59 protein-coding genes (2 of these 59 only partly in view) are annotated in these 55065 nt (G+C 65.9%); 48 read left to right on the top strand and 11 right to left on the bottom strand.

All coding sequences use genetic code 11. The features are described 5' to 3' along the window. Both AC1Q6E_RS10540 and AC1Q6E_RS10535 read left to right on the top strand, forming a co-directional pair. Positions 1-606, top strand: the 3' end of a protein-coding gene (locus AC1Q6E_RS10540) for a Rieske 2Fe-2S domain-containing protein (RefSeq protein ID WP_492572696.1). Its footprint begins 693 nt before the window's first position; only the last 606 of its 1299 coding nucleotides appear in the window; the start codon falls outside the window, past its left edge; the stop codon is at positions 604-606. An 18-nt stretch (positions 607-624) separates the two neighbouring features. Beyond that, positions 625-1878 carry a M24 family metallopeptidase gene (locus AC1Q6E_RS10535; protein WP_296559751.1) on the top strand — a complete coding sequence of 418 codons (1254 nt, stop codon included), beginning with the start codon at positions 625-627 and terminating at the stop codon, positions 1876-1878. Between the two features lie 29 nt (positions 1879-1907). Here AC1Q6E_RS10535 and AC1Q6E_RS10530 read toward each other — a convergent pair whose 3' ends face one another. Genes AC1Q6E_RS10530 through AC1Q6E_RS10520 form a run of 3 tightly spaced genes read right to left on the bottom strand, consistent with a single transcriptional unit; the run spans position 1908 to position 4160 of the window. Next, a complete protein-coding gene (locus tag AC1Q6E_RS10530; RefSeq protein WP_152799969.1) occupies positions 1908-2417 on the bottom strand; it encodes a MarR family winged helix-turn-helix transcriptional regulator in 510 nt (169 codons plus the stop codon). Positions 2418-2457: 40 nt separating this feature from the next. Further along, complete coding sequence (locus tag AC1Q6E_RS10525; RefSeq protein WP_152799967.1) at positions 2458-2943, bottom strand: Lrp/AsnC family transcriptional regulator; 486 nt, start codon at positions 2941-2943, stop codon at positions 2458-2460. Then, positions 2940-4160, bottom strand: coding sequence for a GGDEF domain-containing protein (locus tag AC1Q6E_RS10520; RefSeq protein WP_152799965.1), 1221 nt, complete (start codon positions 4158-4160; stop codon positions 2940-2942). Before AC1Q6E_RS10520 ends, AC1Q6E_RS10525 begins: the two co-directional genes overlap by 4 nt. Positions 4161-4379: 219 nt before the next feature. Between AC1Q6E_RS10520 and AC1Q6E_RS10515 the strand changes: the two genes are divergently transcribed. After that, positions 4380-5330, top strand: a complete 951-nt coding sequence (locus AC1Q6E_RS10515; protein WP_492572695.1) for an acetaldehyde dehydrogenase (acetylating) — start codon at positions 4380-4382, stop codon at positions 5328-5330. A 10-nt stretch (positions 5331-5340) separates the two neighbouring features. Beyond that, a complete protein-coding gene (gene dmpG, locus AC1Q6E_RS10510) occupies positions 5341-6348 on the top strand; it encodes a 4-hydroxy-2-oxovalerate aldolase (protein WP_152799961.1) in 1008 nt (335 codons plus the stop codon). Positions 6349-6642: 294 nt separating this feature from the next. Here the strand turns inward: dmpG and AC1Q6E_RS10505 are convergent, their stop codons facing one another. Further along, positions 6643-7971: an amidohydrolase family protein gene (locus tag AC1Q6E_RS10505; RefSeq protein ID WP_492572694.1), complete on the bottom strand. Its 1329-nt coding sequence runs from the start codon at positions 7969-7971 to the stop codon at positions 6643-6645. A 199-nt stretch (positions 7972-8170) separates the two neighbouring features. Between AC1Q6E_RS10505 and AC1Q6E_RS10500 the strand changes: the two genes are divergently transcribed. The 3 genes from AC1Q6E_RS10500 (at position 8171) to AC1Q6E_RS10490 (ending at position 11025) form a co-directional block, all read left to right on the top strand. Next, a complete protein-coding gene (locus AC1Q6E_RS10500; RefSeq protein ID WP_152799949.1) occupies positions 8171-8437 on the top strand; it encodes a hypothetical protein in 267 nt (88 codons plus the stop codon). 129 nt (positions 8438-8566) lie between these two features. Further along, positions 8567-10012, top strand: coding sequence for an amidohydrolase family protein (locus AC1Q6E_RS10495; RefSeq protein WP_492572693.1), 1446 nt, complete (start codon positions 8567-8569; stop codon positions 10010-10012). A 41-nt stretch (positions 10013-10053) separates the two neighbouring features. Beyond that, a complete protein-coding gene (locus tag AC1Q6E_RS10490) occupies positions 10054-11025 on the top strand; it encodes a tripartite tricarboxylate transporter substrate-binding protein (protein WP_296559764.1) in 972 nt (323 codons plus the stop codon). 66 nt (positions 11026-11091) lie between these two features. On the opposite strand, the gene AC1Q6E_RS10485 is transcribed toward AC1Q6E_RS10490, so the two are convergent. Then, complete coding sequence (locus tag AC1Q6E_RS10485; protein ID WP_296559766.1) at positions 11092-11997, bottom strand: LysR family transcriptional regulator; 906 nt, start codon at positions 11995-11997, stop codon at positions 11092-11094. Between the two features lie 34 nt (positions 11998-12031). Between AC1Q6E_RS10485 and AC1Q6E_RS10480 the strand changes: the two genes are divergently transcribed. The 5 genes from AC1Q6E_RS10480 to AC1Q6E_RS10460 all read left to right on the top strand — a co-directional run bounded on the left by AC1Q6E_RS10480 (position 12032) and on the right by AC1Q6E_RS10460 (position 17042). After that, positions 12032-13012 (top strand): alpha/beta hydrolase, encoded by a 981-nt coding sequence (locus AC1Q6E_RS10480; RefSeq protein WP_492572692.1) that lies wholly within the window; start codon positions 12032-12034, stop codon positions 13010-13012. Then, entirely contained in the window at positions 13009-13617 is a 609-nt protein-coding gene (locus AC1Q6E_RS10475) for a cupin domain-containing protein (protein WP_152799940.1), read from the top strand. The genes AC1Q6E_RS10480 and AC1Q6E_RS10475 overlap by 4 nt, the downstream gene beginning before the upstream one ends. Next, positions 13598-14254, top strand: a complete 657-nt coding sequence (locus tag AC1Q6E_RS10470) for a flavin reductase family protein (RefSeq protein ID WP_152799939.1) — start codon at positions 13598-13600, stop codon at positions 14252-14254. The genes AC1Q6E_RS10475 and AC1Q6E_RS10470 overlap by 20 nt, the downstream gene beginning before the upstream one ends. A 33-nt stretch (positions 14255-14287) precedes the next feature. Further along, the gene (locus AC1Q6E_RS10465; protein WP_492572691.1) at positions 14288-15265 is read left to right on the top strand and encodes a Bug family tripartite tricarboxylate transporter substrate binding protein; all 978 of its coding nucleotides are present in this window, start codon (positions 14288-14290) and stop codon (positions 15263-15265) included. 124 nt (positions 15266-15389) lie between these two features. Further along, entirely contained in the window at positions 15390-17042 is a 1653-nt protein-coding gene (locus tag AC1Q6E_RS10460) for a sigma 54-interacting transcriptional regulator (protein ID WP_492572690.1), read from the top strand. A gap of 199 nt (positions 17043-17241) precedes the next feature. Here the strand turns inward: AC1Q6E_RS10460 and AC1Q6E_RS10455 are convergent, their stop codons facing one another. Continuing rightward, complete coding sequence (locus tag AC1Q6E_RS10455; RefSeq protein ID WP_152793319.1) at positions 17242-17940, bottom strand: GntR family transcriptional regulator; 699 nt, start codon at positions 17938-17940, stop codon at positions 17242-17244. 112 nt (positions 17941-18052) lie between these two features. Between AC1Q6E_RS10455 and AC1Q6E_RS10450 the strand changes: the two genes are divergently transcribed. Then, the gene (locus tag AC1Q6E_RS10450; protein WP_492572689.1) at positions 18053-19804 is read left to right on the top strand and encodes a CocE/NonD family hydrolase; all 1752 of its coding nucleotides are present in this window, start codon (positions 18053-18055) and stop codon (positions 19802-19804) included. 39 nt (positions 19805-19843) lie between these two features. Then, positions 19844-20839: a Bug family tripartite tricarboxylate transporter substrate binding protein gene (locus AC1Q6E_RS10445; protein WP_492572688.1), complete on the top strand. Its 996-nt coding sequence runs from the start codon at positions 19844-19846 to the stop codon at positions 20837-20839. A 243-nt stretch (positions 20840-21082) separates the two neighbouring features. Here the strand turns inward: AC1Q6E_RS10445 and AC1Q6E_RS10440 are convergent, their stop codons facing one another. Then, positions 21083-21982 (bottom strand): LysR substrate-binding domain-containing protein, encoded by a 900-nt coding sequence (locus tag AC1Q6E_RS10440; RefSeq protein WP_492572687.1) that lies wholly within the window; start codon positions 21980-21982, stop codon positions 21083-21085. 130 nt (positions 21983-22112) lie between these two features. Between AC1Q6E_RS10440 and argH the strand changes: the two genes are divergently transcribed. Genes argH through AC1Q6E_RS10425 form a run of 3 tightly spaced genes read left to right on the top strand, consistent with a single transcriptional unit; the run spans position 22113 to position 25416 of the window. Then, the gene (gene argH, locus AC1Q6E_RS10435; RefSeq protein WP_492572686.1) at positions 22113-23624 is read left to right on the top strand and encodes an argininosuccinate lyase; all 1512 of its coding nucleotides are present in this window, start codon (positions 22113-22115) and stop codon (positions 23622-23624) included. A 47-nt stretch (positions 23625-23671) separates the two neighbouring features. Continuing rightward, the gene (locus AC1Q6E_RS10430; protein ID WP_152793314.1) at positions 23672-24634 is read left to right on the top strand and encodes a tripartite tricarboxylate transporter substrate binding protein; all 963 of its coding nucleotides are present in this window, start codon (positions 23672-23674) and stop codon (positions 24632-24634) included. 26 nt (positions 24635-24660) lie between these two features. After that, positions 24661-25416 carry an aspartate/glutamate racemase family protein gene (locus tag AC1Q6E_RS10425; RefSeq protein WP_492572685.1) on the top strand — a complete coding sequence of 252 codons (756 nt, stop codon included), beginning with the start codon at positions 24661-24663 and terminating at the stop codon, positions 25414-25416. Here AC1Q6E_RS10425 and AC1Q6E_RS10420 read toward each other — a convergent pair. Continuing rightward, complete coding sequence (locus AC1Q6E_RS10420; RefSeq protein WP_492572684.1) at positions 25390-26253, bottom strand: amidohydrolase family protein; 864 nt, start codon at positions 26251-26253, stop codon at positions 25390-25392. The two genes, AC1Q6E_RS10425 and AC1Q6E_RS10420, sit on opposite strands and share 27 nt — an antisense overlap. 168 nt (positions 26254-26421) lie before the next feature. Between AC1Q6E_RS10420 and AC1Q6E_RS10415 the strand changes: the two genes are divergently transcribed. The 9 genes from AC1Q6E_RS10415 to AC1Q6E_RS10375 all read left to right on the top strand — a co-directional run bounded on the left by AC1Q6E_RS10415 (position 26422) and on the right by AC1Q6E_RS10375 (position 34010). Further along, positions 26422-27378 carry a LysR substrate-binding domain-containing protein gene (locus AC1Q6E_RS10415; protein ID WP_296559779.1) on the top strand — a complete coding sequence of 319 codons (957 nt, stop codon included), beginning with the start codon at positions 26422-26424 and terminating at the stop codon, positions 27376-27378. A gap of 120 nt (positions 27379-27498) precedes the next feature. Continuing rightward, a complete protein-coding gene (locus AC1Q6E_RS10410) occupies positions 27499-28476 on the top strand; it encodes a tripartite tricarboxylate transporter substrate-binding protein (RefSeq protein WP_492572683.1) in 978 nt (325 codons plus the stop codon). Positions 28477-28508: 32 nt separating this feature from the next. Beyond that, positions 28509-28979, top strand: a complete 471-nt coding sequence (locus AC1Q6E_RS10405) for a VOC family protein (protein WP_492572682.1) — start codon at positions 28509-28511, stop codon at positions 28977-28979. A 33-nt stretch (positions 28980-29012) separates the two neighbouring features. After that, on the top strand, positions 29013-29792 hold the full coding sequence (locus tag AC1Q6E_RS10400) for an alpha/beta fold hydrolase (RefSeq protein ID WP_492572681.1): 780 nt from the start codon (positions 29013-29015) through the stop codon (positions 29790-29792). 46 nt (positions 29793-29838) lie between these two features. Continuing rightward, positions 29839-30804: a Bug family tripartite tricarboxylate transporter substrate binding protein gene (locus AC1Q6E_RS10395; protein ID WP_296559781.1), complete on the top strand. Its 966-nt coding sequence runs from the start codon at positions 29839-29841 to the stop codon at positions 30802-30804. A gap of 26 nt (positions 30805-30830) precedes the next feature. Beyond that, positions 30831-31715 (top strand): NAD(P)-dependent oxidoreductase, encoded by an 885-nt coding sequence (locus tag AC1Q6E_RS10390; protein WP_492572680.1) that lies wholly within the window; start codon positions 30831-30833, stop codon positions 31713-31715. Between the two features lie 413 nt (positions 31716-32128). Further along, the gene (locus AC1Q6E_RS10385) at positions 32129-33007 is read left to right on the top strand and encodes a DUF817 domain-containing protein (protein WP_152793306.1); all 879 of its coding nucleotides are present in this window, start codon (positions 32129-32131) and stop codon (positions 33005-33007) included. Between the two features lie 57 nt (positions 33008-33064). Continuing rightward, entirely contained in the window at positions 33065-33538 is a 474-nt protein-coding gene (locus tag AC1Q6E_RS10380) for a GNAT family N-acetyltransferase (protein WP_296559783.1), read from the top strand. A gap of 76 nt (positions 33539-33614) precedes the next feature. Then, a complete protein-coding gene (locus tag AC1Q6E_RS10375) occupies positions 33615-34010 on the top strand; it encodes a DUF1090 domain-containing protein (RefSeq protein WP_296559785.1) in 396 nt (131 codons plus the stop codon). Between the two features lie 40 nt (positions 34011-34050). On the opposite strand, the gene AC1Q6E_RS10370 is transcribed toward AC1Q6E_RS10375, so the two are convergent. Then, positions 34051-35793, bottom strand: coding sequence for an ABC transporter ATP-binding protein (locus tag AC1Q6E_RS10370; protein WP_492572679.1), 1743 nt, complete (start codon positions 35791-35793; stop codon positions 34051-34053). Between the two features lie 299 nt (positions 35794-36092). On the opposite strand from AC1Q6E_RS10370, the gene AC1Q6E_RS10365 reads away from it, so the two are divergent. The 13 genes from AC1Q6E_RS10365 (at position 36093) to AC1Q6E_RS10305 (ending at position 45826) form a co-directional block, all read left to right on the top strand. Then, complete coding sequence (locus tag AC1Q6E_RS10365; protein WP_152793303.1) at positions 36093-36350, top strand: phenol hydroxylase subunit; 258 nt, start codon at positions 36093-36095, stop codon at positions 36348-36350. Between the two features lie 35 nt (positions 36351-36385). Continuing rightward, on the top strand, positions 36386-37384 hold the full coding sequence (locus AC1Q6E_RS10360; protein WP_492572678.1) for an aromatic/alkene monooxygenase hydroxylase subunit beta: 999 nt from the start codon (positions 36386-36388) through the stop codon (positions 37382-37384). A gap of 29 nt (positions 37385-37413) precedes the next feature. Beyond that, positions 37414-37686, top strand: coding sequence for an MmoB/DmpM family protein (locus AC1Q6E_RS10355; protein ID WP_130355991.1), 273 nt, complete (start codon positions 37414-37416; stop codon positions 37684-37686). Positions 37687-37730: 44 nt separating this feature from the next. Then, positions 37731-39263, top strand: a complete 1533-nt coding sequence (locus tag AC1Q6E_RS10350) for an aromatic/alkene/methane monooxygenase hydroxylase/oxygenase subunit alpha (RefSeq protein WP_492572677.1) — start codon at positions 37731-37733, stop codon at positions 39261-39263. 20 nt (positions 39264-39283) lie between these two features. Continuing rightward, positions 39284-39646, top strand: a complete 363-nt coding sequence (locus AC1Q6E_RS10345; protein ID WP_152793299.1) for a phenol hydroxylase subunit P4 — start codon at positions 39284-39286, stop codon at positions 39644-39646. 18 nt (positions 39647-39664) lie between these two features. After that, positions 39665-40732 (top strand): NADH:ubiquinone reductase (Na(+)-transporting) subunit F, encoded by a 1068-nt coding sequence (locus AC1Q6E_RS10340; protein ID WP_492572676.1) that lies wholly within the window; start codon positions 39665-39667, stop codon positions 40730-40732. A gap of 4 nt (positions 40733-40736) precedes the next feature. Beyond that, the gene (locus tag AC1Q6E_RS10335) at positions 40737-41102 is read left to right on the top strand and encodes a 2Fe-2S iron-sulfur cluster-binding protein (RefSeq protein WP_152793297.1); all 366 of its coding nucleotides are present in this window, start codon (positions 40737-40739) and stop codon (positions 41100-41102) included. A gap of 8 nt (positions 41103-41110) precedes the next feature. Further along, positions 41111-42193 (top strand): porin, encoded by a 1083-nt coding sequence (locus AC1Q6E_RS10330; RefSeq protein ID WP_152793296.1) that lies wholly within the window; start codon positions 41111-41113, stop codon positions 42191-42193. Between the two features lie 34 nt (positions 42194-42227). Then, positions 42228-43172 (top strand): catechol 2,3-dioxygenase, encoded by a 945-nt coding sequence (locus tag AC1Q6E_RS10325; RefSeq protein WP_152793295.1) that lies wholly within the window; start codon positions 42228-42230, stop codon positions 43170-43172. Positions 43173-43185: 13 nt separating this feature from the next. Next, positions 43186-43623, top strand: coding sequence for a GlcG/HbpS family heme-binding protein (locus AC1Q6E_RS10320; RefSeq protein WP_152793294.1), 438 nt, complete (start codon positions 43186-43188; stop codon positions 43621-43623). 183 nt (positions 43624-43806) lie between these two features. Beyond that, complete coding sequence (locus AC1Q6E_RS10315; RefSeq protein ID WP_492572675.1) at positions 43807-44127, top strand: YciI family protein; 321 nt, start codon at positions 43807-43809, stop codon at positions 44125-44127. Beyond that, a complete protein-coding gene (locus tag AC1Q6E_RS10310) occupies positions 44124-45089 on the top strand; it encodes a tripartite tricarboxylate transporter substrate binding protein (protein WP_152793293.1) in 966 nt (321 codons plus the stop codon). The genes AC1Q6E_RS10315 and AC1Q6E_RS10310 overlap by 4 nt, the downstream gene beginning before the upstream one ends. 71 nt (positions 45090-45160) lie before the next feature. Beyond that, positions 45161-45826 carry a hypothetical protein gene (locus tag AC1Q6E_RS10305; RefSeq protein WP_492572674.1) on the top strand — a complete coding sequence of 222 codons (666 nt, stop codon included), beginning with the start codon at positions 45161-45163 and terminating at the stop codon, positions 45824-45826. 85 nt (positions 45827-45911) lie between these two features. Here AC1Q6E_RS10305 and AC1Q6E_RS10300 read toward each other — a convergent pair whose 3' ends face one another. Beyond that, positions 45912-46178, bottom strand: a complete 267-nt coding sequence (locus AC1Q6E_RS10300) for an accessory factor UbiK family protein (protein ID WP_492572673.1) — start codon at positions 46176-46178, stop codon at positions 45912-45914. A 286-nt stretch (positions 46179-46464) separates the two neighbouring features. Here AC1Q6E_RS10300 and AC1Q6E_RS10295 point away from each other — a divergent pair, with 286 nt between their 5' ends. From AC1Q6E_RS10295 to AC1Q6E_RS10255, 9 genes are all read left to right on the top strand, one after another. Further along, on the top strand, positions 46465-47187 hold the full coding sequence (locus AC1Q6E_RS10295) for a TorF family putative porin (protein ID WP_152793291.1): 723 nt from the start codon (positions 46465-46467) through the stop codon (positions 47185-47187). Positions 47188-47250: 63 nt separating this feature from the next. Next, positions 47251-47589, top strand: a complete 339-nt coding sequence (glnK, locus tag AC1Q6E_RS10290) for a P-II family nitrogen regulator (protein WP_152793290.1) — start codon at positions 47251-47253, stop codon at positions 47587-47589. A 22-nt stretch (positions 47590-47611) separates the two neighbouring features. Further along, positions 47612-48940, top strand: a complete 1329-nt coding sequence (locus AC1Q6E_RS10285; RefSeq protein WP_296559917.1) for an ammonium transporter — start codon at positions 47612-47614, stop codon at positions 48938-48940. Positions 48941-49293: 353 nt separating this feature from the next. Continuing rightward, positions 49294-50076: a GntR family transcriptional regulator gene (locus AC1Q6E_RS10280; protein WP_152793289.1), complete on the top strand. Its 783-nt coding sequence runs from the start codon at positions 49294-49296 to the stop codon at positions 50074-50076. A 134-nt stretch (positions 50077-50210) separates the two neighbouring features. Further along, entirely contained in the window at positions 50211-51386 is a 1176-nt protein-coding gene (locus AC1Q6E_RS10275; RefSeq protein ID WP_152793288.1) for an ABC transporter substrate-binding protein, read from the top strand. Between the two features lie 121 nt (positions 51387-51507). Continuing rightward, positions 51508-52371, top strand: coding sequence for a branched-chain amino acid ABC transporter permease (locus AC1Q6E_RS10270; RefSeq protein ID WP_152793287.1), 864 nt, complete (start codon positions 51508-51510; stop codon positions 52369-52371). Further along, positions 52368-53390 carry a branched-chain amino acid ABC transporter permease gene (locus tag AC1Q6E_RS10265; protein ID WP_152793286.1) on the top strand — a complete coding sequence of 341 codons (1023 nt, stop codon included), beginning with the start codon at positions 52368-52370 and terminating at the stop codon, positions 53388-53390. Before AC1Q6E_RS10270 ends, AC1Q6E_RS10265 begins: the two co-directional genes overlap by 4 nt. Continuing rightward, positions 53387-54151 (top strand): ABC transporter ATP-binding protein, encoded by a 765-nt coding sequence (locus AC1Q6E_RS10260; protein ID WP_152793285.1) that lies wholly within the window; start codon positions 53387-53389, stop codon positions 54149-54151. The genes AC1Q6E_RS10265 and AC1Q6E_RS10260 overlap by 4 nt, the downstream gene beginning before the upstream one ends. Then, positions 54144-54851, top strand: coding sequence for an ABC transporter ATP-binding protein (locus AC1Q6E_RS10255; protein WP_492572672.1), 708 nt, complete (start codon positions 54144-54146; stop codon positions 54849-54851). Before AC1Q6E_RS10260 ends, AC1Q6E_RS10255 begins: the two co-directional genes overlap by 8 nt. Here the strand turns inward: AC1Q6E_RS10255 and AC1Q6E_RS10250 are convergent. Next, positions 54848-55065, bottom strand: partial view of a helix-turn-helix domain-containing protein gene (locus tag AC1Q6E_RS10250; RefSeq protein ID WP_296559807.1) — the 3' end only. The gene runs 643 nt beyond the window's last position; 218 of the gene's 861 nt are visible here — the last part of the coding sequence; its start codon lies beyond the right edge, outside the window — the gene reads right to left on this strand; its stop codon occupies positions 54848-54850. The genes AC1Q6E_RS10255 and AC1Q6E_RS10250 overlap by 4 nt on opposite strands.

Genomic DNA, 55065 nt, shown 5'->3' with positions numbered 1-55065 from the left:
TTCGGCATGCCCAACATCTTCTACATGACCGCGCTGCCCAACGAACCCGACGTGGACTGGCAGGAATCGCTGTTCTGGTGGGTGCCCATCGACGATGCGCGCCACATGCAGTTCAGCCTGCACCGCGTGCCCATCCGCGACGAGGCCATGCTCCGTTTCAAGCAGCGGCGCGAACAGCGCCGGTCCGAGATCGATATCGCGCACCAGGATTTGTGCGAAGACATCCTGGACGGGGTCGCCCGCCTGCAGGACGCCGATCCCCGGCGCGTGGACCTGGTCCGTCTGCAGGACGACATCGCCCAGATCGGCCAGGGGCGGCTGGCCGACCGCGACGATGAACGGCTGGGCCGCTCCGACATCGGCGTGGCGGTGACGCGGCGGATCTGGACGCGCGAGATGACGGCCTTCCTGGAAGGACAGCCGCTCAAGGCCTGGACGCAGACCGCCGACATCGTGCCGCGGGTGTGGGGCCTGTCCGGGGATGCCGGAGAAAAGGCCATGGGTCGCGCCGAGCCGGGCCATGAAGCCGAGATCATCGACATCCGGCCCTTCGTCGAAATCCAGGTCCAACTGAAGGCGCTGCACGGCGCCGCCACCCGCCGCTGACGCGGCCTGGAGCACGCCATGACGCAACCGGACGCGGCCACGCCGCCGACCCTGACGCTGGACGAACGCGACCGCCGCTGGAACGGTCTGCGCGCGCGGATGCGGGAGCGCGGCATCGACGCCATCGTGGTGGGAAGCTTCCAGGGGCGCGAGCGCCTGGAAAGCTACCTGATCGACGATTTTCTCGACTCGGTCGTCGTGCTGACCCATGACGACGATGCCATCGTGATGACCTTCGGCCCGGGCCGGGTGTCGCGCGCCTTCGAAAGCCAGCGGCGCGGCATCCCCTTGTGGACCACCGACTTCCGCATCGGCATGGGCGGCGCCAGGACGGCCGAGGCCCTGCTCGACAAGGGGCTGGGCAAGGGCCGGATAGGCCTGGTGGGTCTTGGGCCCACCGCGCCCGGCGAAGCCGAGGGCCTGATGCCGCTGGGCTTTCACACCAACCTGCTGCGCGCGCTGCCCGGGGCGGAGTTTTGCGACTTCACGCGCGACTTCACCGACTTCATGCTGGTCAAGAGCGACGAGGAACTGCGGCTGTTGCGGTACGCCGCCCAGGTCAGCGAAAAGGCTTGCATCGCGATGGCCCAGGCCTGCCGGCCTGGCGTCAGCGAGGCCGAGGTCTATGCCGAGATCCTGCGCGAGATCCACCGCAATGGCTGCGACGTGCGCTACCCCTTCCTGAGCCTGCAATCGGGCGTCGACAACATAGGCTGGGGCGCGCCGCGCTGGACGTTGCGGGCCGAGCCGCCCCGCGTGCTGCGCACGGGCGACGTCGTGCAGGCCGAGATCCATACGACCTACGGCGGCCAGGAGGCCCAGGTCCAGATGTGCGTCGCGCTCGATCCCATCGACGCCGAACTGCAACGCTGCGAATCGGTGGCGCGGCGGGCCTACGAGGCCGGCCTGCGCGCGGTCCGGCCCGGCGTCACCTTCGGCGAAGTCGTCGCCGCGATGGAAAAGCCGATCGCCGCCAGCGGCTGCTGGAGCAAGACGCCGCTGCTGCACACGCTGACCTTCGGCTCGACCGGCTTCACGCCCGTCAACCGCGCCCAACTGGCTGGCACCTTCGAGGAACGGATAGAAGGGTGGATGACCCCGGGCGTGCGCCGGGCGGACCTGGTGATGGAAGAAGGCATGAGCCTGGAGCTGGAGCCCAACGCCTGCATCGGCCTGCGCCGCGTCAACATCGGCGCCGGTGTCGTGGTGGGCCGCTCCGGTCCGGAGGAACTCAACGACGTGCCGACCCGCGTCTGGCACGTCGCCGCCTGAGGCGCGCGCGGCCAGCCGGCCGCGCCGTTTCAGCCGGCCGCGTCGAAGCGCCGGCGCAACTGGGTTTCCATGTGCGAGAAGGTATCGAACATGTCGCGCACCTTCTGCTCCGGCAGGCCATCGAGCACCGAAGCCTGAAGCCGCTGGATGCTTTCCGCCATGCGCCGGTAGCTGTCGCGCCCCTTGGGCGTGGGCAGGATCTCGGAGAAGCGCGCGTCGCTGTCGCTCAGCCGCCGCTCGATCAGCCCCGCCGTATGCAGCTTGCGCACCGCGCGCGAAATGGCCGATTTGTCCAGGGTCACCCACTGCATGATGCCCGAGGCGGGCATGGGCGCGTAGCTGCAGATCACGCTCAGCACCTTCCACTGGTGCGTTGTCAGGTCCTCGGCGCCATAGACCTCGGCCGTGGCCTTGCCGAGCAGGAAGCTCAGGATGGACAGGTGGTACGACAGATTGCCCTCGAAGGCGGAGGCCGGTTCGGCCTGGGGCTGCGGGGATGTCGGCTTCGCCGGGGCCGCCTTGGACTTGGAATGTGCCATTCGATGTGAAAAAAACAACCGGTTGTCGAATGATACCGTTTCACTCCGGCAGCGGCAGCTTGCTCGAGAACTTTACTTCCCTGAGCGACAGGCTGGTCCGCACCGTGGCCACGTTCGGCAGCGTGCGCAGCACCTTGTCGATGAAGTCCCGCACCGAGTCCAGGTCTTCGGCCACCACCATCATCACGAAGTCGGCTTCGCCCGTGACGCGGTGGCAGGTCAGCACCTGGTCGTTCGCCTCCACCAGTTTCTCCAGCGCTTCGAACGCCTCGGCCGTGTGCGGCGAGAAGTTCAGGCTGATGAAGGCCAGTTCGCCCAGCCCGAGCTTGCGGCGGTCCAGCATGGCCTGGTAGCCCTGGATATAGCCTTCGGATTCCAGCTTGCGCAGCCGGTGCCAGCAGGGGGTTTCGCTCAGCGCCACGCGCTGGGCCAGCTTGGCGTTGGACAGGCGGCCGTCTTCCTGCAAGTGGCGCATCAGTTGCAGGTCGGTCTGGTCGAGGGACTCGGTTGGGGCATTCTTTCTCATCGATTCATCGTAGAAAAAGAATCTTTTCCTGTAAAGGCGGTCAAAGGGGGTAATTCCCCGGAATCTTCCGCGTCGACCGGCGCGGGGGCGTCTATGCCGATGCGGTTGCGCCCCTGGCGCTTGGCCAGGGCCAGGAGCCGGTCGACGTGGGCATAGGCCGCTTCGAAGGGGACGTCGCGGCCGAAACTGCCGACGCCGAAGCTGGCCGTGCAGCGCAATCCCGGCGCGATGGAAGAGAAATCCTGTTCCGCCACGGCTGCCTGCAGCCGCGCGGCCGCCTGTTCGGCTTCCTCCCGCGTCGCCCCGGGCAGGACCAGCATGAACTCTTCCCCGCCGATCCGGCCGACGGCGTCCATTTTCCGGACGTGCCGCGCCAGGATGTCCGCCATGGCCCGCAGCACCGCGTCGCCCACGGGGTGGCCATAGCGGTCGTTGATCTGCTTGAAATGGTCCGCGTCCAGGATGATGAGGCCGTAGCGCTCGGTTTTCGCCTGGCTCTTTTCCAGGAAGCCGAGCAGGCTGTTGCGGTTGCGCAGCCCGGTCAGCGGATCGCGTTCGGACACCAGGCTGAAATGGGCGATGGTGCGGAACGCCGTCAGCAGCACCAGCAGCACGGCCGCGCCCACGCTGAAAAGATAGAAACTGAGCTGGGTCAGCACCCAGTACATGTCGCCGTCGTAGCCATAGTGCAGGCTCTTGGCGTGCAGGGTCAGCAGGACGCGGGGCAGCAGGCTCACGGTGCCCAGCAGCAGGAACCCGAACAGCAGCCGCTCCAGCGTCTTCCCCCGCGCGAGGTGCCGGATCCGCCACAAAGCCAGCAGGAACAGCAGGGTCACCGCCGTGTACAGCGCGCCTATCCGCAGGCCGGACCAGGCCGGATCGTGGGTGCTCCACAGGCGCACGGCCAGCATGGCCGCCAGGATCAACGCCGACGGCCAGGGCGGCAAGTGCCTGTGTTCCAACTGCGCAATGCCGCTGGCGAACAGGAAGGCCGCGGCGCCGTACAGCACGCCCGTCACGGCGATGTTGACCGTCAGGTCGGCGGGCCAGAGCGTGATCTGCAGGATCAGCCCGGTGGCGTAGCCGGCGAAGGCGCCGATGAAATACAGCAGGTGCGCGGGCCGCCCCATGAATCGCCACGCGCCGCCCAGCAGCGCGGCGATCAGCAGCGCCACGAAGGGGTGGGAAAGTGCGAGTAGCGTGTCGGTATGGGACATGGGAATTTGTTCCCGTGAGTGTAGCCGCGATGGGGTGTCCGGGGTCTTTTCGGGCGCTCGGCAGGCTTTGTAGGGCTTTCTTCCTGAAAAACTCACTGAAAAGGAAGAATATTCTTTAACACTGGGCGGAATGCCCAAAAAAAGCAAGGTTATTTCCGTCCGCCTGGAAGATACTATCGGTCGTATCCGTATCAGCATCACCACACTCAGGAGCGGCTCATGGGGCGGCAAGACGACAACAAATCCAAAGTGGCGATCATCGGCTCGGGCAATATCGGCACCGACCTGATGATCAAGATCATGCGCTATGGCAAGCACCTGCAAATGGGCGCCATGGTCGGCATCGATCCCAAATCCGACGGCCTGGCGCGTGCCGAGCGCCTGGGCGTGCCCACCACGGCGGGCGGCATCGACGGCCTCCTGGCCATGCCCAATTTCAACGAGATCCGCATCGCCTTCGACGCGACCTCGGCCGGCGCCCACAAGCGCCACAATGAACTGCTGCAGGCCAAGGGCGTGCAGGTCATCGACCTGACCCCCGCCGCCATCGGCCCCTACGTGATCCCCGCGATCAACATCGACGAGCATCTCGACTCGCCCAACATCAACATGGTCACCTGCGGCGGCCAGGCCACGATCCCGATGGTCAACGCCGTGTCGCGCGTGGCCAAGGTGCACTACGGCGAAATCATCGCCTCGATCTCCAGCAAGTCGGCCGGCCCCGGCACGCGCGCCAACATCGACGAGTTCACCGAGACCACCTCCAAGGCTATCGAAGTGATCGGCGGCGCCGCCCGCGGCAAGGCCATCATCATCCTGAACCCGGCCGAGCCGCCGCTGATCATGCGCGACACCGTATTCACGCTGTCCGAAATGGCCGACACCAAGGCCATCGAGCAAAGCATCGCCGACATGGTCGCCAAGGTGCAGGGCTACGTGCCGGGCTACCGCCTGAAGCAGCACGTGCAGTTCGACGAAATCCCCGCCAGCGCCCCGCTGAACGTCCCCGGCCTGGGCAAGCTGTCCGGCCTGAAGACCTCGGTGTTCCTGGAAGTGGAAGGCGCCGCGCACTACCTGCCCGCCTACGCCGGCAACCTGGACATCATGACCTCGGCCGCCCTGGCGTGCGCCGAGCGCTTCGCGCAGACCCACCTGGTCGAAGCCGCCTGAGGATCGAACTATGAGCAACAAGAAACTCTACATTTCCGACGTCACGCTGCGCGACGGCAGCCATGCCATCCGCCACCAGTACAGCATCAAGAACGTCCGTGACATCGCCAAGGCGCTGGACGAAGCCAAGGTCGACAGCCTGGAAGTGGCCCACGGCGACGGCCTGTCGGGCTCCAGCTTCAACTACGGCTTCGGCGCGCACACCGACCTGGAATGGATCGAGGCCGTGGCCGATACGGTCAAGCACGCCAAGGTCGCCACGCTGCTGATCCCGGGCGTGGGCACCGTGCACGACCTGCGCAACGCCTACGACGCCGGCGCGCGCGTGGTGCGCGTGGCCACCCACTGCACCGAGGCCGACGTCTCCAAGCAGCACATCGAATACGCCCGCAACCTGGGCATGGATTCGGTGGGCTTCCTGATGATGAGCCACATGACCACGCCCCAGGCGCTGGCGCAGCAGGCCAAGCTGATGGAAAGCTACGGCGCCTCGTGCGTGTACGTCGTCGATTCGGGCGGCGCCCTCAACATGAACGACGTGCGCGACCGCTTCCGCGCCTTCAAGGACGTGCTCAAGCCTGAAACCCAGACCGGCATGCACGCCCACCATAACCTGAGCCTGGGCGTGGCCAACTCCATCGTCGCGGTGGAAGAAGGCTGCGACCGTATCGACGCCAGCCTGGCCGGCATGGGCGCGGGCGCGGGCAACGCGCCGCTGGAAGTGTTCATCGCCGCCGCCGAGCGCATGGGCTGGAACCACGGCTGCAACCTGTACACCCTGATGGACGCCGCCGACGACATCGTCCGTCCGCTGCAAGACCGCCCGGTGCGCGTCGACCGCGAAACCCTGGCGCTGGGCTACGCCGGCGTGTATTCGAGCTTCCTGCGCCACGCGGAAACCGCCGCCGCCAAGTACGACCTGAAGACCGTGGACATCCTGGTCGAGCTGGGCCGCCGCAAGATGGTGGGCGGCCAGGAAGACATGATCGTCGACGTGGCGCTGGACCTGAAGAAGTAATCCATCCGATTTCGCAGTAACGAGCACGTGGCGCCGCAAGGCGCATTTGACAGGCCTGGAGCGGGTGACGCTCCAGGCTTTTTTTGCCTATGTAGCCAGGCGATCGGCGTTTGCCTGCAAACCGTTCAGGATGCTGCTCGCCAGTTCCTCGGGAAAGTCTCCCGGCAGCCGGGCGCGAACCGCCATGGCCATCCTGGCTCGGAACGGCGAAGCCGATGCGGACCTTCTCCCGGGACGGGACAGGCTGAAAGGACGTCATTCAAAGTATGCGTGGTCTTAATCGACCGCGCACCTTTACCGCCGGGCGATCGCCGCCGCCGCATCGGCCTTCATCTTGGCCAGCGCCGAGCCGGAAAGATAGCGGCCCTTCAGCACCATGGCCGAGATCCTGTCCAGGTTCGCCACGTCGGCCACCGGGTTGGCGTCCAGCACCACCAGGTCGGCGTCCTTGCCTTCCTCCACCGAGCCCAGGCTGGACTGGCGCCCCAGGAACTCCGCCGGATCCCGGGTCGCCATCTGCAGGACTTCCAGCGGCGAAAAACCCGCCGACGCCAGCTCGCGGAACTCCTGGTGCAGGCTGATGCCCGGCACCAGCCAGATACTCATGTCGCCGCTGAAGTCCGAACCCGTCATCATCTTGACGCCGTTCTGCTTCATGAGTCTGGAAACCCGCTTCTGCAACTCGTAGAACTGCCGCAGCGTGGTGACCGCGCTCGCGGGCAGCTTGTCGAACTGATCGCCCACCTGTTGCCAGATCGCGCGCGTGGACTTGTCGATATAGGCCAGGTCGGGGTCGTCGCGGTATTGGGGATCGTTGCCGTAGACCTGCGTGCGCAGCCGGATCAGCGTCAGCGTCTGCCAGGTGCCGTTCTTCGCGAACACCTTGCTCAGCTCGATGCACTTGGCTTCATCGTAGGTGTCCAGGATGCGCTGGTAGTACGGCGCGTTCTGGGCGCCATCATAGGCACGGGGATTGGTGACGAAGGTCGGCGGGAAGGGCGGTTTCAGCGACCCCGCCAGCGCCGCCGCGCGCAACGTCTGCTCCTCGCTGGAGCAGTCCATCAGCAGTCCCCAGCCGGCGCCCAGGTGATCGAAGGACGGCGCTCCCGCGTTGCTTGCGTCGCGCGCGCTGATGGCCGGGTTCAGGTGCGCCTCGCCGCCATGGAAAATGGCCTCCGGGGCCAGCACCCGCCCCGCGGCGCTGTCCTGGTTCAGGACCTTGCCGCGTTCCACGTTGGCCGGGGAATCGGACTCCTCGCGGAATCCCGTGATGCCGCTGGCGATCATCAGCGGCCAGTAGGGCGGATCGCGGTCGGCGCTGTCCACGGCATGGGCGTGCATGTCCAGATAGCCGGGCACGATGTACTTGCCCGAGGCGTCGATGGCCTGGGCCCCGCCGGTGGCGTGCAAAGGCTGCGTGGTGACGCGCCGGATCTTCCCGCCCTCGACGTGGACATTCATGCCGGCCGCGAGCGAGCCGTCGCGCGTATTCACCACGGTCGCGTTCCGCAGGACCGTCCCGCCGGCGACGTCGATGCCGCCGTCGCCCCCGCCGCCACAGGCGGCAAGAATGGGCAGCAGTGCCGAGAGGGCGCCAAGAATGGCGTGCTTGCGTCGTGTCATGGCCTGTCTCCTTTTGGTGTCGTTATCCGGGTCGGATCTTAGGAGGCCCAGGCGCGGCCGAGGAGATGGCGGCTTTGCCGCGACGATACCCGCGAGGTATCGGTAGGGGGGGCACGCCACCTGTTGCACCCCGTTGCGGCTTGTTCCAGGATAGTGGGGAATACTGGGGAAACCTCTTTACCAACGACAGGAGCACAGCATGGCCTCGGATCGCAGCCTGGAAAAAGCCAAGGACGCCCTGGAAGACGGCCTGGAAGCCGTCGACAAGGCCGCCCACGCCACCGCCGACAAGGTGACCCGCGCCACCCGGCGCGCCAAGGACGCCGCCTCGGATGCCCTGGACGACGGCAGCGACGCGCTGGAAAGCGCGTTGCGGTGCACCCAGGATGCCATCCGCCAGCATCCCGTCACGGCGGTGGCGTTGGTGGCGGCGGTGGCGTATCTGCTGGGACGTATGCGGGGCTGAACCGGCAAATGACCTTCGGCCGCAGGCCGAAGGTTTCCGTTCGTCGATCAACCGGGCAAAACTGATATCTTCTGCAAACCCGGCGCTTTCCCTACGATCAGCACTTCATCAATTTCTGCTGATCGACCCATGAGCGACGAACGACGAGCATCGAACCCGTCCAGGAGAACCCTGATCCGGAACGCGTCCATCCTGACGATGGACGCGGAGCAGGGTGATCTCGACCAGGGCGATCTGCTGATCGAAGGCGACACCATTGCCGCGATCGGCCGCAGGCTGGACGAACCCGCCGACGAAATCGTGGACGCGGCGGGCATGATCCTCATGCCGGGAATGATCGACAGCCACCGCCATGTGTGGGAGGCCATCGACATGGGCGGGCTGGTCAAGGTGCGGCCGGCGCCCTACCTGCCCGCGTACCAGCAATGGAAAATGCGGACCATCGTGTCGATGACGCCCGAAGACCATTACCTGGCGGAACTGGTCGGCGGGTTGCAGGCCATCGACTCCGGCGTGACGACGGTGGTCGACTATGCGCATGGGCAGATATCCGAGGCGCACACCATGGCCGCGGCCCGTGGCCTGCGGGACGCCGGCATAGGCGGGTGGTTCGCGTTCCAGCTGGGCGTGGCGCCGTCGTACAAGCCGGGAGACACGATCTCGCTGGCGGCCGCCAACCGCCAGCGGATCGCGCGGCCCACGGCATCCCACTGGGCCACCGCGGAACGGCTGCGGTCCGAGCTTTTTCACGATCCGTCCGCGCCGCTGCAGCTTGCCGTGGCGCCCTGTGGCAACAACGGCACCCCCCTGGATGAAATCCGCGACGAATGGTCGAGGATACGCGGCATGGGCATCCAATTCATGCCCCAGCACATCCACAAGCCCGAGAAGCCGCATCCTCCGGGCGTGATGGGACATCGCGGATCGGGGATCGAGGATCTCGCCGACGCCGGACTCCTGGGGCCGGACTTCCAGGCGGTCCATGCCAATGCGCTGACCGCCGCCGAGCTGGCCCTGATGCGGGAGGCAGGATCCATGCTGAGCGCCACCACCATGGCCGAATTCCCCTATGTGCTCTACGCGCAAAAGGGGGCGCCCATCCACGCGCATGCGCGCAACGCGGGCGTGCCGGCGGGAATTGGCGTCGACGTTCCGGTATCGCTGACGAGCGAGTATTTCGAACACGTGCGGTCGGCCTATTGGACGCTCTATCTCGACGCCGGGCACCCCGGCATCGTGGCGGACTGCACGTCTTCCTACGTGCTCGACTTCGCCACGCGCCTGGGGGCGCAGTCGGTGCGCCTGGGCCATCGGACCGGCGTGCTGGCGGCGGGCAAGCGCGCCGACCTGGTGCTCCTGAGCACCCGGCGCATCGGATTCGGCATGGCGGGCAGCCTGGCCGAACGCGTGCTCACCTTCGCCGGCACCGCCGATGTCGACAGCGTGTGGGTGGCCGGGACCGCCCGCAAACGCCATGGCCGGATGATCGGGGTCGATTGGGACGACCTCAAGAACGCATTGACCGAGGCGCAGCGGCGCATCGCGCGCCTGGCCGCGACCATCCAGTTCACCTGACCGGCGGCATGGCCGTTCCCTTACCGAGGAGGAAGTACACCATGAAGTCCGCCGTGTGCTGTTTGATCACCGCCGCCGCGATGCCGGTGGCGGCCCTGGCCCAGCAGGCCGACGCCTGGCCGGGCCGGATGGTCCGCATCGTCCATGGCTTCGGCGCGTCCGGGTCCATCGATTTCTATGCCCGCCTGCTGGCGGCCCAGTTCAAGGCCAAGTTTGGCCAGACCGCCATCGTCGACATGAAACCCGGCGCGGGAGGAACGATCGCCGCCGCGTCGGTCGCCCGCAGCGCGCCGGATGGCTACACGCTGTTCCTGATGGCATCGGGCCACGCCGCGGCACCCGGGCTGTACAGCTCCCTGCCCTACGATCCGGTCAACGATTTCACCGTGGTCTCGATGCTGACGCGCAGCGGACTGGGCATCGTCGCCAACGCCAACGCGCCGTTCCATACCATCCAGGAAATGGTGGAACAGGCCCGCAAGCGCCCCGGCGGGATCGACTACGGCACGCCCGGCATCGGCACCGGCCCCCATCTTGCCGCCGCCTTCATGCAGGCTGGCGCCGGGATCCGGCTGAACCACATTCCCTACAAGACGCAGGGCGACCTGAACACCGCGGCCATGGCGGGCCAGGTGCCGGTGATCATGACCAGCCTGTTCGGCATGAACGAACTGGTCAACGGCGGGCAGGTCAAGCTGCTGGCGGTCACGTCCAAGGAGCGCGCGACCCGCTATCCCGGCGTGCCCACCCTGGACGAGACCGTGCTGCCGGGCTTCGACGTCGTCGGCTGGACCGCGCTGGCCGGCCCCAAGGGGCTGCCGGCTTCCATCGTGGCCAAGCTCAACGAGCTGGTGCGGGAAACCATGACGAATCCGCAGGTGGTCGAGAACCTGGCGTCCAACGGCACCGGCCCCTGGATCACCAGCCCGGAGGAAGGCCGCAAGATTCTTGCCGCCGAGGTGACCCGGTGGACCAGGATGGCGCGGGACGAGCACATCGCGCCGGAGAACTGACCGGCACGCCCGCTTCGCCTGTCGACGCGGGCGTGCCCGTCCCGGCTGCCCGGGGCGGGCCAGGCCTCATTTTCCGGCCAGCTCGCGCCCGGCGTGCTGGAACATGCCGCGCAGCCAGCGGTGCCCGGGATCCTTGTGGCTGCGTTCGTGCCAGTACGCCGCGTAGCGGATGCGGGGCAGGCGCAGCGGGACCTCCAGCAGCCGCAGCGCGTACTGGTCGGCGAATGGCCGGGCCAGCATGCGCGGCAGGGTCGCCAGCATGTCGGTGCGCGAGACGATGGCCGGGATGGTCAGGAAGTTCTGGACCAGGAATGGCCGTTCGATCTTCCGTCCCTCTCTGGCCACGGCCTCGTCCAGCACGACCGCCGTGGTCGGCCGCCCCGTTCCCAGCGGGCGCACGTGCGGACACCCCAGGAAATCCTCCACCGTCAGCCGGTCCCGGATCGTGGGGTGCGAGCGGCTGGCCAGGCATACGACCTGATCCTGGAACAAGGGCATGGAACGCAGCGTGGGCGTGGGGGCCAGCAGCCAGGCAATGCGCAGATCCAGGTCGCCCGCCTCCAGTTGCTCGATGGCTCGGGCCGGCTGCGGTGGGCGCACTTCGATGCGGATGTCGGGCGATTCCCGCCGCAGGCGCTCCAGCAGGAGCGGCATCAGCATGTGCTCGGCATATTCGGGAATGGTCACCACGAAGCGCCGGCGCGAGGTCGCGGGATCGAAGCGGTCGGCGGGCGACACCATGCGGTCGTACTCCGCCAGGATCTGTCGCGCCGACTGTTCCAGCTCGCGCGCCCGCTCGGTGGGCACCATGCCGCCGCGCGTGCGGACGAGCAGCGGATCGTTGAAGTGTTCCCGCAGCTTGCCCAGCGTCTGGCTCAGGGCAGGCTGGCCGACGCCCAGGAGGTTCGCGGCGCGGGTGACGTTCCTTTCCGTGACCAGGACGAGCAGGGCGCGCAGCAGGCGAAAATCCATATTATCCATAATTGGTGATTTTAGAGATTAGCCAATGCCCATGGCAACGGGCGGGGGGCTGGAGTCTAATCCGGTCGTGACCAATGACCCGCCCGCCACCATGTACTCGACCTTTCAGCAAGCGCAGCAGGCGCTGGCCGGACAAGCGCCCGGCGATCCGCTTGCCCTGCCCATCGAGGAAGCCCGCCTGCGGCAGTCGCGCTACTTCCAGGCCTTGAACACCGGTGTCCCGGACGTGGCCCGGTCGGACGACCACGCCGTCGGCGGGCCGCATGGAAACATCCCGGTGCGGCTGGTCTGCGCCCACCGGCGGCCGCACGCACCTTGTCTGGTATTCCTGCGCGGCGCGGGATTCTGGGCCGGCGGCATCGATTCGCACCTGGGCACCCTGCATCGCCTGGCCGTGCTGACCGGCTGCGTGATCGCCGCCATCGACTACCGCAAGACCCCCGAGCACCGCTATCCCGTCCAGCAGGACGAAGTCCTGTGCGTGCTGGCATGGCTCCGGCGCCATGGCGCGGAACTGGGCCTGCGGGAGGGAGCATGGGCGCTCTTCGGCGAATCCGCGGGCGCGACGCTGGCGCTGTCCGCCACGCTCGCGTTGCGCGACCGGCGGGATGACCTGCCCGCCGGCCTCGTCCTGTTCTATCCCAATTGCGGCGGCCCCAGGCCCGGCGCGCGGCCGTATTCCCAATGGGTATGGCGCAGCTATCTCGGCGACGCGGATCCCGGCGCCGTGCCCGGACCGGTTCCCCTGCGCCAGGACCTGCGCGGGCTGCCCCCGGTATGGCTGGGCTGCGGCACGGCGGACCCCCTGCTGGCCGATGCCCAGGCGCTTGCCGAAGGCCTGCGACGGGCGGCGGTCCCCCACCAGTTCGTGCGGTTCCCGGACATGCCGCACGCGTTCGTGATGCACGCGGCCGCGCTGCGCCCGGCCCGCCGCGCACTGGAGCGGGCCGCGGCCCAGGTCCGCAACCTGTTCGATTCCCCTCTCATGGAAACCCCTCCATCATGAAGCGATACACCCCTACCCAGGAAGAAATGCAAGGCCGCATCGCCAGGTTCAAGGACCTGGTCTCGACCAAGGCGCGCATCCAGGAAAAACTGGGCCTGCCCCAGGAAGTCATGGAAATGATCACGGCCAAGGCCACCTTCAACGTCATGTCCCCGGGACCCCTGCCAGGGCAGATCTCGCCCCGTCCCGCCGTGGAGGGCGGGGACGCCGGCGTCTTCCGGCTGGGCATCGTCACCTGCCCGCCGGGGCAGGGGCCGGGGCTGCACGTGCACTATCACACCCACGAAACCTTCATGTGCCTGACCGGGCGCTGGCTGATCCAGTGGGGCGACCACGCCGAAGAAAGCACCGTGCTCGAACACCTGGACCTGATCGCGCTGCCGCCCGCCGTCACCCGCCGCTTCGAAAACCTGTCGGACCAGGACGCGCAATTGCTCGTGATCGTGCAGGGCGAGCGCGACCAGTTCGACGACATCGACCGCGACCCGGCCACCGCGGAAAAAATCGCCGCCCGCTTCGGGCCCGAGATCGTCACCAGGCTGGAGACGGCCGGCTGGAAATTCACGATAGGCAAGGAGGCGGCCCATGAACCCGCGCGAGCCTGACATGGCGTCCTTCGATCCGGACGCGCTGGAGCCCAGGCAACAGTACAAGCTGATGAGCGGGACCATCATTCCCCGCCCCATCGCGCTGGTGACGACCCTGGGGCCCGACGGCGTGGCCAACGCGGCGCCCTTCAGCCTGTTCAACATGGTCGGCGTCGATCCGCCCATGCTGATGTTCTCGCTGACGCCGCGGGCCGGGGAGGTCAAGGACACCGGCCGCAACATCGAGCGCCTGCCGGAATTCGTCGTCCATATCGTGGACGAGGGCGTCAAGGAAAAGATGAACATCTGTTCGGCCGATTTCCCGCCCGGCACCAGCGAGATCGACTTCGCCCGGCTGCGCACGGCACCGTCCGTCAAGGTGCGTCCGCCCCGGCTGGTGGAATGCCCGGCCCAGTTCGAATGCCGCCTGATCGACATCATCAAGGTCGGCCGCCGGCCCAACCATCTCGTCATCGGCGAGGTGGTCATGATGCATTACCGGGAAGGCATCGTGGACCCGGCCAAGTTCTATGTGGACGCCGCGCGGCTGGCCCCCATCGGCCGGCTGGAAGGCGCCGGCATGTACACGCGCGTGACCGACCGCTTCCAGATGGGACGCCCCGAGATTCCCGGCGTGCCCGCCACCAGCGGCTGAACGGCCGCCGGCTTTCCAAGAAAAGGAGACAACATGAAGATTTCATACTGCCTGCGCGGCATCGCCGCGGCGGCCGCCCATGCCGTCCTGGCCCTGGGCGCCCCGGCGATGGCGCAGGGCTTTCCCGCCAGGCCGGTCAAGCTCGTGGTTCCCTACACGCCCGGCGGCGCCGCCGACATCCTGGGCCGCGTCGTGGCCGACGGCCTGGGGCGCCGGCTCGGCCAGCCGGTCATCGTCGAGAACAAACCCGGCGCGGGCGGCGCCATCGCCGCCAAATACGTGGTCGATGCCCCCGCCGACGGCTACACCATGATGCTGGGCGGCACCACGCCCCTGGTGCTCTATCCGCTGCTGTACGAACGCCAGGCCTACGATGCCCGCAAGGACTTCACCGGCATCGGCATGCTGGCCTACTCGCCGCTGGTGCTGGTGGTGAACGCGCAGTCCCCGGTGCGGTCCGTGGGCGACTTCGTCAAGGCGTCGCGGGCGGGCTCGCTGGCCTATGGTTCGGCCGGCAACGGCACCGCCATGAACATCGCCGGCGAACTGTTCAAGAGCCAGGCCGGCGCCGACCTCATGCACGTACCCTACAAAGGCAGCCCGCCGGCGCTGAACGCGCTGCTGGCCGGCGACATCGCCTCGGTGTTCGACCTCGTCGCCTCGGCCAAACCCTTCATCGACGGCGGCAGGCTGCGGCCGCTGGCGGTCCTGAGCGGCCGGCGCAGCGGCGCCCTGCCCGACGTGCCCACCTTGCGCGAGCTGGGCTACAAGGACTTCGACTTTTCCGTGCGCTATGCCTTGATCGCCCCCAGCGCCACCCCGCCGGGCGTCATCGGGCGCCTGAACACCGAACTCAACGCCGTCCTGCGCGACCCCGCGGTCGCCAACCAACTGGCCACCCTGGCGCTGGACGTCATGCCCGGCCCCCCGGAGGCCGTCATGGACTTCGCCCGGACCGAGATCGAACGCCTCGCGCCGGTCATCAAGAACGGAGGAATCCGCCTGGACTGAACGCGGCGCCGCCGCGTCTCCCGCCGGCTTGCCCTGGCGCCTGGTATCCGTGCCGGATGCGCGCCCCCGCGCGGGGTGCGAGAATACGGCATAACACCACGGCATAGCCCGGCAGGAGACGATTTTGCAGAGCCCCCTGTCCTCCCTCAAATTCAGCACCGCCTCGGGCCACATCTGGCTGGACGAAGAGCGCATGCTGCTCCTGCACGCGCGCGCCCTGGGCGCCCTGCGCAAGGAACTGTTCGACTCCCTGGGCGTGGAACGCACCCGGGGCCTCCTGGTCCGCATGGGCTACGCCTCCGGCATGCGCGACGGCGCCTACGCCGTCAAACGCCGCCGCGCCGGCATGCAGACCGACGAAGCCTTCCTGCTCGGCCCCAAGCTGCACGCCGTCGAAGGCGTCGTCCAGGTCGAACCCATAGAACTCAGCATCGACCTCGCCAGGAACCACTTCTACGGCGAATTCCTGTGGCGCAACTCCTGGGAATGCGAAGCCGACGTCCAGGAATACGGCCACGGCGAAGACCCGGCATGCTGGACCCAGATCGGCTATGCCTCCGGCTACTCCAGCGCCTTCATGGGCTCGCCCATCGTCTACAAGGAAATCGAGTGCCGCGCCCAGGGCGACACCCACTGCCGCATCGTCGGCCAGCCCGCCGACGCCTGGCAGGACGAGGCCTACCTCAACTACTTCGCGCCCCATCCTTTCGCGGGCCAGCTGATCGAATACTCCATCGGCCTCGAACACCTGCGTTCGTCCTCCACCCGCAAGCCCGCCAACGAACCCCTGGCCGGTGCGTCCGCCGCCTTCCAGGCGGCGTTCGAACTGCTGCGCAGCGCGGCCGGCAGCCCCATCACCGTCCTCCTGCAAGGCGAGACCGGCGTCGGCAAGGAAGTCTTCGCCCGCTGGCTGCACGACAACGGCGAACGGGCCAAGGGACCCTTCATCGCCGTCAACTGCGGCGCGATACCCGCCGACCTGATCGAAGCCGAACTGTTCGGCGTGGAGAAGGGCGCCTACACCGGCGCCCACCTGGCACGCTCCGGCCGCTTCGAGCGTGCCAACGGCGGCACCCTGTTCCTGGACGAAATCGGCGACCTGCCCCTGGCCATCCAGGTCAAGTTGTTGCGCGCGCTGCAAAGTGGCGAGATCGAACGCCTGGGCAGCGAAAAATCGCAACGCGTCGACGTCCGCATCGTCGCGGCCACCAACGTCGATTTGCAGAAGGCCATGCAGGACGGGCGCTTCCGGCCGGATCTGTACTACCGGCTGAATACCTTCCCGATCACCATTCCGCCGCTGCGCGAGCGGCGGGCGGATATTCCCGTGCTGGCCAGCCGCTTCCTGCAGAAGTACGGCGGGCTATACGGCAAGAAGCCGGGCGGACTCACGGATCGGGCGATGCAGGAATTGTTGAACCACCATTGGCCGGGGAACGTGCGCGAGCTGGAGAACGTGATCGAACGCGCGGTGTTGCTGAGTCCGGATGGGGAGCCGATCGAGGCGACGCATTTGTTCGGGCAGCGGCTGCCGGGCGGGGAGTGTCCGGGGCGCGTGGCGGTTGGGGGAGAGGTGGTGGAAGGGGAAGGTGGGGAGATCGATCTGGTTTGTGGGGATTTGATCGAGAGGAATGTGCCGCTGGGGACGCTGGAGCAGGGGATGATGCGGGTGGCCATGCAGCGGGCGGGGGGGAATCTGAGTAAGGCGGCCAGGTTGTTGGGGATCACCAGGGCGCAGTTGGCTTATCGGTTGAAGAGGGAGGGGATACCGGTTTAGCGTAGTTGCGCGTTTACGCTCTCGATGGCGTCGGTCGTGTAGCCCTGTGCGCATCTCTGGCGGGAACGCAAAAAAATTTCGGCTTTGGCGGCCTCTGCACTTGGCGCGGCATAAATACGCCATGGGGTACGTGTCGTGCCTCGAGTGCGAACTCTCTGTCTCTGCAAGCCTCTGCCAGATCAACTCTGTTCGGTACCTTTCAGGGCGTCGGCATGGCTTCCAGGATAGTCTCCAGCGTGCGCCGGATATGCGCTTCGAGCAACCGGCAGGCCTGGGCCGCATCGCGGTCGAGCGCGGCTTTCAGGATGTTCTCGTGCTCGTCGCCGATATCACGGTCGCGCGAGTACGATGCCAGGAACAGGCGGCGGTAGCGATTGCTCAGATCGTGCAGGTTGCCGCAATACTGTTGCAATAGCGCAGACTGGCAGCCGGCCACCAGCGCGCGATGAAAGCGCTCGTGCCAGTGCTCCCAGGTCTCCAGTTGGTCGGGCTGCCAACGCATCGACTCCAGCTTGCGCAACTGGTGATGGGTAGCAACCAGTTCCCGTTCCCATTCGTCGTCGCCCAGGTCGATGGCCGTGGCCAGCGCCCGGGTTTCTACCGCCACGCGGATTTCCAGCAGGTGCTGGAGTTCAGTGCGCGATACCGGCGCCACGTAATAAGCCCGGCTTCCCTCTGACACGATCAACCCTTCGGCGACCAACTTGGACAAGCTTTCTCTCAAGGGGCTCCAGCTGACGTCGAATTCGGTGCGCAAGTCTTCCAGCCGCAGCCTGAATCCCGGCTGCAATCGGCCGCGCAGGATCTGGCCCCTGATGTGGTCGCTGATCTGCGTGCTGCGCGTGGCGCCGCTCTTGCCGGTTGCGGGCGCCAAGTGAGTGGCCGAAGCGTCGATCATGGGGAAGGGATAGTCCTAGTGCCAAGTGCACTCATTTTACCGCCGAAGCGTCTTGCGTTTCTTCAATTATCGTTAAATAATTTAATTAACGATAATTGAAGAAAATAACGATATGAACTTGGGGTACGACTACGAACGAACCGAAATCCGGTCCGGCATGAAGATCACCTGGCAGATTCCCCTGTGCATGGACGACGGCGTGGTGCTGCGCGCGGATTTGTTCCAGCCTGTGGAGGGGCCGGCGGTGCCGGTGATCATGAGTTATGGCTGCTACGCCAAGGGGCAGGCATTCCAGGAGGCCTACGCATCCCAATGGCAATCCATGGTCGAGGAGTTTCCCGAGATCGAGACCGGATCGTCCAATGCCTACCAGTGCTGGGAGCTGACCGACCCCGAGCGTTGGGTGCCGCATGGATATGCGGTGCTGCGTGTGGACTCGCGGGGGGCCGGCTGGTCGGAAGGCATCCAGGATCTCTGGTCGGAACGCGAGACCCTGGATTACCGGGCCTGCATCGAGTGGGCCGGAGAACAGTCCTGGTGCGACGGCAACGTAGGCCTGCTCGGCATTTCCTACTATGCGGCCAACCAATGGCTGGTCGCCGCCACCCAGCCGCGTCATCTCAAGGCCATCATTCCGTGGGAGGGGGCATCCGACTGCTATCGCGAACTCTACTATCACGGGGGGATACGCTGCACCTTCCTGGATTCCTGGCTGCCTCGCCAGGTACCCATGCAGTATGGGCAGGGAGAGCGTTCGCGTCGTCATCCGATTACTGGGGAGCCTTGTGCAGGCCCGGTTACGCTGGATCCGGACGAGCTTGCCGCACGGCGCGTAGACAAGCGTTCCGACGTCAAGGCGCACCCTTTGTCCGACGACTACTACAGCAGGGTAGTCACCGATTTCGATGCGGTGCAGGTGCCGCTGCTGTCCTCGGCCAACTGGGGCGGCCAGGGGTTGCACCTGCGTGGCAACATCGAGGCCTATGGCCGGTCGGCGTCGCGCGATAAATACCTGGAGATCCACGGCCTGGAGCATTGGACGCACTTCTATACCGACTACGGCCTGGATTTGCAGAAGCGTTTCTTCGACCGCTACCTGAAAGGCAATCTGGCCGCTTGGGAAAACCAGCCGCCCGTGCTGCTGCAAGTCCGGCATGTGGATGGGTTCAGGGCACGGGCGGAAAACGAGTGGCCGCTGGCCCGCACGCAGTGGACCTCCTGGCATCTGGACGCGGACGGCGGTTTCTCGGCCGCATCCGGGGCGCAGGTCGGAACGATGAGCTTCGGTCCGGGCGACGACGGGCTCACTTTCGTGTCCGAGCCATTGTCTGCGGACATGGAAATCACCGGCCCGCTGAGCGCGAAGCTGTTTGTCAGTTCGGCCTCGGGCGACGCCGACCTGTACGTCGTGCTGCGGCTGTTCGATCCGCAGGGGCAGGAGGTGGCGTTTCGCGGCGCGATGGATGCCTATACGCCGATCGCGCAAGGCTGGCTCAGGCTGTCGCACAGGGAGCTGGATACGGCCCTGAGCCGGCCCTATCGGCCTGTGCTCAGGCACGAGCGGTGGTTGCCTACGGCACCTGGCGAGATCGTCCAGGCGGAGGTGGAAATCTGGCCCACCAGCATCGTGGTGCCGGCCGGGTACCGCCTGGCATGCTCGATTCGCGGCCGCGACTATGAATACCAGGGGCAGGTGGATCCGGCCAGGCAGGCGAGGCACCGTTATCCGTCGAAGGGCTGCGGTCCGTTCTTGCACAACGATCCTGACGATGCTGCGGATCCTGCCCTGTGGGGGCCGGTCACGTTGCACGTCGGTCCCGACTATCCCAGTTCTCTCCTGTTGCCGGTGATTCCACCGCGTTGAGTCGATCCAGCAGGAACACAACCATACCGGAGACCATTCATGCATATTCAGAAGATCCATCGTCACGGCCTGCGAGCCGCCTTATTCCTCGTACTGGGCATCTCGGTCCCCGTCTTGTCCGTGGCCGCGAGCGCGGCATTTCCCGAAAGGCCGATCCGGGTCGTGGTCGCGTTCTCGCCTGGCAGCGCGCCGGACATCGTCGCACGCACGCTGGGTGAGCAAATGTCGAAGACCCTGAAGGTGCCCGTACTCGTCGAGAACAAGCTGGGCGCGGATGGCGTCATTGCCAGCGATTCGGTTGCCAAGGCGGCGCCGGACGGACATACGCTCTACCTGGCCACCATGGGGAACCTCGCCCTGGCGTCGGCCACGATCAAGACGCTTCCCTACGATGCCGCGACTGCCTTCCGCGGTGTCGGGTTCGTCGCCAACAATCCGTTCGCCATCCTGGTGAAACACGACCTGCCCGTGCGGTCGGTTGCCGATCTGATCCAGGCTTCCCACGGCAAATCCCAAGGCTTGAACTACGGTTCGGCAGGTACGGTCGGTCCGCTGGTCGGCGCCGAGATCAAGCGGCGCACAGGCGCAAACATGACTTACATTCCCTACAAGGGCGCCCAGCCAGCCCTGGTCGATCTGGTCGGCGGGCAACTGGACATGGTGATCGCCGATCTGCCCAGCTTGTTGCCGCTACATCAGCAAGGCAAGGCGCGCCTGCTGGTTGTCACCACGGAAAAGCGTTCTGCGCTCGCCCCGGATATTCCCACCATGGGCGAATCGGGGTTCAAGGGCTTCGACGTATCCACCTGGTACGCCATGGTCGCCCCGAACGGCACTCCCGACGGCGTCATCGGCAAGCTCAACGAGGCGCTGAACGGAGCGTTGAAGAGCGCGGAGGTCAGCAAGCATCTCTCCGGCCTGGGCATGACAGCCAGTGGTTCGACGCCAAAGGAACTCGATGATCTGATTCGCCTGGAACGGGAACGTTGGGAGCGGATGGTCAGGGAGACTCAGCAGATCACGGCCAGGCCGTAGTTCCGGGACCCGGGAACAGACACTGGTGGGTGCGGAGGATAAGAGACTGTCCGTCGGATCCGCCTGCCTGCATTTTCCGATGTACGCCTGGACTGAGTCTGGTTGCCCGGCCTGGCAAGGAAGCCTTCGAAAAAGCGGCCAAGACTACCGCCGATAAGGTGTCCAACGCGCTGCTGTGCGCAAAGGAAATCATCCACGAGCATTCCATTGTTTTCACGGCGGTCATGGCCGCCAGGTGTTTCTTCAAGCGTCGATTGAGCCGCTGTTGAATCCACCAAAAACCTCCCTCACACACTCCCCCATCCGCCGCGCCAACGCCCCAACCGGAAAATTCTCCGACGTCACCGCATAACTATAAAGCTCCACCTTCTCCGAAAACCCCACCTCGACAACCCCTGGAACCCGAAGCGCCCGAGCCACCACCGGATTCACAATCGACACCCCCAGCCCCTTCGCCACCATGGTGCATATCGTCGTCGCATAAGGCGTCTCAATCGACAGCACCCGCTTATCCCGCACAAAGTGCCGATCAATCGCCGCCCGATTGAAGCTCCCCGCCGGCAGCGAAATGAAATCCTCCCCATCGAAGTCCGAAGGCTTGAGCACCTTCTTCCTGGCAAGCCTGTGCTTCGCTGGCACGACCCCCACGCCATAAGCCGTATTGATCCGTTCATACTGCAGGCTGGGCAGGTCGGTGTGTATCGAGCAAAACCCGATATCGCAATACCCCGTCGCGACCCACTTCGCCACGACATCCGACCCGCCGGTATTGACCACCACCGGGATGTCCGAGACCTTCTCCCGGAAGATGCGCATGGCATCCGGCATCACGCACTGCGTGATCAAACCGACCGCCCCCACGCGCAGCAGTCCCTTGCCCCGCAGCCGGATCGAGTTGGCGCTGTCGTTCAACGACTCCAGCCCGATGAAGGCGCGCTCCACGTCCGCATAGAACGCCTCCGCTTCCGGCGTGGGAACCAAGCGTGTTCCCACACGCTGGAACAGGACGAAGCCCAGTGTCTTCTCCAGCAAGGCAATCCATCGGCTGACGTTCGGCTGCGACGTGTGCAGCAGCCCCGCCGCGGTGGTCATCGAGCGCGTCATCATCACGGCGCGAAAGGCTTCGACCTGCTTGAAGTTCATGGGTGGATTCCATCCTGATGCATGCGCATCGAGCATATCATTTTTGTATTTGAAGCCGTCGATATGTGATTTGACGTATGGGTTGGCCGGGACGGAGACTGCATTCCTGCATTCATCACCGGCCTCCCACATGGAATCCAAAGTCAGTGCCCGCCTGAAGCAACCCCTCGCGAAGGAGGTGATCGAGTTCATCTTCCTGCCGCGCCTGAACCGGGAGTTCTTCGCGAATTTCGAATTGCTGCACCAGATCAATCTTGCCCATCTGCTGATGCTGGACGAGCAAGGGATCCTGGATAAAAGCACGTCCATCCAGCTCGCCAAGGCGCTGCTGAAAATGCAGGCCGATGGCCCCGATGTCGTGGAACTCGACCCCGCGCGGGAAGAAGCCTATTTCAACTACGAGGCCCATCTGATCAAGCTGGTGGGCCAGGACGTGGGCGGCCGGCTGCATACGGCGCGCAGCCGCAATGACATGGGCGCGACCATCGATCGCATCCGGGCGCGGGATTTCGTGATGCGCGTCGGTACGGCGTTGATCGGCCTGGCGCAGGCCGCGCTGGACCAGGCCGAGCAATATGCCGACTGCGTGATGCCCGGCTACACGCACATGCAGGCGGCCCAGCCGATCACCTACGGCTACTACCTGTCGGCGCTGGTGGACGCGTGGTCGCGCGACATCGATCGGGTGCTGCACACGCTGGACACGGCGGACGCGTCGCCCTTGGGGTCCTGCGCGCTGGCCGGCACGTCCTTCCCCATCGACCGCGCGCTGACCAGTTCCATGCTGGGCTTCAGCCAGCCGTTGGCCAACGCGCTGGACGGCGTGGCTTCGCGGGATTTCGCGCTGGAGCTGAGCGCGGCGCTATCGATCATGATGATCACGTGCAGCCGCCTGGTGCAGGATTTCTACATCTGGTCCACGCCGGAGTTCGGCTTCCTGTCCTTTCCGGACAGCATCGCCAGCACGTCCAGCATCATGCCGCAGAAGAAGAACCCGGCGGTGCTGGAGAACCTGCGGGGCAAGACGGGCCACCTGATCGGCCTGACGACGGCGGCCTTTTCCACCGTGAAGTCCACGCACTTCACCCACTCGGGCGACAGCAGCCGGGAAAGCACCCGGACCTGCTGGGAGGCCTGCGAGGAAGCGCTGAAAGCCCTGACCTTGATGAAGCTGCTGGTGGAGCGGGTCGAGCCCAACCGCGAGCGCATGGCCGCGCGCGCGGCGGAGGACTTTTCCACGGTGACCGATCTGGCCGACCTGCTGGTCCGCAAGGCCGACACTTCGTTCCGCGACGCGCACCACATCATCGGCGCGGTCGTGCGGCAGGCGCTGGACCAGGGCCTGTCGGCCAGGCAGATCACGCCCGCGATGATCGCCGCGGCGGCCGGCGAACAGTTGGGGCGGCGCATCGCGCTTCATGAGGACGACCTGGCCGGCTGCCTGGACCCGCATCGCAACGTGGCCGCCCGCCAGTCGCCGGGCGGTCCCGCTCCCAGGCGTGTACTCGAGCACCTGGGCGAGCAGCGCGCCCGCCTGGACAAGCAAAGAACCGTCATCGACCGGACGGCCCGGCGCATCCACGACGCCCGGGAATCGTTGCAGGAACGCATCCGCGCGCTGGTCGCCGCCGAAGCGAAGTAAGCACGGATCCCTTCATTCACCTAATAATCATGTGCAGGAGACCAACCATGTTCAAGCCCATCGCCGTATTTGCGATCGCCCTGGGCGTCTGCCCCGGAGTCCAGGCCCAGACTTATCCCAACAAGCCCGTCACGCTGGTCGTGCCGTTCGCGCCCGGCGGCACGGTCAACCTGATGGGCCGCATCCTGGCCACCCGCATGTCGGAAGTGCTGGGGCAGCCGGTCATCGTCGAGAACAAGGGCGGCGCGGGCGGCAGCATCGGCGCCGGCATCGTCGCCAAGGCCGCGCCCGATGGCTATACGCTGCTGTTGGCCACCATGGGCCAGCAGTCCATCCAGCCGCTGCTGTCCAAGGACCTGCCCTATGACGCGGAGAAGGATTTCGCGCCCATCGCCTTGTTCTCCACCGTGCCCAACGCGCTGGCGGTATCGACCAACGTGCCGGTGAAGACGGTCCAGGAACTGATCGCGTATGCCAACAAGCATCCCGGGAAGCTGAACATGGCGTCCGCCGGCATTGCGTCGGTCAACCACCTGACGGGCGAACTCTTCATGCTGCGCTCGGGGGCGACGTTCACGCATGTGCCCTACCGGGGCGCGGGACCCGCGACGGCCGACCTGCTGGCCGGCCAGGTGCAGGTGATGTTCGCCAACCTGCCCAACGTGCTGCCCTACATCAAGCCGGGCAAGCTGCGCGTGCTGGCCATGGCCAGCGAGCAGCGCAGTCCCGCCGCGCCCGACGTGCCCACGCTGGCCGAAGCCGGCGTGAAGGATGCCGTGGTCGAGTCCTGGTACGGGCTGATGGCGCCGGCCGGCACCAGTCCGCAGATCGTCAAGAAGCTGGAAGCGACGATCATCGGCATCGCCAAGGAGAAAGCCATGGCCGCGCAACTGGCCGAGCAGGGCGCCTTGCCGTTCCCCGGGACGAGCGAGGATCTGGCGAAGCTCTCGAGCGAAGAGACGCGGCGCTGGAAAGACATCATCTCGCGCGCCAACATCCAGTTGAACTGAACGCACGGCACACAGGACGGACGAACGTGGTTCCAGTCGGCATCATCGGGGGCATGGGCCCGTTCGCGGGGGCGCACTATGTCGGCCTGTTCCTGGAGGAATGCGCGCGCCTGATCGAGGCGGACGGGGCAGGCGTGACCGACCAGCGCTTTCCGCCTCACTACCTGTTCCAGTTGCCGGTGCCCGACAGGACGTCGGCGCTGCTTGGGGCGCAGGACGAATATGGACGGGTCCTGCGGGCATTGTCCGGGCAGATGGATGGGTTGCGGGGCCTGGGGGCGAAGGTGGTCGCGATGTCGTGCAATACCGCGCATGCGTGGCATGCCGAGTTGCGGAGCCGGTATCCGGACATGGCGCTGCTCCACATCGGCGATGCCGCCGCCGATCATCTGGTCGGCCAGGGCGAGGCGGAAGTCGGGTTGCTGGCCACGGCCGGGACGGTCAGGTCGGGGATCTATGCCGGGTCGTTGGAGCGTGCCGGTATCGCGTGCCGGGAGCCGGACGGCGACGAGCTCGAACTGCTGATGCGGGGGATCTACCAAGGCGTGAAGGCGGGCGACAACGCGCTGGGGCGGGCCTGTTTCAGCCGCGCCCTGGAGCGGATGCGCGGACGTACCGGGGTGGCGGGATTCCTGATGGCCTGTACGGAGATCCCGCTGGCACTGCGGGCGGAAGATGTGCCGGCGGAATGCCGGTTGTATGACCCGGGGCGGTTGTCGGCGCGCGAGTTGGCGAAGCGGGCGTGTCGGCGCGGGTCATTCCGGACAGGCGAATCCGTATAGCCGGCGCGGGTTGTCGACCAGGATCCGTTTTCGCAGATCGGCCGCCGGACACCATGCCGCCAATGTGTTCAACAGCGCCCCCGAATCCTGTGGCGGCGCCATGACGTGGGGCCAGTCCGTGCCCCACAGCAAGCGGTCCGGCATCGCCCGGATCAAGGCCTCGGCCATCCGGCCGGCATGGCCGGTGCCGGCCTGCTCCAGGCGGTAAGGGCCCGTCAGCTTGACCCAGATGTTCCCGCTGGCGGCCAGGCTGGCGATGAAGTGCTCCACGGGCGGCTCATCGTCCGCGTCGTCGGACGTGACATAACCCATGTGCGCGATGGAGACGGGGCAGGGCATCCGCGCGATCACTGGTAGCGCGTCGCGGCAAAGACTGCCCGGCGTGTAGAGATCCACGCTCCATCCCAGGCGTTGGGCCAGCTTGCCGGCGCTGGCCAGCAGGTCATGGATCGCCGGGCCGGACAGCCCTGAGGCACGGGCCCTGAACAGATCCAGGCGCAGGCCGCGTACGCCGGTTTCATGCCACGACCTCAGCGTCGATAGCGGGGTTTCGAGCGGCGCCATCACGATGCCGCGCCATTTCTGCCCCGACCGCCGCAGCGCGTCGAGCAGGCAGCGGTTGTCCTCTTCATAGAAGCTTGGCTGGACCAGCACGGCGCGATGCAGGCCCAGCGTCGCGGCCGTCTCGGCGTAGTCGCGGCCGGTGGCGGCGGGCAGGGTATAGCGTGCCGCGCGTGACGGGGGATACCGGTCCGCGGACCCGAACAGATGCATGTGCGCATCGCAGGCGCCGGCAGGCATGTCGAAGCCTGGCCGCTCCAAGCGGTCGGCGGGCATGGGCGGGGTGCTCCGCCATGGGGAGGGTTGTTTCACCGGTGCTCCTGGATGAGGCCCCGCGCGGCTTGCTTGTCGGCTGTCGCGGGGCCAGGTTCGGCGCTATTCTCGCCGGCAGGGTTTTCCAAAAAAGATGGCAATAATGTCTCGTTGATCCCCAGGAGGAATCAGTTGAAGCTGCATCAGTTGAGGGATTTCATCGCGGTGGCCGACCACGGCAGCCTGCGCGCCGCATCGCGCCACTTGAACGTGTCGCAGTCGGCCATGACGAAAAGCATCCAGCAGTTGGAGAAGGAAGTGGGCGCGCCGTTGCTGGAGCGCCAGAAACGCGGCACCGTGCTGACCCCCATGGGCATGCTGTTCGTGCAGCGGGCGCGCATGGCCACGGCGGAGCTGCAGCGGGCCAAGCAGGAGATCCAGCAGCACATGGGGGGCGGCGCGGGCAGGGTGGTGGCCTGTCTGTCCACGGTGCCGCACATGATCCTGCTGCCGGAGGTGCTCAAGCCGTTCCTGGACCGTTACGGGGACGTGCAACTGACGGTGCTGGAAGGCCTGTCCTTCGCCGGCGTGGAGGCGCAGCTGCGCGACGGCAGCGTGGACTTCTACGTGGGGATCGAGCCGGAACGGCGCATCGGACAGGAGTTCGCGGTCGAGCCCCTGTTCGGCAACGACCGCGTCATCGTCTGCCGGGCGGGACATCCGCTGCGTGGGGCCAGGTCGCTGCAGGAATTGCGTTCCGCGCGCTGGGTCATGAGCGCGGCCGCGCCGTCGGACACCCGGCTGCTGGGGCTGTTCAAGAAGCACCGCCTGCCCATGCCCGAACATGTGACCTTCGGGAACAACATCCTTTCCCAGATGGTGGCCGTGCTGAATGCCGACATGCTGGCGATGATGCCGCGCCAATGGCTGGAATTCCCGCTGACGGCCGGGCACATCGAGCGCATACCCATCAAGGAGGCCATCGATTCGCCTTCCATCGTCATGATCCGGCGCGCCACCTTGCCGCTGACGCCGGCGGCGGAGTATTTCTGCGACCTCGTCCGGCGCGCCAGCGCCCGCATGCCGGGCAGGACTGCCGGCCGCAAGACCGCCGAGCGGTCCAGGAAACCTCCCGTCCGGGCCGGATAGCGCGCGTTCCGGGGTGATGAGAAAAAGCGATCAAACGGACAGTATTGACATCTTCTGGTCAGATCGCGCGAATGAAAGAATCCGCCTGTCGATGATGTATCGCCAAAGGAGACAGGCACCATGACAACAAGAAGAGCATTGCTGGCAGCCGCGCGCTGGACCGCGCTGGCCCTTGCCTGTGCGGGCGGCGCGCTCCATGCCCAGCCGTCGGGCGACCGCGCGCTCAGGCTGATCGTGCCGACCAGCCCGGGCAGCAGCGCGGATGTCGGCGCCCGGCTGGTGGGCGACCGCATCCAGGCCGCGAGCGCCCGTCCCGTCGTGGTCGAGAACAAGGTCGGCGCCGGGGGCAGCCTGGCGGCCGCCTATGTCGCGGCCGCCACCCCGAACGGCGATACCGTGGGCATCCTGGGCAATACCTACCAGTTGTTCGCCGAAGAATTCCCCAGCCAGAAATTCGATCCGGTGAAGGATGTCGTGCCCGTCGCGCTGATCAGCCGGGGCGCCAACGTCTTGCTGGTCGCCAGCGATTCCGGCTATGGCCGTGTGGACGATATCGTCCGGAAGGCGCGCAGCCAGCCCGGCCGCCTGAGCTACGCGTCGGCCGGCATCGGCTCCAGCACCTATCACAGCGCGGAAAGGCTGCGCACGGCCAGCGGGCTGGACCTCATCCATATTCCCTACAAAGGGTCGCCCGAGGCCGTCCAGGAGGTCATCGCCGGCCGGGTCGATTTCGCCTTCGCGCCGGTGCCCGTCGCCCTTTCCTTCATCCAGGGGGGGCGCGTCAAGGCCGTGGCCGTCAGCGCGTCGCGCCGTTCGGCGCAGTTGCCCGACGTGCCCACCACGGTCGAGGCGGGCGTGCCCGATTCGTCGTATGACACCTGGCTCGTTGCCCTGGTGCCGGCCAGGACGCCGCGCGCGGTCCAGCTCGAGTTGAACCGCGTCTTCACGGCGGCGACCGCGACCCCCGAGATCCACGCGAAGTTCGCTTCCCTGGGCGTCGAGCCGGAAGATGCCGGCCTGGACGAGACCCAGGCCTTCGTGGCCCGCGAGTACGAGCGCGCCAAGGCCGCCCGCGCCAGGATGGCGAACGCGAAGTAACCGGTTTTCCTGTTCATAGAAAAAGGTATTTCATGATCAAGCTGCAACGATTGGGCCATGTGCTGATGGCCGTCCGCGACCTCGAGGCCTCGAAGAAGTTTTACATGGAGATCCTGGGCTTCAGGCTGCTCGAACAGGACCCCGAGCACGGCGGGGTGTTCCTTTCCATCGGGCCCCATGGCAACACGCTGGACCTTTTCCCGAGCGTGGAGCCGGAGGCCACGCCGCCCAGCGCCAGCGATGCGCGGGGCATGCTCGGCCTGGGCGTCAAGCACGTGGCCTTCGCGGTGGCCGAGGAGAGCGACCTCAAGGCGGCCTATTTCGCGCTGACCGAGGCCGGCGTGCCTATCCAGCGCGCCCTCGACCACGAAAGCCAGCAGAGCATCTATTTCCACGATCCCGACGGCAATCTGCTGGAGATCGTCTGGGAGCGGCCCGACGCCCTGGACATCTTCGCCAAAGGACGCGGCGACAACGACGACGAGATCTCGTTCGAACGCTGAGCCACCCACCACGCCACGCATCGAGGAGTCCCCATGGCAACCGCACGCATCAATGGCATAGACCTCTACTACGAAGTGCACGGCGAGGGGCCTCCCCTCGTACTCGCGCATGGGGTGGGCAGCAACCACCTGCACTGGTGGCAGCAGATTCCAGCCCTGCAGAAGAGATTCACGGTGGTCACGTTCGACCACCGCGGCTTCGGCTTTTCGACCGAGGATGGACAGGGCCCCCCGGCATTCGCGGACGACCTGGCGGCCTTGATCGACCACCTGGGCTTCGACAGCGTCTTCCTGGCGGGCCAGTCGATGGGGGGCGTCACGGCAATGAGCTATGCCACGCGCTTCCCGCAACGGGTGCGGGCCCTTGCCTTGAGCTGCTCCGGCGGCGGGGTGGTGCCGGTGCACCATGCGCCGACGATGAAAGGCGCACTGGAGAAATCGCCGGACTACCTGTCCTTCGCCCGGCTGAGCATCGACCAGGACGACTTCCGCCGCCGCCGTCCCGAGGCCTGCTTCTTGTTCGAACAGCTCGGCCAGCTCAATCGCGACGTGGACCTGCGCATCCTGATGGGCATGCGGCAGCTCAAGAACGACCTTGGACCGCTGGTGGCGGCGGGCACGCCCGTCCTGCTCATCGGGGGCGAAGACGACAATGGCGTCAATCCGTCGATGCGTGAGTTGCAGAAGATGATCCCGGGTGCGCGCTTCGAGTTGGTGACCGATGCCGGACACCTGCTTTTCTTTGAACGCCCGGACGTCTACAACCACCTGCTGGAGAGCTTCTTCTGCCAGCATATGAAACAGGGCATGTGACATAGGCCGCACGGCAAGCACGGGGACATGAATGAACTGGAAAAGGATGGCCGCGCGGGTTTCTGTTGCCTTGCTCGCCTGTGGCATGACCGTCGCGGCACGCGCGGACGACGCGTTTCCCGGCAAGATGATCAAGATGATCAACCCCTATGCCGCCGGCGGGGGCTCCGATGTGCTCGCCCGGGTACTGGCGCGGGATATGAGCGCGTACCTGAAGCAGCCGATCATCATCGAGAACCGGCCGGGCGCATCGGGCCTGATCGGCGCCAACGCCGTTCGAACGGCGCCGCCGGATGGGTATACGCTGCTTTTCACCAGTTCCAGCGCGCTTGTCGGCGCGCTGGTCAAGGCGCCCCAGCCATTCGACCCGTTCCAGGATTTCGCGCCGGTGGCCCGCGCCGTGGAGTACCCGCTCTATATGGTGATCAATCCCGAGATTCCGGCACGCAATCTGCGCGAACTTGCCACCTATGCGAAAAACCGTGCCCAGCCGATATTCCATACCAGCGTGGGCATCGGATCCACGGGCCATCTGGGCTGCGAACTATTCGCGCTTGCGGCGGGCATCCCGCTCAGCTACGTTCCCTATACCTCCGTGCCCGCCGCGTTGCAGTCGGTCATGACCAATCAGACGCAGTTGATGTGCGACTCGGTCGGCGGCGCCCAGGCCTATGTCACGCAGGGCAAGCTGAGAGGCCTGGCCATCATGGGCAAGTCGCGCATGCCCCAGGTTCCGGACGTGCCAACGACGGCTGAGGCCGGGTTCCCAGGTGTGGAGGCGGGCGTCTGGCTCGGGCTGCTGGCGCCGAAAGGTACGCCCGCATCGGTCGTACAAAGACTCAACGAGGCCATGAACCTCGCGCTCAGGAATCCCGAAATGATCGAGCGCGCGAAAGTACAGGGCCTGACCATCATCCACGAGACTCCCGGGCAGGCCGATGCGGCAATCAAGGCCGACCTGAAACAATGGGCCGAGATCGTTCGAATCAAACAGATCCGGCTGACCGATTGACCGGGTCTGGCTTCCAGGAAGAATTCATGAAGATTGCAATGATGGGCGTGGGCAACATGGGCGCGGGCATCGCGCGGCGCCTGATGGCGAACGGACATTCGATCGTCGCTTGGGATCTTTCCGCGCCACGGATGGCCGCCCTGGCCGAAGGCGGAGCCGGCGTCGCGGAATCGGCGCAGGCGGCGGCCCGGGATGCCGACGTCGTGATCACCAGCCTGCTTGGCGACAGTTCGGTCGAGCAAAGTGTGCTATCGGACGGCGGGTTTCTGGCCGCCATGCAACCCGATGCGATTCATCTGTGCGTCACCACCATCTCGCCGGATTGCGCGAATCGCCTGGCATTGGCGCATCGATCGCATGGCACGCGCTTCGTGGCGGGCCCGGTCGCGGGGCGTCCCGATGCGGCGGCGGCGGGCCAGCTCACCACCTATCTGGCCGGAGATCGATCGGCGGTCCAGGCGGTCGCGGAGCTGGCCAGCGCCTACGCGGTCAAGATCGTTGTGCTGGAAGGCCCCGCCGGCCTGGCGAATGCCATGAAGCTCAGCGTCAACTACACCGCGATCTCCATCATCGAGATCATGGGCGAGATCTATGCGTTCGCCGAGAAGATGGGGCTGGACCGGGCGCTCTTGCGTGATTACTTCGAAGACGCCTTCAGCCGGCCCGCGTTGAAGATGTACGCCAACAAGCTGCATGAGAACAGTACCACCGGCACGAACGGATTCGCCCTGGTGACCGGACTCAAGGATGTGAATCTGATGATGGATGCCGCGAGCGGGTGCGGCGTGAACTTCGAGGTCGGTTCCATTATTAAAAGGAAGATGTTGAAAGCCATCGACATGGGGCTTTCCGAGGCCGACTGGAGTTCGATCTCCCAAGTGACGAGAAGCGAGTCGGGTATCGAGGTATAGATCGGGTCAAGGCGACGCCGGCGCGCACGGATTGGAAGCGGAGGATCTCCCGCCCGGCTGCCGGTTACATGACCTAGGACGACTATCGGCACGGGAGTTGGCGAGGCGGGCGCTTGTGATGTCTGTCGCAAACACAGCTGCATAGCGAGACGCGATTCCGGCTAGTATTGCTTTCGGGGACTCTATGCCCCGATGAACAATGAGATAGACAAGCCAGTGGGAAGCGTCTTTCGAGAATTCCCCGGCGGGTGCTCAAGAGTTTCAAGACGGGATTGGTTCCACCGGACGATATCCAGGCGGCAATTGCCGAAAATCAATGGACTGCGCCTTCGGCCCAGGCGGTTGCGCTGGCCGACGAGAAGCGATTCGGATTCCTCTACAGCCGAAAGAAGAAGTAGCGATGTGCGATAGAAATGGCCATTGAAGCTCCGTCGCGTTTTTCTTCACTGCGCTTGCATGCACTCGACGCCCATTTGCTGCTCGTTCGTGATAGGCCCGGCCTGTCGGGCATTTCCCGCTTTTTGCTGGAATTCCTGTACTTCGGCCTGAAGGAAGCCCGCGCCTGCCTGTTCGTCGGACTCTTCTTCGCCGCGGTCTTCCTGGTGCCCCGCTCGGGCCTGTGGGGCATCCCCCGCTACGACGCCCTGTTGGTCATCGCGCTGGCGATCCAGGCCTGGATGGTCTGGTCCAAGCTCGAAACCCTGGACGAACTCAAGGCGATCACCGTCTTCCACCTGATCGGTTTTGCGCTGGAGGTATTCAAGACGTCCAGCGGAATCCAGTCCTGGTCCTATCCGGATTTCGCCTATACCAAGGTCCTGGGCGTACCCCTTTTTGCCGGCTTCATGTATGCCGCAGTGGGGAGCTACATCATCCAGGCCTGGCGTCTGTTCGAGCTGCGCGTGGTGCACCATCCCCCGTACTGGATGGCCTGGCTCGTCGCGCTGCTGATCTACGCCAATTTCTTCACACACCATTTCATCGGGGATTACCGGTGGTACATCGCGGCGTGCGCGCTGGGCCTGTACGCCCGGACGACCGTGGTCTTCCGTCCCTTGGACCGGGACCGACGGATGCCGCTGCTGCTGGCCTTCGTGCTGATCGGCTTCTTCATCTGGCTGGCCGAGAACATCAGCACGTTCTTCGGTGTCTGGGCCTATCCCAACCAGCTTGGCGCCTGGTCCACGGTGCACCTGGGAAAATGGAGTTCCTGGTCGCTGCTGGTCATCATGACCTTCACGATCGTGGCGAACCTCAAGCACATCAAGGCGCGCGTCCACGTGCCCGATTGAGTCGCACGAGTCCAAATATGGCAGACTCGCCGTCCAAGCCGCAATGTCGAGGATCCGGTGGAAATTCGCAGATTCAAGCTCGGTGATGAAGCAGCGTTATTCCGCGTATTCTTCACCTCCATCCACGAGGTCGCCTCCAAGGATTATTCGCCCGAGCAAATCGAGGCATGGGCGCCTTCGGACTTCGACATGGTTGCCTGGGCAGATCAGGTGCGGAAAAACCAGCCCTTCGTCGCCGAGATCGATGGCGAAGTCGTGGGCTATGCGGACGTTCAGCCTGATGGCTACATCGACCAATTCTATGTGTCCGGCTTGCATCCGCGTCAAGGCATAGGGACGGGGCTGATGGCCCGTATTCATGACGAGGCAGAATCCCTGGGGCTGGTGGCATTGACATCCAATGTGAGCAAGACTGCCGAGCTTTTTTTCGCTCGCCAGGGCTTTCAAGTCGTCGAGCGACGTTCTCCGGTCCGCCGAGGGGTGATGCTCGAGAACGCGCTGATGCGCAAAGTGCTGCCTGTTGCAGGCTGAGTCTCTAGAATGGTCCGCTATTGCCGGGCGGCGACGCCGCGATCGAAGTCAATGCAGTCATCCATAGGGCCGATCCATGAAACGACTTGCCATCCTGTTGCTTCTGTCTTGCAGTGTTACGTTGGCTACTGCGGCAACGACCGATGCGGTGAATGACGCCAACCCCTGCCTGCAGAAACGCGCGGAGATACTCAAAGAAATCGAGCAGGCCAGGCAGCATGGCAACGACAGGCGGGTTGCCGGGCTGAACCGGGCGCTGCGCGAGCAAGAGGCGCACTGCACACCCGAGTCGATACGCCAGGCACGCGCACAGGATGTCGCGGAAGCGCGGCAGAAGGTGGCCGAGCGGGAGCGCGAATTGCAGGAAGCCCAGAGCGAAGGCAAGGACGCCGACAAGCTTGCCAAGCGCGAAGCCAAATTGAAAGAAGCGCGGGATGACATGGCGCGAGCGCAGCGGGCACTGAGCAATTGACTTGGAAGCGCCTCAGCGGCTTGGCGGGCAATACGCCGGGTCAGTGAGCCCTCCTTGCCAGCACTTGGTCGCGCGGGCCGGCATCGACCACCTTGCCGGCCTCCATCACGACGATGGTGTCGAACCGTTCGAGCAGGCTGGGTCGGTGCACCGAGGCCACGATGCAGGCCGATGGGAACGCCGCGACCATGCGGTCGAACACCCGGCTCTCCGCCTGTGGATCGAGTGCGCTGGTTGGCTCGTCGAGCAGCAGCAACGAACTACCCTGCGCTGCCAAGGCGCCCCGGGACAAAGCCAGCCGCTGCCGCTGGCCGCCGGATAGGTTGCCGCCGCGCTCGTTCAGCGGACTGGCCAAGCCCTCGGGCAGGCGTTGCAATACCTCGTCGAACACACCCGCATGCACGGCGGACTCCAGTGCCGCCGAGTCGGCCGGCTCGCCGAAGGTAAGGTTCTCTTCCACGGTGGCCTCGAACACCTCGGCTTCCTGCGGGATCAGCGTGGCCAGCGTGCGTAGTTCGGACCAATCCACTACCACGCCATCACGCAGCAATTCGCCCTGCCGAGGTGGATAGAGGCCCGCCAGCAGGCGCAGCAACGTACTCTTGCCACCCCCGCTCGGGCCGATCAGCGCCACCCGGGATCCTCGCCGCAGCAGCAGATCGATCCCATGCAATCCGCCGCGCGCGTCGTCGGCGTAGCGCCACGTGGCATCCCGCAGTTCAAGTGTCTGCCACGGCGCATCAGGCATCACGGCCGGAACCGCTGCGTCGGGATCGCTGGGCGCTTCCCAGATCGGCGCCGCGCTGCCGTAGTCCGTATGCATGCGCGCGAAGCTCTGGAAATTCGACGCCATCGCGCCCACCACCGTCGCGGCCTGCTGGGCGTACTGGTAGATCATGAAGACCGTGCCCAGCATCACCGCCTGCCCGGGCTGCCGCGATTGCAGCACATAGACCACCACCAGTATCCAGGTGAGCCCCATGCCGAGTATGTCCACGGTGAACCACTTGCCTTCCGTGACCATGACCGCCCGACGCAGCGGCGCCATCACCGCCTCCATGCGGCGCCCGAGCACCTTGCGCGAGGCCGATTGCAACCGCAGGCCGATCACCGTGCCGGCGTTGCCGACGAAATCCAGCAGCGCGGCGGCATAACGGCGCTCCGCGTCGTTCTCGGCGCGGGCAAGCTGCATCAGCGCGCGGTCGAAGCGCATGATGATCAGGGCGATGACCACGTAGCCCGTGATGGCGATGGTGCCGCTGGTGCGCGACAGCAAGGCCAGGGCGACCAGCGGGCCGACGAAGTTGAAGGCGCTTTGCAGGTAGCCGAACTGGTTTTGCGCGAAGTCGGACAGGGCGCGGCTGGATTGGAGGACGCGGTGCTGCAGTTCGCCGGAGTGCCGGCCGTCGCGCCAGGCGAGCGGGGCGGCGGCGATGCGGGCGTAGAGCTGGTCGGCCAGGCGTTCGCGGACCCGGACGCCCACGTTGCGTTCCAGGATGCGGCCGGGGCCGTGGAGAAGCCAGGACAGGAGGTAGACGCCGACCAGGTAGGCGATCCAGCGGCCTGCCGTTGGCATGCTGCCTTGCTGTAGGGCGTTGATGGCTTGGGCGGCCAGCCAGGGCATGGTCAGGCGGAGTAGCTGGGCGGCTGAGAGCAGGCCGGCGGCGCCGAGCAGATGGGGGCGGACGCCGGCTGCGTGGCGCCAGAGGGCGCGGTAGAGATCGCGGGCCGCGGTGCCTAGGCCGATGGCGGGTGAGCGAGAGGGCGGCTCGGATGTCGCCATGCAGTGTCATTCCCTATATACCGTGCAGTACACGGATCCGTGTACTGCTTTTGAAAGCGTCCTATTGTGCCCTGGTAGCGGAGGCCAACTTCACCATTTCATAAAGCTGCACCGCACCATTTCCCCTTTTCCGCATCCAGGAAACCCCGCACCCCTGGCCCCGCGTAAAAAAATCCCCCGCCAAATCAAGCACTTACTCCCGCTGGCACGCCCGTTGCACATCTCATGACACCACCGCAGCCCCCGCTGCGCCAAGTCATGAAATCAACGAGGGCATCACGCCCCATGGAGACACGCCCATGGATGCAACCGCCGCCGGCACGCCACCGCTCGCCTCCCGCTACGTCCGCGTCCTGGGGCTGCTGGAAAGCCGCTACGTCGAGTTCGAGTTCTCGATAGGCGATCCCGAGCTGGCCGTGGAGCTGGTGCTGGAGTTTCCCCAATTCCAGGAGTTCTGCCGCCGCAACCGCGTGCGGATGGTGGGCGCGGAGGAAGCGGCCCGCCTGGACCTGGAGCGCATGAAGTGGCGCTACGGCTCGCCCGGCGTGGCCGAGTAGCGCCTTCCCTTTTTCCCTTTCGACGAGACCCAGCCATGCAAGTCGATATCAAGACTTCCGACATCCGTCCGATTCGCCAGACGTTTTCCCACATCGCGCGCCGTTTCGGCGCGGACAAGCCGGCGTCGCGCTATCAGGAGGCGACCTATGACCTGCAGCCGGAGGTGAATTTCCACTACCGGCCGTTGTGGGAGCCGGAGTACGAGCTGTACGACACGCGCCGCACGGCGGTGGTGATGCGCGATTGGTATGCGTTCAAGGATCCGCGCCACTACTACTACGGCACGTACACGCAGGCCCGCGCGCGGCAGCAGGAGGCGCAGGAGAGCGCGCTGGAGTTCGTGGACAAGCGCGGCCTGCTGCGCGGGGCGCCGGGCGAGGTGCGGCAGCGCATCGAGGAACTGGTGCTGCCGCTGCGCCACTACGAGTGGGGCGCGAACATGAACAACTGTTATGTGACGGCCTATGGCTATGGCGCGGCGATCACGCAGGCGGCGCAGTACCAGAGCATGGACCGGCTGGGGCTGGCGCAGTACCTGAGCCGCATCGGGCTGCTGCTGGACGGCAATCAGGGGGCGTCGCTGGCGCGGGCGAAGCAGCATTGGCTGGGCTCGCCGGAGTGGCAGGGGCTGCGGCGCGAGATGGAGAACCTGTTCGTGACGAAGGACTGGTTCGAGGTGTTCGTGGCGCAGGACCTGGTGCTGGACGGGCTGGTCTATCCGCTGGTGTTCCAGGGGCTGGAGCGGGAGTTGTCGGCGGCGACGGGCAATGGTTTCGGGATGAGCGTGGAGTTCATGCGCGACTGGCATGGCGAGAACCTGCGCTGGGTGGACGCGTGCCTGAAGACGGCGGCCGAGGAATCGCCGGAGAACGCGGCATTGTTGTCGGCGTGGGTGCAGGACTGGGTGGCGCGGAGCAGGGAGGCGCTGGCGCCGTGGGCGGCCATCGCGTTCGGCGCGCAAGGTGCCGCGCAACTGGACGAGGCGGTGTCGGCGCTGCGCCAGCGCGCCGCGAAGTGCCAGCTCGCTGTCTGACCCGGACCCCTATCAAGCAAGGAACCGCCATGTCTCAAAACGTATTCATCGCCTTCCAGGCCAATGACGATACCCGCAGCATCATCGACGCGATCCTGCAAGACAACCCGCGCGCGCAGCGCCAGGATTTCCCCGCCATGGTGAAGATCGACGCGCCGGATTCGCTGGTGGTCCGGCGCGCCTCGGTGGAGGAGCGCCTGGGCCGCGACTGGGATCTGCAGGAGCTGCACGTGAACCTGATTTCGCTGTCGGGAAACATCGACGAGACGGACGACGAGTTCACGCTGGCCTGGCATCGCTAAGGCCGGCAAACGACATTCCCCATCAAGCAAATACGGAGACGCACATGACCACATCGACGCCCGCGCGCAAGCTGGGCCTGAAGGAGCGCTACGCGCTCCTGACCCGCGACCTGGGCTGGGAAACCAGCTATCAGCCCATGGACAAGGTGTTCCCCTACGACAAGTTCGAGGGCATCAAGGTGCACGACTGGGACAAGTGGGAGGACCCTTTCCGCCTGACGATGGACGCGTACTGGAAGTTCCAGGGCGAGAAGGAACGCAAGCTGTACGCGATCATCGATGCCTTCGCGCAGAACAACGGCCAGTTCAACGTGACCGACGCGCGCTACATCAACGCGATCAAGCTGTTCCTGCAAGGGGTGAGCCCGCTGGAGTACGCGGCGCACCGGGGCTATGCGATGGCCGGACGCAATTTCCGCGGGGTGGGGGCGCGCATCGCGAGCCAGATGCAGTCGATCGACGAGTTGCGGCATGCGCAGACGCAGATCCACACGATCAGCCACTACAACAAGTATTTCAACGGCCTGCATGACTTCAAGCACATGCATGACCGGGTCTGGTACCTGTCGGTGCCGAAGTCGTATTTCGACGACGCGATGTCGGCGGGGCCGTTCGAGTTCGTGACGGCGATCTCGTTCTCGTTCGAGTACGTGCTGACGAATCTGCTGTTCATGCCGTTCATGAGCGGCGCGGCGTTCAACGGCGACATGGCCACGGTCACGTTCGGCTTCTCGGCGCAGAGCGACGAGTCGCGCCACATGACGCTGGGGCTGGAGATCGTGAAGTTCCTGCTGGAGCAGGATCCGGACAATCTGCCCATCGTGCAGAAGTGGATAGACAAGTGGTTCTGGCGCGGCTATCGGCTGTTGACGCTGGTGGCGATGATGATGGACTACATGCTGCCCAAGCGGGTGATGTCGTGGTCCGAGGCCTGGGAGATCTATTTCGAGAAGAACGGCGGCGCGCTGTTCCAGGACCTGGCCCGCTACGGCATCCGCATGCCGAAGTATCACGAGCAGGCGCGCAAGGAAAAGGATCACATCTCGCACCAGGCCTGGGGCATTTTCTACAACTACACGCACGCGGCGGCGATCCATACGTGGATTCCGCGGCCGGACGAGATGGCCTGGCTGTCGGAGAAGTATCCGGCCAGTTTCGACCGCCTGTACCGCCCGCGCCTGGAGCACTGGGACCGGCAGGCGCGGGACGGCAAGCGCTTCTACAACAACGCGCTGCCCATGCTGTGCCAGATCTGCCAGATCCCCATGGCCTTCACCGAGCCGGATGATCCGACGCGCATCTGCATGCGCGAGACGACCTATCACGGCATGAAGTACCACTTCTGCTCGGACGGCTGCAAGGATGTGTTCGAGGGCGAGCCCGAGAAGTACGTGCAGGCCTGGCTGCCGGTGCACCAGATCTTCCAGGGCAATTGCGGCGGCGCCACGGTGCCCGAGGTGCTGGACTGGTACCACCTGAAGGTGGGCGAGGACAACGGCGACTTCGACACTTCGGCCGACCGGCGCAACTGGGACCGCTGGACCGGTGGCGGCACGCCGGAAAAGCAGGTCGCGTAAGCAAACTCTAGGAGACGAACATGCCTGTCATCGCGCTCGAGCCCGGCTACGCCGGCCCCGTCCAGGATACCGAGGACAAATTCGGCGGCAACCGGCTGCTGTACATCAACTGGGACGGCCACATGATGTTCTGCTCGCCGGTATGCCTGCCGGTGCCGCCGGACATGCCCTTCGCCGCCCTGGTCGGCGAGGTGCTGCCCGGCATCTACGGCGTCCATCCCGATTTCGCCCGCATCGACTGGTCGGCGGCGCAGTGGGAGCACGGCGGCCAGCCGTGGCGGCCGGACCCCGCCAAGAGCCTGGCCGACAACGGCCTCGCGCACAAGTCGGCCATCCGCCTGTGCACGCCGGGCCTGGACGGCATAGGCGGCAGCCATTCGTAGGATACGTAGGAGCAGCACATGAGTTACCAACTCACCATCGAGCCGCTGGGCCAGACCATAGACATCGAGCCCGGCCAGACCGTGCTGGATGCCTGCCTGCGCAGCGGCATCTGGCTGCCGCATGCCTGCGGCCATGGGCTGTGCGGCACCTGCAAGGTGCACGTGCAGGAAGGGGAGGTGGACCACGGCGCGTCCAGCAGCTTCGCGCTGATGGATTTCGAGCGGGACGAGGGGCATTGCCTGGCCTGCTGCGCCATGCCCGAGGCCGACCTGATGATCGAGGCCGACGTCGACGAAGAACCCGACGCGCAGTACCTGCCGCTGGAGGACTACGTGGGCGAGGTGGTGGCGCTGCGCGACCTGACGCCCACCATCAAGGGCGTGTGGCTGCGCACCGACCGGCCGGTGCGTTTCCAGGCCGGGCAGTACGCCAACCTGGCGGTGCCGGGCGTGCAGGGCCGGCGCGCGTTCTCGCTGGCGAACGCGCCGGGCGAGAACGTGGTGGAGCTGCACGTGCGCAAGGTCGAGGGCGGCGCGGCCACGGGCTACATCCACGAGCACCTGCGCGAAGGCGAATGCCTGCCGCTGTCGGCGCCGTTCGGGCGCTTCTACGTGCGCAAGTCGGCGCGGGTGCCGATGATCTTCCTGGCGGGCGGCTCGGGGCTGTCCAGTCCCAAGTCCATGATCGCCGAACTGCTGGCAGAGGGTTGCCAGCAGTCCATCACGCTGGTTCATGGCGCGCGCCATGCGGGCGAGCTGTATTGCTCGGACTGGTTCGAGGAACTGGCCAAAAAGCACGCCAACTTCCGCTACGTGCCGGCGTTGTCCGACACGCACGACGGCGAAGGGCGGTGCGAGACCGGCTTCGTGCACGAGGTATTGGCGCGGCTGTACGCGGGCCAGGACGGTCGCGCGGATTTCCGCGGCCACAAGGCCTATCTGTGCGGACCGCCGCCCATGATCGAGGCCTGCATCGCCACGCTGATGCAGGGCCGGCTGTTCGAGCGCGACATCCACGTCGAGAAATTCCTGACCGCGGCACAGGCGCAGGAAGGCCGCCGCAGTCCGCTGTTCAAGGCGATCTGAGCCCATGGCCGCCGACACCCACGAGGTCCTCATCCTGGATACCGGCGAGCGCTACCGCTGCGCGTCGTCGCAGACCCTCTTGGCCGGCATGGAGGCCCTGGGCCGCAAGGGGATCCCGGTGGGCTGCCGCGGCGGCGGCTGTGGCGTCTGCAAGAGCCGCATCGTGCGGGGCGCCTACCTGGCTTTGAAGATGAGCCGCGGCTGCGTCAGCGCCGAGGAAGAGGCGGCGGGCGTGGTGCTGGCCTGCCGCGTCATGCCGCGCGGCGATATCGAGATCCAGGCGCTGGACCGGATGCGCCGCTGCGTGACCCGGCATCTTTCCCGGGACGTCCTGGAGGAGGGGCGTCCCATTTCAACCTCCGACGAGTGACCATAACGATGAAAACCGCGAGACTCCTGCTTCCCCTGGCCCTGACCTGCGCCACCCCGGCGATGGCGCAGACCACGACCACGCTGTACGGCATCATCGATGCCGGCGTGAACTATCTGTCCAACCAGGGCGGCCATGGTTCCTGGTCCATGGACACGGGCCTGTTGTCGCCCAACCTGTTCGGCCTGCGCGGCAGCGAGGCGCTGGGCAACGACATGAAGGCGGTGTTCACGCTGGAAGGCCAGTTCGCCGCCGACAACGGCGCCAGCGTCGGGCCGCTGTTCGGCCGGCAGGCCTACGTGGGCCTGAGTTCGCAGTCCTGGGGCACGCTGACCCTGGGCAAGCAGTACGACTTCAGCTTCGACATGCTGGGGCCGGGCCGCTACGGGCCGTCCTTCCCGATGATCGGCCTGTACAACCTGCGCCTGGGGCCCTTCGGCGGCCTGGGCGTGCCCGGCATGCCGGGCGGGGCGATGGACTTCGACGGCGTGGCCGGCGCCAAGCGGGTCGACAACTCGGTGAAGTTCACCAGCGCCAACTACGGCGGCCTGACCTTCGGCGCGCTGTACGGCTTCGGCGAACAGCCGGGCAGCATGGGGCAGGGCCGCAGCTACAGCGCCGGCCTGTCCTACGCGCGGGGCCCCTTCGCGCTGACGGCCGCCATCACCGATGCCCGCAACGCGGCCATCAACAACGGCAACGACGGCATCCGCACCTGGGGCCTGGGCGGCCGCTACCAGCTCGGCGGCGCCGTGCTGAACGCGCTCTACACCAACACGCGCAATACCTTCACCGGCGGCTCGGCGCAGGTGGCGCAGGTCGGCACGACCCTGCCGGTGGCGGCCAGCACCACGCTGCTGCTGGACTACCAATACCAGTGGGCCAACGCCACCCTGAACAAGGTGCACGCCCACCAGGCCAGCGCCACGCTGGGCTACGCGCTGTCCAGGCGCACCGACGCCTACGCGGCCCTGGTCTACCAGCGCGCGGGCGGGACGCCCGGCGCCACTGCCTGGATAGCCGGCATGAACGGGCCGTCCGACGGCAAGACCCAGACCATGGTGCGCGTGGGCATGCGCCACATGTTCTGATCCAGACAATCCTGCACACACCAAGGAGATACACATGGCAATTACCGGAGTGCTGAGACCCGGGCACGTCTGCATACGCGTGCTCGAACTCGAGCCGGCGGTGCGGCATTACGTGGACACCATCGGCCTGACCGAGGTCATGCGCGACCAGGCCGCCGATGGCAGCCCGCGCGTGTTCCTGAAGGGCTGGGACGAATCGGACCACCACAGCGTGGTGCTGCGCGAGGCCGACGAATCCGGCATGGACTACATGGGTTGGAAGGTCGATTCGGAAGCGACGCTGGAGAAGCTGTCGGCCGACGTGAAGGCCAGCGGCCTGGCCACCGACCTGAGCTGGATCGAGGCCGGCGAACATCCCAAGACCGGCAAGCGTTTCCGCTTCACCATCCCCACCGGCCACGTGATGGAGCTGTACGCCTACCGCGAGGCCACGGGCTGCGCCACCGGCTACCAGAACCCGGATCCGTGGCCCGACGACCTGAAGGGCATGGCCCCGCGTTCCTTCGACCATTGCCTGCTGTATGGCGACGACCTGGACGGCACCTACAAGCTGTTCACCGAAGTGCTGGGCTTCGGCCTGTCGGAGCAGGTGGTGGCCGACGGCGGCAAGCTGATGATCGGCGCCTTCCTGAGCTGCGCCAACAAGGCGCACGACGTGGCTTTCATCCGCCAGCCGGTCAAGAACAAGCTGCACCACGTGTCCTTCCTGCTGGACAACTGGGGCGAGGTCTTGAAGGCGGCGGACATCATCTCCAAGCGGCGGGTGTCGCTGGACATCGGCCCGACGCGGCACGGCATCACGCGCGGCGAGACGGTGTACTTCTTCGATCCCAGCGGCAACCGCAACGAGGTGTTCTCGGGCGGCTACACCTGGTACCCGGACAAGCCCGTCATCACCTGGACCGATGACCAGCTGGGCGCGGGCATCTTCTATCACGACCGCAAGCTGAACGAGAAATTCCTGAGCGTATTCACCTGACCAGGACACCGACATGAATGGCTGGACCCGCCCGACCCGGGCGCTGACCCTGGAGGCCGTGCGCGCGGCGCTGGACGCGGCGGTGGACGCCGCGGGGCGGCAAGGGCTATGCATCAACGTGGCGGTGGTGGACGCCAGCGGCGTGCTGCTGGGTTTCCTGCGCATGCCGGGCGCGTTCCTGCATTCGGCCGACATCGCGGTCGACAAGGCGTACACGGCGGCCGGCTTCCGGCTGCCCACCGGCGCCTGGGACGACGTCCTGAAGGGACATTCCCCGGCGGTGCGCCAGGGCCTGCCGGCCCGCCCCCGGTTCGCGGGCTTCGGCGGCGGCCTGCCGCTGTCCGCGGAAGGCGAACTGGTGGGCGGCATAGGCGTGTCGGGCGGGAGCGAGGAACAGGACGAGGCCTGTGCGCGGGCGGCATGCGCCGTCCTGGGCATGGCGCCGGACTGAGCCGCCGGCCGGCGAACGGGGTCGGGTTTGCCTGATCGCCTTTGGTCCATATACCGGACCAGAGGAGATCAATTTTTTTAAGAGTCCGAATAACATTCGTCCACGGTTCAAAACGGATGTTCCACTTTTCGGACTTTTCTTGCTCATGCCCCGTATCTCCCGCCTTTCCGCGGCCCGATTCCCATGACCGGCCGCGCGCTCTACCTCATGTACGCCGAGGACGTCGACCGCAGCGAGGCGCTGCGCGCGCCCCTGCGCGACGCGCACATTCGTCGCCGCGCGGAACTGGCCGCCCAGGGCCGCGTGGTCGTGTCGGGTCCCTTGTGGGACTCGGACGCCGGCCAGGGCGACTACTGCGGCAGCCTGCTGGTGGCCGCCTTCGATTCGATGGAAGAGGCACAGGCCTGGGCCGACGCGGACCCGTACGCGCAGGCCGGCATCTATCGCCGCATGGTCGTGCGCCGCGTCAACACCCATTTCCTGGCCCAGGAGTCTTCGTCATGATCACGCGCCGCGCCTTCGGCCTCGCCTCGCTGGCCACGCTCGGCCTGCCCGCGCTGGCGGCCTTTCCCGACAAACCGATCCGCATTCTCGTGGGCTTCGCCGCGGGCGGCCCGGCGGACACGTGCGCGCGCCTGGTCGCGCGGTTGCTGAGCGACAGCCTGGGCCAGCAGGTCGTGGTGGAGAATCGTCCCGGCGCCGGCGGCGCGCTGGCGACCCGGGCGGTCAAGAGCGCGCCGGCCGACGGCTACACGCTGCTGCTGTGCGCCTTCGCCGACGTGCTCAATCCCATCATCAATCCGGCCGAGGCCAACTACAACCTGGTGAACGACTTCGCGCCCATCACGCGCATCACGGGCGTGGGCAACGTGCTGGTCGTGCATCCCTCGCTGCCGGTGAAGACGGTGCCCGAGCTGGTGGCGTACGCGCGCTCGCGGCCGGGTCAACTGAACTACGGTTCGGCGGGCATCGGTTCGGCCAGCCACCTGGCGGGGGAGCTGTTCGGCGGACTGGCGGGAATCAAGGTGACACACGTGCCCTACAAGGGCACGGCGCAGGCGCAGGTGGACATGCAGACCGGCACGCTGGCCTTCATGTTCGACAGCCTGATCAGCGCGCTGCCCAACATCCAGGCCGGCAAGCTGCGCGCGCTGGCGGTCACCACGGCGGTGCGCTCGCCGGGCGCGCCCGAAGTGCCGACGATGGTGGAGGCGGGGGTGCCGGAGTACGACCTGACCTCGTGGTTCGGCCTGGCGGCGCCCAAGGGCACGCCGGCGCCGGTGGTCGAGCGGCTGGCCGGCGCGGTGCGCCAGGCGATCAAGCGGGATGAGGCCGTCGAGGCCCTGCTGCGGCTGGGCGGGCAGCCCGATGACATGGACGGGGCGGCTTTCGAACGCTACCTGCGCAGCGAAGATACGCGCTGGAAGAAGCTGTTCGCGGCGGGTACGGTGCGCATCGACAAGTAGGGGGGATGTCCGGCCGATCGTGGCGCTTCATATAATTACCGCTCCAGAATAACCACATGGGGCGGGGCAGAATGAACAACGGATATCGGATAGCAACGCTTGTTCTTGCGGTATCTCTGACGGGGGGCTGCGCGACCACCTTGCCCACCCCCGAATTGAAAGTTGCGCCGGCCGATATCACTTATCTATCGGTCAGCATGGCTGATCAACCCATCGGCCTGTATATGACGGAGATCGTGGCGGGCGGGGCGCTGGGATCGGCTATCAACGGCAACAATCGGTCCCAGTCGCGAGAACTTTGGGAGAAGGTCAAGACAGATGACCGGGCGCAGTCGCTGCCGAAACGCCTACGTGAGCAAATCATCGCTCGTGCGAAGGGGAAGGGGGTGACGTTGGCGGATGCCGAGGTGCTCAAGGGGCGCTCATTGACAGCCAATGAACAGAAGATATCGGTGGTCAATGCGATGATGCAGTATCGGGCCACGACCTGGGTTAGCACCTATGCGCCCGTCGGGGCGGCCGTGATCGAGTCGTCCCGGGATCCGGCCGTCCCTCAGGGGCAGCAGAGGACTGCGCGCATGGTAACGGTGCGCGTGGATGACGGACGCTACTCATTTCTGACGGCCGGTGGAGTCCTTGAAGACCCCAGTAAGACCGTTGATGGAGCGGTGTTGGCGGCGGATGCGTTGGCGGAGCGCATCGCCGATGATCTGGCCAAGGCGCAAAGCAAACAATAGTAGAAAGCAGCACTGAATCCGCCGGGCTGGAGTTCCTGGCGGACCGTCCTCTTGTCGCAAGTCGAATCCAGACCCGTCTTCGACCTCAAGCTTGCGACGTTTTCCCCTCCAGCGCGATCACCCGCGCCTCCAACCCCTGCACCTGCGCTTCCAGCGCATCCACCTTGGCCCGCGTGCGCGCCAGCAATTCGGTCTGGATGTCGAATTCCTCGCGGGTGATCAGATCCAGCCGGGTGAAGGTCTGGCCCAGGAAGCCCTTGACGTTGCGCTCGATGTCGGCCGCCGGGCTGCGGGCGATCAGGTCGGAGATGTTTTTCTGCAGGTCTTCGAACCAGTCGGTGCGATTGATCATGATGTCTGTCCTTTAAGTCGGCTGCCGGCCTCCAGTGTAGTCCCGCCCCGGGACGAACGCCTGCGCCACGACATGGTGCGGCCGCCGCTGGCGCGCCCGCCGCATGCACCAATTTGGTTCGTCATCCGGGCAAGGGTGGTGCGTTCCATAGGGAAAGCAAGCTGGCACGGGAAATGCTCAGTAACCGTCAATCGGGGTCCGCCTGACCGCGCAGGCCCCGTGACCACGCCAGTTGCGCCACCCACGCACTGGACCGCCTGGCTGACAACCCGCCCTGGAACGACCCATGAAAAAACCTCTGCTTGCGACCGCCCTGGCCCTGTGCGCCACCTCGACCGCCTTTGCCGCCGATCCGGAGCCCGACTACACCTTTACGGGCAACGCCGGCCTGTTCAGCGACTACCGGTTCCGCGGCTTCAGCCAGACCAACCTCAAGCCGGCGATGCAGGGCGGCTTCGATTTCGCCCACAAGTCCGGCTTCTACCTGGGCAACTGGAACTCCAACGTCGCCAGCGAACTGTTCAGCGGCGGTAACCTGGAGATGGATTTCTACGGCGGCTACAAGTTCAAGTACGAGGACTTCGCCTTCGACGTGGGCGGTCTCTATTACTACTACCCCGGTTCCAAGCTGAACGGCAGCACGATCGACAACTTCGAGCTGTACGGCGCGGTGGGCTGGGGCCCGTTCACGCTGAAGTATTCGCACGGCATGACTGATTTCTTCGGCACGCCGAACAGCAAGAACAACTACTACCTGGACCTGGGCGCTGCTTTCGACCTGGGGAACGGCTGGGGCGCCAATGCCCACGTCGGCTACCAGAAGCTGAAGAACGACGCGACCGGCCTGGGCCACTATGTCGACTACAAGGCGGGCGTGACCAAGGACCTGGACGGCTGGATCCTGGGCCTGTCGCTGGTGACCACCAGCAAGAAGGACTGGGTCATCACCAACAAGGGCAAGAACGCCGGCCGCTTCGGCGCGGTGCTCGGCCTGAGCAAGGCGTTCTGATCCCGGGCGGCCGCGAGGCCGCGCCGGTCAGCCATTTCGATTCATCACCATGTGGGGTTCGTCATGAAACTCATCACCGCAATCATCAAGCCCTTCAAGCTTGACGAGGTACGCGAAGCCCTCTCCGGCATCGGGGTCCAGGGCATTACCGTTACCGAGATCAAGGGTTTCGGCCGCCAGAAGGGGCATACCGAGCTTTACCGGGGCGCCGAGTATGTCGTCGATTTCCTGCCCAAGGTCAAGATCGAGATCGCCCTCGCGGACGATCTGGTGGACCGCGCCATCGAGGCCATCGAGAATTCGGCCCGCACCGGCAAGATCGGCGACGGCAAGATCTTCGTGTTTCCGCTCGAACAAGTCATTCGTATTCGTACCGGGGAAACCGGCAAGGACGCCCTCTGAGGACGATTCAAAAATGAAAACAATGCATGCTTCATCGATGAAAGCCCTTGGGGCGGGACTGGCGCTGGCGTTGGCACTGTTCGCCGCCCCCGCGCTGGCGGAGGATGCCGCCCCCACGCTGGTCGGGGCCGATCTGGCCTGGCTCAGCACGTCCACCATCCTGGTACTGATGATGGTGGTGCCGGGCCTGGCGCTGTTCTATGGCGGCCTGGTGCGCAGCAAGAACATGTTGTCGGTCCTGATGCAGGTCCTGGTGACGTTCTCGCTGATCGTCGTGCTGTGGTTCATCTACGGCTATTCGCTGGCCTTCACCGAGGGCAATGCCTTCTTCGGCGGGCTTGACCGGCTGTTCCTGAAGGGACTGTTCGATGCCGAGACCGGGACCTTCCCGCTGTCCGGTACCGTGCCCGAGCTCAGCTTCGCGGCCTTCCAGGCCACGTTCGCCGGCATCACCTGCGCGCTGATCGTGGGTGCCTTCGCCGAACGCGCGCGCTTCTCGGCCATCCTGCTGTTCATGGTGCTGTGGTTCACCTTCGCCTACATCCCCATCGCGCACATGGTGTGGTTCGGCGGCGAGGTCAAGGGCTTCCTGTTCGAGCGCGGCGCGCTGGACTTCGCGGGTGGCACGGTGGTGCACATCAACGCCGGCGTGGCGGGCCTGGTCGGCGCCTATGTCATCGGCAAGCGCATCGGTTTCGGCAAGGAGTCGCTGTCGCCGCACAACCTGCCCATGACCATGATCGGCGCCTCGCTGCTGTGGGTGGGCTGGTTCGGCTTCAACGCGGGTTCGGCGCTGGCTGCCAACAACGTCGCCTCGCTGGCCTTCATGAACACGCTGATCGCCACGGCCGCCGCGGTGCTGGCCTGGGTCTTCACGGAATGGGCCGTGCGTGGCCATCCCTCGATGCTGGGCGGCGCGTCCGGCGCGGTGGCGGGCCTGGTGGGCGTGACTCCGGCGGCCGGCGTGGTCGGTCCCGTGGGCGCGCTGGTGATCGGCCTGGCCGCGGGCGTGATCTGCGTCTGGGGCGTGACCAGCCTGAAGCGCATGCTGAAGGTGGACGACTCGCTGGACGTGTTCGGTGTCCACGGCGTGGGCGGTATCGTCGGCGCGTTGCTGACCGGGATCTTCAACGCGAAGGTGCTGGGCGGCCCGGGCGTGGACGGCATGACCATCCTCAGCCAGCTGTGGGTGCAGGTCGAGGCCGTGGTCATCACCATCGTCTGGACCACGATCGTCGCGTTGATCGCCTACAAGATCGCCGATGCGCTGCTGGGACTGCGCGTGACGGAAGAGGAAGAGCGCGAAGGCCTGGACATCACGACGCACGGGGAAAGCGCGTATCACTCGTGAATAAGTTCCCCCCTACGCGCTGATGCGCGCCCCCCAGGGGGCGATGCGGGGGGACCGGCAAAGCCGGATCCACCGCATCCTGGCAACACCGGGGTGGGTTCTTGCAGGAGCGGCGTTCAGAATTGGGCGCCGCTTTTTTTCGGGGGTTGTATACGGCGCTTGGCGTTTTCCCTAGGCAGGGTACAAAGTTCTTGTTATTGGCCGAGATATTTGTATACAGTCTGTATCCAGTAAAGCGGTAAAGAGCGGTAACGGAGACATGACTACCCCCTGCCGAATTCCTCCGGGCGCCATGGGCGCCTCGCCTGTCCGGGCGTCCTGTCCGCGGCCTCCTGTCCCGATGCGGGGGCCGCATGACTGAGCAGACCGCCGCGCGCAACCGGGCCGACGGCAAGACCAAGTCGGGCGGTGCGCAGACGACCGCGGCCGAACTGGGGCTGCGGGAACTGATCCTGTCGGGCGAGCTGACGCCGGGAGCGCGCCTGTCCGAGCCCAGCGTGGCCGAGCGGCTGGGCATTTCGCGCACGCCCATCCGCGCCGCGATGGCCAGGCTGGAAGACGAAGGCCTGCTGGAGGTGATTCCTTCGGGCGGCTACGCGGTCAAGGCCTTCACGGAATCCGAGATACGCGACTCCATCGAGGTGCGCGGCACGCTGGAAGGACTGGCCGCGCGCATGGCCGCCGAGCGCGGTGTGTCGGCCGCCGACCTGGACGCGATGCGCGATTGCCTGACCGAGATCGACCGCATCCTGACGGGCCGCGACAAGGGCGTCGCCGACCTGTCTGGCTACATCGAGCTGAATCGCCGCTTCCACCAGATGCTGCACTACCTGCCGGGTAGCTCGGTGCTCGAACGCCAGATCGCGCGCGCGACGAATCTTCCGTTCGCCTCGCCCAATGGCTTCCTGCAGGCCCAGGCCGACGACGAGGACGCCTGGCTGAGCCTGATCGTGGCGCAGGACCAGCATTGGATGGTGCTGGCCGCCATCGAGAACCGCGAAGGCGCGCGCGCCGAGGCCATCATGCGGGAGCACGCGCGCATCGCCTTTCGCAACATGCAGTCGGTGCTGCGCAACCAGGACATGTTCTCGCAGATTCCGGGAGCCCGGCTGATACGCAGACGCATACCGCGATAACGTTTTACGCCTGCGGATTACCCGCAGGGGTCACTTTTGCCGTTTACAAGCTGATACGCTATGCCGCGCTTTTCAGCGGCCGCTGGCCCTGATTTCCCACGTTGTCCCATCCGGTGAGTTAGCAAGGAGACACCATGAACAACAAACGCAATCTGCTCAAGATCGCCGCCGCGTTGATGCTGGCCGGCACGGCCGCCGTGCCCGCCTATGCGCAGGACGTGGTCAAGGTCGGCCTCATCCTGCCGATGACGGGGCCGTTCGCGTCCACCGGCCGCCAGATCGAAGCCGCCGTCCGCCTGTACATGGCCGAACACGGCACCACCGTGGCCGGCAAGAAGATCGAACTGATCATCAAGGACGACGCCAACGTCGCCGACACCACCAAGCGCCTGGCGCAGGAACTGGTGGTCAATGACCGCGTCGCCGTGCTGGCTGGCTTCGGCCTGACGCCGCTGGCGCTGTCGACCACGCCCATCGCCACCCAGGCCAAGGTGCCCATGGTCGTGATGGCCGCCGCGACCGCGATGATCACCGAACAGTCGCCCTATGTCGTGCGTTCCGGCTTCACGCTGCCGCAGGTCACCCTGGGCATCGCCCAATGGGCGCCGAAGAACGGCATCAAGAAGGTCGTGACCCTGGTCGCCGACTACGGTCCCGGCATCGATGCCCAGAACTCGTTCAAGAAGGTCTTCACCGCCAACGGCGGCGAAGTGACGCAGGAACTGCGCGTGCCGGTGAACAACCCCGATTTCGCGCCCTTCCTGCAACGCGTGAGCGATGCCAAGCCGGACGCCGTGTTCGTGTTCGTGCCCTCGGGCATGGGTTCGGTGGTCATGAAGCAGTTCGCCGAGCGCGGCCTGGACAAGGCCGGCATCAAGATGATCGGCACCGGCGACGTGGTCGACGACGATCTGCTGAACGACATGGGCAACGTGGCGCTGGGCGTGGTGACGTCCATGCACTACTCGGCCGCGCTGGACAACCCGGCCAACAAGTCCTACGTGGCGGGCATCGCCAAGGCCAACAAGGGCATGCGTCCGAACTTCCACAGCGTCGGCGGCTATGACGGCATGCACCTGATCTACAAGGCCATCGAAGCCACCAAGGGCGACACCAACGGCGACAAGCTGCTGGCCGCCATGAAGGGCCAGAAGTGGGACAGCCCGCGTGGTCCGGTCATGCTGGATCCGCAGACGCGCGAGATGGTGCAGAACGTCTACATCACCAAGGTGGAACGCGTGAACGGCGCCCTGTACAACGTTCCCTTCGACAAGATCGAAGCCGTCAAAGACCCCGCAAAAATCAAGTAGCCACTTCTGTAACCCAGAACCGCGTACGGCGCCCGACCCAGGGCACAGCGGATCCGGCTTCGCCGGTCCGCCAGTGCCGCCCCCTGGGGGGCGCGCGTAAGCGCGTAGGGGGGAGCTTCTCTTGCTGACGATACTGTTTGATGGCATTGCCTACGGCATGCTGTTGTTCGTGCTGGCCTGCGGGCTGGCCGTGACGTTGGGGTTGATGAATTTCATCAACCTGGCGCACGGGGCGTTCGCGATGGTGGGCGGTTATGTGACCGTGCTGGCCATGCAGCGCCTGAACGTGCCTTTCCTCTTGTGCCTGCCGCTGGCCTTCATCGTGTCGGCGGTGATGGGGGCGATCCTGGAGCGCACGCTGTACAAGCGGGTGTACGGGCAATCGCACCTGAACCAGGTGTTGTTCTCGATCGGGCTGACCTTCATGGCCATGGCCATGGTCGATTACTTCATGGGATCGCAGCAACAACTGCTGCATCTGCCGGAGTGGCTGAGCGGCCGGTCGGTGATCGGCGGCGTGGGCATCGGGCACTACCGGTTGTTCGTGATCGCGATCTGCGTGGTGCTGGTGATCGCGCTGCAATTGATCCTGAGCAAGACCCGCTTCGGCAGCCGCCTGCGCGCCGCGGTGGACGATCCACGCGCGGCCAGCGGGCTGGGCATCAACATCAACCTGGTGTTCCTGTCGACCTTCGCCTTCGGTTCCGGCCTGGCCGGCCTGGGGGGCGCATTGGGCGCCGACCTGCTCGGCATGGATCCGACCTTCCCGGTCAAGTACATGATCTATTTCCTGATCGTGGTGGCCGTGGGCGGCACCTCTTCCCTCACGGGGCCGCTGGTGGCTTCGCTGCTGCTGGGCGTGGCCGACGTGGCCGGCAAGTACTACATCCCCACCGTCGGGGCATTCATCATCTATTGCGTCATGATCATCATGCTGATGTGGCGTCCGCAAGGCCTGTTCTCCCGGGCGGGGGGTAAGTCATGAAAGCCACGATCGCGACCCGGGCTCCCGCGTCCGCCGCGGCGGCCCCCGATTCGCTGCGCGCGATCGGCGCGCGCTGGTCCCGCATCCGGTGGTTCGAAATCGTCTTCTGGGCGGTCGCCATCGGCGCCGCCTTCGTGCTGCCCAGGGGATTCCTGCTGCTCAATGAGCTGGCCATCCTGGCCTTGTTCGCGGTCTCGCTCGACCTGATCCTCGGCTACGCCGGCATCGTGTCGCTGGGCCATGCGGCCTTCTTCGGGCTGGGCGCCTATTGCGCGGCGCTGCTGGCCAAGTATTTCGGCATCGATCCCATCCTGGGGCTGGTCATCTCGGCGGCCCTGAGCGCGCTGCTCGGGCTGGTGACCAGCGTGCTGGTGATGCGCGGCTCCGACCTGACCCGCCTGATGGTGACGCTGGGCGTGGCGTTGATCCTGTACGAGATCGCCAACAAGATGAACTGGCTGACGGGAGGCGCGGATGGCCTGACCGGCGTGACCATGGTGCCCTTGTTCGGCACCTTCGAGTTCGACCTGTTCGGCCGCACGGCCTACACCTATTCGATCATCGTGGTGGCGGTGCTGTTTTTCATCGCCCGGGCCATCGTGCATTCGCCGTTCGGCATGTCGCTGCAGGTGGTGCGCCAGAATCCGCTGCGCGCCGCGGCCATGGGCGTGGCGGTCAACCGCCGCCGCGCCGCCGTCTATACCCTGGCGGCCGCCTATGCCGGCGTGGCCGGCGCGCTGCTGGCGCAGACCACGGGCTTCGCGTCGCTGGACGTGCTGGCTTTCCACCGCTCGGCCGATGTGATGCTGATGCTGGTGATCGGCGGCGCTGGCTACCTGTACGGCGGGGTCATCGGCGCCGTCATCTTCAAGTTCATGCAGGACTGGCTGTCGGGCATCACGCCTCAATACTGGCAATTCTGGATCGGCCTGCTCCTGGTCGTCATCGTGGTCGTCGGCCACGAGAAGCTGGTGCGTCCCTGGACCTGGTTCCGCCGTGGCCATGGAGGCAAGCAATGACCACCGTACTGCAGACCTTCGGCCTGACCAAGCGCTTCGGCGGGCTGGTCGCCACCAACGACGTGTCGATCACGGTCGAGCGCGGCGCCCGCCAGGCGCTGATCGGTCCCAACGGCGCGGGCAAGACCACGTTGATCAACCTGTTGACCGGCGTGTTGTCCGCCACTTCCGGCCGGATCGAGCTCGAAGGCGAGGACGTCACGCGCCTGCCGGTGCACGCGCGGGCGCGCCGCGGCCTGGTGCGCACTTTCCAGATCAACCAGCTGTTCGCCGAAATGACGCCGGCGGAATCGCTGGCGGTGGCCATCTCCGAGCGGGAAGGCAAGGGTTGGCGTTGCCTGCGTCCGCTGGGCAAGCGCGGCGAGATCATGGACGAATGCGCCGCCCTGATGGAGCAGTGCAACCTGCTCGACGTGAAGGACCGCAAGACGGCGGTGCTGCCTTACGGCAAGCAGCGTCTGCTCGAGATCGCGCTGGCGCTGGCCGCCAGGCCCCGCGTGCTGCTGCTGGACGAGCCCGTGGCCGGGGTGCCCGACGGCGAGCGACGCGAAATCCTCAATACGGTCGGCGCCTTGCCCGAGGACGTGACCATCCTGCTCATCGAACACGATATGGATCTGGTATTCAGCTTCGCCAACCGCATCTCGGTATTGGTCAACGGCGGGCTGTTCGTCGAAGGCACCAATGCCGAGATCGCCCGTGATCCGCGCGTGAAGGCGGTGTACCTGGGCGAGGAAGTGGTGGAGGGCTACCATGACTGAGCTGCTCAAGCTCGAAGGCATCGTGGCCGGCTACGGCGAGGCCAAGGTCCTGATGGGTATCGACCTTTCGCTGGGCGAGGGCCGCGCGCTGGCCTTGCTGGGCCGCAACGGCACCGGCAAGACCACGCTGATCAACACCGTCGTCGGCCATACGCGGCGCTTCGCCGGCCGCCTTCACCTGGCGGGCAAGGACATCACCGGGCTGCGTCCCGACCAGCGCGCGCTGGCCGGCATCGGCTGGGTGCCGCAGGAACGCAACATCTTCAAGTCGTTGACGGTCGAGGAAAACCTGACGGCGGTGGCCGTGCCCGGGCCGTGGAACCTGACGCGCATCTACGAGATGTTCCCGCGCCTGCGGGAGCGCAAGGCTAACATGGGCAACCAGCTCTCGGGCGGCGAGCAGCAGATGCTGGCCATCGGCCGCGCGCTGATGCTGAACCCCCGGGTGTTGCTGCTGGACGAGCCGCTGGAAGGGCTCGCGCCGATCATCGTCCAGGAACTGATGAGCGCCTTGCAGCGGATCATCCGCGACGAAGGCATGTCGGTGATCCTGGTCGAGCAGAACGCCCGCAAGGCGCTCAGCATCACCGACGACGCCATCGTGCTGGAGCGGGGCAGCGTGGCGCATGCCAGCACCGCGCAGGCCCTGCTGGCCGACGGCGCGACGCTGGACGGGTTGCTGGGCGTGGCCAAGCACTAAGGGTGCGGGGCGTCGGCGTGCTCGCACTGCCTGGGCAGGGCGGGCACGGCGGCGCGGCGATAGTCGCGGGGCGTGAAGCCCTGCTGGTCGACGAAAAATTTCGAAAAGTGGCTTTGCGCGCCGAAACCGCAGCGCTGTGACAGCTCGGCGATGGGGCCCGGGTCGTCGGCCAGGTATTCCACCGCGGCGTGCAGCCGCAGCATGTTGACGTAGT

This window comes from Pigmentiphaga sp. MLSB6-MA01, from assembly GCF_058793475.1.
The sequence above is the reverse complement of the archived record's forward strand: the minus strand, read 5'-3'. Positions and strand labels throughout refer to the sequence as shown.

Coding starts and splice junctions, on each gene's coding strand:
- AC1Q6E_RS10535 (WP_296559751.1), top strand. CDS start 625: ATGACGCAACCGGACGCGGCCACGCCGCCGACCCTGACGCTGGACGAA.
- AC1Q6E_RS10530 (WP_152799969.1), bottom strand. CDS start 2,417: ATGGCACATTCCAAGTCCAAGGCGGCCCCGGCGAAGCCGACATCCCCG.
- AC1Q6E_RS10525 (WP_152799967.1), bottom strand. CDS start 2,943: ATGAGAAAGAATGCCCCAACCGAGTCCCTCGACCAGACCGACCTGCAA.
- AC1Q6E_RS10520 (WP_152799965.1), bottom strand. CDS start 4,160: ATGTCCCATACCGACACGCTACTCGCACTTTCCCACCCCTTCGTGGCG.
- AC1Q6E_RS10515 (WP_492572695.1), top strand. CDS start 4,380: ATGGGGCGGCAAGACGACAACAAATCCAAAGTGGCGATCATCGGCTCG.
- dmpG (WP_152799961.1), top strand. CDS start 5,341: ATGAGCAACAAGAAACTCTACATTTCCGACGTCACGCTGCGCGACGGC.
- AC1Q6E_RS10505 (WP_492572694.1), bottom strand. CDS start 7,971: ATGACACGACGCAAGCACGCCATTCTTGGCGCCCTCTCGGCACTGCTG.
- AC1Q6E_RS10500 (WP_152799949.1), top strand. CDS start 8,171: ATGGCCTCGGATCGCAGCCTGGAAAAAGCCAAGGACGCCCTGGAAGAC.
- AC1Q6E_RS10495 (WP_492572693.1), top strand. CDS start 8,567: ATGAGCGACGAACGACGAGCATCGAACCCGTCCAGGAGAACCCTGATC.
- AC1Q6E_RS10490 (WP_296559764.1), top strand. CDS start 10,054: ATGAAGTCCGCCGTGTGCTGTTTGATCACCGCCGCCGCGATGCCGGTG.
- AC1Q6E_RS10485 (WP_296559766.1), bottom strand. CDS start 11,997: ATGGATTTTCGCCTGCTGCGCGCCCTGCTCGTCCTGGTCACGGAAAGG.
- AC1Q6E_RS10480 (WP_492572692.1), top strand. CDS start 12,032: ATGCCCATGGCAACGGGCGGGGGGCTGGAGTCTAATCCGGTCGTGACC.
- AC1Q6E_RS10475 (WP_152799940.1), top strand. CDS start 13,009: ATGAAGCGATACACCCCTACCCAGGAAGAAATGCAAGGCCGCATCGCC.
- AC1Q6E_RS10470 (WP_152799939.1), top strand. CDS start 13,598: ATGAACCCGCGCGAGCCTGACATGGCGTCCTTCGATCCGGACGCGCTG.
- AC1Q6E_RS10465 (WP_492572691.1), top strand. CDS start 14,288: ATGAAGATTTCATACTGCCTGCGCGGCATCGCCGCGGCGGCCGCCCAT.
- AC1Q6E_RS10455 (WP_152793319.1), bottom strand. CDS start 17,940: ATGATCGACGCTTCGGCCACTCACTTGGCGCCCGCAACCGGCAAGAGC.
- AC1Q6E_RS10450 (WP_492572689.1), top strand. CDS start 18,053: ATGAACTTGGGGTACGACTACGAACGAACCGAAATCCGGTCCGGCATG.
- AC1Q6E_RS10445 (WP_492572688.1), top strand. CDS start 19,844: ATGCATATTCAGAAGATCCATCGTCACGGCCTGCGAGCCGCCTTATTC.
- AC1Q6E_RS10440 (WP_492572687.1), bottom strand. CDS start 21,982: ATGAACTTCAAGCAGGTCGAAGCCTTTCGCGCCGTGATGATGACGCGC.
- argH (WP_492572686.1), top strand. CDS start 22,113: ATGGAATCCAAAGTCAGTGCCCGCCTGAAGCAACCCCTCGCGAAGGAG.
- AC1Q6E_RS10430 (WP_152793314.1), top strand. CDS start 23,672: ATGTTCAAGCCCATCGCCGTATTTGCGATCGCCCTGGGCGTCTGCCCC.
- AC1Q6E_RS10420 (WP_492572684.1), bottom strand. CDS start 26,253: ATGCCCGCCGACCGCTTGGAGCGGCCAGGCTTCGACATGCCTGCCGGC.
- AC1Q6E_RS10410 (WP_492572683.1), top strand. CDS start 27,499: ATGACAACAAGAAGAGCATTGCTGGCAGCCGCGCGCTGGACCGCGCTG.
- AC1Q6E_RS10405 (WP_492572682.1), top strand. CDS start 28,509: ATGATCAAGCTGCAACGATTGGGCCATGTGCTGATGGCCGTCCGCGAC.
- AC1Q6E_RS10400 (WP_492572681.1), top strand. CDS start 29,013: ATGGCAACCGCACGCATCAATGGCATAGACCTCTACTACGAAGTGCAC.
- AC1Q6E_RS10395 (WP_296559781.1), top strand. CDS start 29,839: ATGGCCGCGCGGGTTTCTGTTGCCTTGCTCGCCTGTGGCATGACCGTC.
- AC1Q6E_RS10390 (WP_492572680.1), top strand. CDS start 30,831: ATGAAGATTGCAATGATGGGCGTGGGCAACATGGGCGCGGGCATCGCG.
- AC1Q6E_RS10385 (WP_152793306.1), top strand. CDS start 32,129: ATGGCCATTGAAGCTCCGTCGCGTTTTTCTTCACTGCGCTTGCATGCA.
- AC1Q6E_RS10375 (WP_296559785.1), top strand. CDS start 33,615: ATGAAACGACTTGCCATCCTGTTGCTTCTGTCTTGCAGTGTTACGTTG.
- AC1Q6E_RS10370 (WP_492572679.1), bottom strand. CDS start 35,793: ATGGCGACATCCGAGCCGCCCTCTCGCTCACCCGCCATCGGCCTAGGC.
- AC1Q6E_RS10365 (WP_152793303.1), top strand. CDS start 36,093: ATGGATGCAACCGCCGCCGGCACGCCACCGCTCGCCTCCCGCTACGTC.
- AC1Q6E_RS10360 (WP_492572678.1), top strand. CDS start 36,386: ATGCAAGTCGATATCAAGACTTCCGACATCCGTCCGATTCGCCAGACG.
- AC1Q6E_RS10355 (WP_130355991.1), top strand. CDS start 37,414: ATGTCTCAAAACGTATTCATCGCCTTCCAGGCCAATGACGATACCCGC.
- AC1Q6E_RS10350 (WP_492572677.1), top strand. CDS start 37,731: ATGACCACATCGACGCCCGCGCGCAAGCTGGGCCTGAAGGAGCGCTAC.
- AC1Q6E_RS10345 (WP_152793299.1), top strand. CDS start 39,284: ATGCCTGTCATCGCGCTCGAGCCCGGCTACGCCGGCCCCGTCCAGGAT.
- AC1Q6E_RS10340 (WP_492572676.1), top strand. CDS start 39,665: ATGAGTTACCAACTCACCATCGAGCCGCTGGGCCAGACCATAGACATC.
- AC1Q6E_RS10335 (WP_152793297.1), top strand. CDS start 40,737: ATGGCCGCCGACACCCACGAGGTCCTCATCCTGGATACCGGCGAGCGC.
- AC1Q6E_RS10330 (WP_152793296.1), top strand. CDS start 41,111: ATGAAAACCGCGAGACTCCTGCTTCCCCTGGCCCTGACCTGCGCCACC.
- AC1Q6E_RS10325 (WP_152793295.1), top strand. CDS start 42,228: ATGGCAATTACCGGAGTGCTGAGACCCGGGCACGTCTGCATACGCGTG.
- AC1Q6E_RS10320 (WP_152793294.1), top strand. CDS start 43,186: ATGAATGGCTGGACCCGCCCGACCCGGGCGCTGACCCTGGAGGCCGTG.
- AC1Q6E_RS10315 (WP_492572675.1), top strand. CDS start 43,807: ATGACCGGCCGCGCGCTCTACCTCATGTACGCCGAGGACGTCGACCGC.
- AC1Q6E_RS10310 (WP_152793293.1), top strand. CDS start 44,124: ATGATCACGCGCCGCGCCTTCGGCCTCGCCTCGCTGGCCACGCTCGGC.
- AC1Q6E_RS10305 (WP_492572674.1), top strand. CDS start 45,161: ATGAACAACGGATATCGGATAGCAACGCTTGTTCTTGCGGTATCTCTG.
- AC1Q6E_RS10300 (WP_492572673.1), bottom strand. CDS start 46,178: ATGATCAATCGCACCGACTGGTTCGAAGACCTGCAGAAAAACATCTCC.
- AC1Q6E_RS10295 (WP_152793291.1), top strand. CDS start 46,465: ATGAAAAAACCTCTGCTTGCGACCGCCCTGGCCCTGTGCGCCACCTCG.
- glnK (WP_152793290.1), top strand. CDS start 47,251: ATGAAACTCATCACCGCAATCATCAAGCCCTTCAAGCTTGACGAGGTA.
- AC1Q6E_RS10285 (WP_296559917.1), top strand. CDS start 47,612: ATGCATGCTTCATCGATGAAAGCCCTTGGGGCGGGACTGGCGCTGGCG.
- AC1Q6E_RS10280 (WP_152793289.1), top strand. CDS start 49,294: ATGACTGAGCAGACCGCCGCGCGCAACCGGGCCGACGGCAAGACCAAG.
- AC1Q6E_RS10275 (WP_152793288.1), top strand. CDS start 50,211: ATGAACAACAAACGCAATCTGCTCAAGATCGCCGCCGCGTTGATGCTG.
- AC1Q6E_RS10265 (WP_152793286.1), top strand. CDS start 52,368: ATGAAAGCCACGATCGCGACCCGGGCTCCCGCGTCCGCCGCGGCGGCC.
- AC1Q6E_RS10260 (WP_152793285.1), top strand. CDS start 53,387: ATGACCACCGTACTGCAGACCTTCGGCCTGACCAAGCGCTTCGGCGGG.
- AC1Q6E_RS10255 (WP_492572672.1), top strand. CDS start 54,144: ATGACTGAGCTGCTCAAGCTCGAAGGCATCGTGGCCGGCTACGGCGAG.